54 protein-coding genes, 1 tRNA gene and 1 pseudogene (1 of these 56 running past the window's edge) are annotated in these 57,671 nt (G+C 42.2%); 25 read left to right on the top strand and 31 right to left on the bottom strand.

The features are described 5' to 3' along the window. A protein-coding gene (locus tag DP114_RS25900; RefSeq protein ID WP_171977478.1) for a hypothetical protein crosses the window boundary here: on the bottom strand, positions 1 to 578 show its 5' end (the start). The gene continues 1,651 nt to the left of window position 1, outside the view; the window shows 578 of its 2,229 coding nt (coding positions 1–578); it begins with the start codon at positions 576 to 578; its stop codon lies beyond the left edge, outside the window. A 716-nt stretch (positions 579 to 1,294) separates the two neighbouring features. On the opposite strand from DP114_RS25900, the gene DP114_RS35355 reads away from it, so the two are divergent. The 3 genes from DP114_RS35355 (at position 1,295) to DP114_RS25890 (ending at position 2,337) form a co-directional block, all read left to right on the top strand. Next, complete coding sequence (locus DP114_RS35355) at positions 1,295 to 1,567, top strand: sodium:solute symporter family transporter (protein ID WP_246162776.1); 273 nt, start codon at positions 1,295 to 1,297, stop codon at positions 1,565 to 1,567. An 11-nt stretch (positions 1,568 to 1,578) separates the two neighbouring features. Beyond that, positions 1,579 to 1,773 (top strand): sodium:solute symporter family transporter, encoded by a 195-nt coding sequence (locus tag DP114_RS35350; RefSeq protein ID WP_246162774.1) that lies wholly within the window; start codon positions 1,579 to 1,581, stop codon positions 1,771 to 1,773. Positions 1,774 to 1,950: 177 nt separating this feature from the next. Continuing rightward, positions 1,951 to 2,337: a hypothetical protein gene (locus DP114_RS25890; protein ID WP_172195302.1), complete on the top strand. Its 387-nt coding sequence runs from the start codon at positions 1,951 to 1,953 to the stop codon at positions 2,335 to 2,337. A gap of 246 nt (positions 2,338 to 2,583) precedes the next feature. Here DP114_RS25890 and DP114_RS25885 read toward each other — a convergent pair whose 3' ends face one another. Together DP114_RS25885 and DP114_RS36415 are read right to left on the bottom strand one after the other, a co-directional pair. Further along, entirely contained in the window at positions 2,584 to 3,672 is a 1,089-nt protein-coding gene (locus DP114_RS25885; RefSeq protein ID WP_171977477.1) for a glycosyltransferase family 4 protein, read from the bottom strand. Between the two features lie 579 nt (positions 3,673 to 4,251). Then, positions 4,252 to 4,488 (bottom strand): annotated as a pseudogene (locus DP114_RS36415) (HigA family addiction module antitoxin); the annotation flags it as partial. A 230-nt stretch (positions 4,489 to 4,718) separates the two neighbouring features. Between DP114_RS36415 and DP114_RS25875 the strand changes: the two are divergent. Then, positions 4,719 to 5,504 (top strand): HAD family hydrolase, encoded by a 786-nt coding sequence (locus tag DP114_RS25875; RefSeq protein WP_171977476.1) that lies wholly within the window; start codon positions 4,719 to 4,721, stop codon positions 5,502 to 5,504. Between the two features lie 155 nt (positions 5,505 to 5,659). Here the strand turns inward: DP114_RS25875 and DP114_RS25870 are convergent, their stop codons facing one another. The 4 genes from DP114_RS25870 to DP114_RS25860 are packed head-to-tail and all read right to left on the bottom strand — an operon-like array spanning position 5,660 to position 7,663. Continuing rightward, positions 5,660 to 6,493 carry a hypothetical protein gene (locus tag DP114_RS25870; RefSeq protein ID WP_171977475.1) on the bottom strand — a complete coding sequence of 278 codons (834 nt, stop codon included), beginning with the start codon at positions 6,491 to 6,493 and terminating at the stop codon, positions 5,660 to 5,662. Between the two features lie 21 nt (positions 6,494 to 6,514). Continuing rightward, complete coding sequence (locus DP114_RS25865; protein ID WP_171977474.1) at positions 6,515 to 7,042, bottom strand: hypothetical protein; 528 nt, start codon at positions 7,040 to 7,042, stop codon at positions 6,515 to 6,517. Positions 7,043 to 7,051: 9 nt separating this feature from the next. Next, positions 7,052 to 7,186 (bottom strand): hypothetical protein, encoded by a 135-nt coding sequence (locus DP114_RS35845; RefSeq protein WP_256379284.1) that lies wholly within the window; start codon positions 7,184 to 7,186, stop codon positions 7,052 to 7,054. A 33-nt stretch (positions 7,187 to 7,219) separates the two neighbouring features. After that, a complete protein-coding gene (locus DP114_RS25860) occupies positions 7,220 to 7,663 on the bottom strand; it encodes a hypothetical protein (protein WP_171977473.1) in 444 nt (147 codons plus the stop codon). Positions 7,664 to 8,056: 393 nt separating this feature from the next. Between DP114_RS25860 and DP114_RS25855 the strand changes: the two genes are divergently transcribed. Further along, positions 8,057 to 9,247: a DNA double-strand break repair nuclease NurA gene (locus DP114_RS25855; RefSeq protein WP_169264286.1), complete on the top strand. Its 1,191-nt coding sequence runs from the start codon at positions 8,057 to 8,059 to the stop codon at positions 9,245 to 9,247. A 75-nt stretch (positions 9,248 to 9,322) separates the two neighbouring features. On the opposite strand, the gene DP114_RS25850 is transcribed toward DP114_RS25855, so the two are convergent. Further along, a complete protein-coding gene (locus DP114_RS25850) occupies positions 9,323 to 9,829 on the bottom strand; it encodes a GNAT family N-acetyltransferase (protein WP_171977472.1) in 507 nt (168 codons plus the stop codon). Positions 9,830 to 9,991: 162 nt separating this feature from the next. Between DP114_RS25850 and DP114_RS25845 the strand changes: the two genes are divergently transcribed. From DP114_RS25845 to DP114_RS25810, 8 genes are all read left to right on the top strand, one after another. Continuing rightward, a complete protein-coding gene (locus tag DP114_RS25845) occupies positions 9,992 to 11,638 on the top strand; it encodes an NCS2 family permease (RefSeq protein WP_171977471.1) in 1,647 nt (548 codons plus the stop codon). A 588-nt stretch (positions 11,639 to 12,226) separates the two neighbouring features. Continuing rightward, a complete protein-coding gene (locus tag DP114_RS25840) occupies positions 12,227 to 13,018 on the top strand; it encodes a WGxxGxxG-CTERM domain-containing protein (RefSeq protein ID WP_171977470.1) in 792 nt (263 codons plus the stop codon). Positions 13,019 to 13,238: 220 nt separating this feature from the next. Then, entirely contained in the window at positions 13,239 to 15,869 is a 2,631-nt protein-coding gene (locus tag DP114_RS25835; protein ID WP_169264282.1) for a DNA polymerase III subunit alpha, read from the top strand. Positions 15,870 to 16,226: 357 nt separating this feature from the next. Beyond that, complete coding sequence (locus tag DP114_RS25830; RefSeq protein WP_169264281.1) at positions 16,227 to 16,535, top strand: hypothetical protein; 309 nt, start codon at positions 16,227 to 16,229, stop codon at positions 16,533 to 16,535. A gap of 36 nt (positions 16,536 to 16,571) precedes the next feature. Further along, a complete protein-coding gene (locus tag DP114_RS25825) occupies positions 16,572 to 16,832 on the top strand; it encodes a hypothetical protein (protein WP_169264280.1) in 261 nt (86 codons plus the stop codon). Between the two features lie 548 nt (positions 16,833 to 17,380). Continuing rightward, the gene (locus tag DP114_RS25820) at positions 17,381 to 18,124 is read left to right on the top strand and encodes a CAP domain-containing protein (protein ID WP_169264297.1); all 744 of its coding nucleotides are present in this window, start codon (positions 17,381 to 17,383) and stop codon (positions 18,122 to 18,124) included. A 452-nt stretch (positions 18,125 to 18,576) separates the two neighbouring features. Continuing rightward, the gene (locus DP114_RS25815) at positions 18,577 to 19,281 is read left to right on the top strand and encodes a CAP domain-containing protein (protein ID WP_171977469.1); all 705 of its coding nucleotides are present in this window, start codon (positions 18,577 to 18,579) and stop codon (positions 19,279 to 19,281) included. Positions 19,282 to 19,388: 107 nt separating this feature from the next. Continuing rightward, on the top strand, positions 19,389 to 20,243 hold the full coding sequence (locus DP114_RS25810) for an alpha/beta fold hydrolase (protein ID WP_171978299.1): 855 nt from the start codon (positions 19,389 to 19,391) through the stop codon (positions 20,241 to 20,243). A 240-nt stretch (positions 20,244 to 20,483) separates the two neighbouring features. On the opposite strand, the gene DP114_RS25805 is transcribed toward DP114_RS25810, so the two are convergent. The 5 genes from DP114_RS25805 to carA form a co-directional block, all read right to left on the bottom strand. After that, a complete protein-coding gene (locus DP114_RS25805; RefSeq protein WP_169266620.1) occupies positions 20,484 to 20,786 on the bottom strand; it encodes a DUF1816 domain-containing protein in 303 nt (100 codons plus the stop codon). An 80-nt stretch (positions 20,787 to 20,866) separates the two neighbouring features. After that, entirely contained in the window at positions 20,867 to 21,844 is a 978-nt protein-coding gene (rlmB, locus tag DP114_RS25800) for a 23S rRNA (guanosine(2251)-2'-O)-methyltransferase RlmB (RefSeq protein ID WP_171977468.1), read from the bottom strand. 95 nt (positions 21,845 to 21,939) lie between these two features. Continuing rightward, positions 21,940 to 22,422 (bottom strand): Mini-ribonuclease 3, encoded by a 483-nt coding sequence (locus DP114_RS25795; protein WP_169266622.1) that lies wholly within the window; start codon positions 22,420 to 22,422, stop codon positions 21,940 to 21,942. A 447-nt stretch (positions 22,423 to 22,869) separates the two neighbouring features. Then, positions 22,870 to 23,259 (bottom strand): STAS domain-containing protein, encoded by a 390-nt coding sequence (locus DP114_RS25790; RefSeq protein ID WP_169266646.1) that lies wholly within the window; start codon positions 23,257 to 23,259, stop codon positions 22,870 to 22,872. Positions 23,260 to 23,534: 275 nt separating this feature from the next. Then, on the bottom strand, positions 23,535 to 24,701 hold the full coding sequence (carA, locus tag DP114_RS25785) for a glutamine-hydrolyzing carbamoyl-phosphate synthase small subunit (RefSeq protein ID WP_171977467.1): 1,167 nt from the start codon (positions 24,699 to 24,701) through the stop codon (positions 23,535 to 23,537). 360 nt (positions 24,702 to 25,061) lie between these two features. Between carA and DP114_RS25780 the strand changes: the two genes are divergently transcribed. Both DP114_RS25780 and DP114_RS25775 read left to right on the top strand, forming a co-directional pair. After that, on the top strand, positions 25,062 to 26,252 hold the full coding sequence (locus DP114_RS25780; RefSeq protein ID WP_171977466.1) for a retropepsin-like aspartic protease family protein: 1,191 nt from the start codon (positions 25,062 to 25,064) through the stop codon (positions 26,250 to 26,252). Positions 26,253 to 26,694: 442 nt separating this feature from the next. After that, on the top strand, positions 26,695 to 28,575 hold the full coding sequence (locus DP114_RS25775) for a cyclase family protein (RefSeq protein ID WP_246162772.1): 1,881 nt from the start codon (positions 26,695 to 26,697) through the stop codon (positions 28,573 to 28,575). 23 nt (positions 28,576 to 28,598) lie between these two features. Here DP114_RS25775 and DP114_RS25770 read toward each other — a convergent pair whose 3' ends face one another. Next, positions 28,599 to 29,702 carry a Vgb family protein gene (locus DP114_RS25770; RefSeq protein ID WP_171977465.1) on the bottom strand — a complete coding sequence of 368 codons (1,104 nt, stop codon included), beginning with the start codon at positions 29,700 to 29,702 and terminating at the stop codon, positions 28,599 to 28,601. A 19-nt stretch (positions 29,703 to 29,721) separates the two neighbouring features. Between DP114_RS25770 and DP114_RS35340 the strand changes: the two genes are divergently transcribed. Beyond that, on the top strand, positions 29,722 to 29,865 hold the full coding sequence (locus DP114_RS35340; RefSeq protein ID WP_246162770.1) for a hypothetical protein: 144 nt from the start codon (positions 29,722 to 29,724) through the stop codon (positions 29,863 to 29,865). Positions 29,866 to 30,029: 164 nt separating this feature from the next. Here DP114_RS35340 and DP114_RS25760 read toward each other — a convergent pair whose 3' ends face one another. Continuing rightward, the gene (locus DP114_RS25760; protein ID WP_216669938.1) at positions 30,030 to 30,383 is read right to left on the bottom strand and encodes a hypothetical protein; all 354 of its coding nucleotides are present in this window, start codon (positions 30,381 to 30,383) and stop codon (positions 30,030 to 30,032) included. 115 nt (positions 30,384 to 30,498) lie between these two features. After that, complete coding sequence (locus DP114_RS25755; protein ID WP_169266627.1) at positions 30,499 to 31,587, bottom strand: hypothetical protein; 1,089 nt, start codon at positions 31,585 to 31,587, stop codon at positions 30,499 to 30,501. 239 nt (positions 31,588 to 31,826) lie between these two features. Between DP114_RS25755 and DP114_RS25750 the strand changes: the two genes are divergently transcribed. The 4 genes from DP114_RS25750 (at position 31,827) to DP114_RS25735 (ending at position 37,005) form a co-directional block, all read left to right on the top strand. Then, positions 31,827 to 33,323, top strand: coding sequence for an aldehyde dehydrogenase family protein (locus tag DP114_RS25750; protein ID WP_169266628.1), 1,497 nt, complete (start codon positions 31,827 to 31,829; stop codon positions 33,321 to 33,323). Between the two features lie 12 nt (positions 33,324 to 33,335). Continuing rightward, positions 33,336 to 33,545 (top strand): RNA-binding S4 domain-containing protein, encoded by a 210-nt coding sequence (locus tag DP114_RS25745; protein ID WP_169266629.1) that lies wholly within the window; start codon positions 33,336 to 33,338, stop codon positions 33,543 to 33,545. A 276-nt stretch (positions 33,546 to 33,821) separates the two neighbouring features. After that, entirely contained in the window at positions 33,822 to 36,614 is a 2,793-nt protein-coding gene (locus DP114_RS25740; protein ID WP_171977464.1) for a HEAT repeat domain-containing protein, read from the top strand. Between the two features lie 4 nt (positions 36,615 to 36,618). Next, positions 36,619 to 37,005: a hypothetical protein gene (locus tag DP114_RS25735; protein WP_171977463.1), complete on the top strand. Its 387-nt coding sequence runs from the start codon at positions 36,619 to 36,621 to the stop codon at positions 37,003 to 37,005. A gap of 62 nt (positions 37,006 to 37,067) precedes the next feature. On the opposite strand, the gene DP114_RS25730 is transcribed toward DP114_RS25735, so the two are convergent. Continuing rightward, on the bottom strand, positions 37,068 to 38,084 hold the full coding sequence (locus DP114_RS25730) for a bestrophin family protein (protein WP_171977462.1): 1,017 nt from the start codon (positions 38,082 to 38,084) through the stop codon (positions 37,068 to 37,070). A gap of 549 nt (positions 38,085 to 38,633) precedes the next feature. Between DP114_RS25730 and DP114_RS25725 the strand changes: the two genes are divergently transcribed. Beyond that, positions 38,634 to 40,004 carry a GTP-binding protein gene (locus tag DP114_RS25725; RefSeq protein WP_169266633.1) on the top strand — a complete coding sequence of 457 codons (1,371 nt, stop codon included), beginning with the start codon at positions 38,634 to 38,636 and terminating at the stop codon, positions 40,002 to 40,004. Positions 40,005 to 40,032: 28 nt separating this feature from the next. On the opposite strand, the gene DP114_RS25720 is transcribed toward DP114_RS25725, so the two are convergent. From DP114_RS25720 to apcB, 3 genes are all read right to left on the bottom strand, one after another. Then, entirely contained in the window at positions 40,033 to 40,869 is an 837-nt protein-coding gene (locus DP114_RS25720; RefSeq protein WP_169266634.1) for a TlyA family RNA methyltransferase, read from the bottom strand. Positions 40,870 to 40,879: 10 nt separating this feature from the next. Next, complete coding sequence (locus tag DP114_RS25715; protein WP_169266648.1) at positions 40,880 to 41,305, bottom strand: DUF29 family protein; 426 nt, start codon at positions 41,303 to 41,305, stop codon at positions 40,880 to 40,882. A gap of 345 nt (positions 41,306 to 41,650) precedes the next feature. After that, positions 41,651 to 42,160 carry an allophycocyanin subunit beta gene (gene apcB, locus DP114_RS25710; protein ID WP_169266635.1) on the bottom strand — a complete coding sequence of 170 codons (510 nt, stop codon included), beginning with the start codon at positions 42,158 to 42,160 and terminating at the stop codon, positions 41,651 to 41,653. A 353-nt stretch (positions 42,161 to 42,513) separates the two neighbouring features. On the opposite strand from apcB, the gene glnA reads away from it, so the two are divergent. Continuing rightward, a complete protein-coding gene (gene glnA / locus DP114_RS25705) occupies positions 42,514 to 43,929 on the top strand; it encodes a type I glutamate--ammonia ligase (protein WP_169266636.1) in 1,416 nt (471 codons plus the stop codon). A 678-nt stretch (positions 43,930 to 44,607) separates the two neighbouring features. Here glnA and DP114_RS25700 read toward each other — a convergent pair. From DP114_RS25700 to DP114_RS25665, 8 genes are all read right to left on the bottom strand, one after another. After that, positions 44,608 to 45,186, bottom strand: coding sequence for an AAA family ATPase (locus DP114_RS25700; protein ID WP_169266637.1), 579 nt, complete (start codon positions 45,184 to 45,186; stop codon positions 44,608 to 44,610). Positions 45,187 to 45,409: 223 nt separating this feature from the next. Beyond that, positions 45,410 to 45,486 (bottom strand) — tRNA-Met (locus DP114_RS25695). A 49-nt stretch (positions 45,487 to 45,535) separates the two neighbouring features. After that, positions 45,536 to 46,489 (bottom strand): asparaginase, encoded by a 954-nt coding sequence (locus DP114_RS25690; RefSeq protein WP_169266638.1) that lies wholly within the window; start codon positions 46,487 to 46,489, stop codon positions 45,536 to 45,538. A 97-nt stretch (positions 46,490 to 46,586) separates the two neighbouring features. Then, positions 46,587 to 47,087: a CGLD27 family protein gene (locus DP114_RS25685; protein WP_169266639.1), complete on the bottom strand. Its 501-nt coding sequence runs from the start codon at positions 47,085 to 47,087 to the stop codon at positions 46,587 to 46,589. Beyond that, the gene (rsfS, locus tag DP114_RS25680) at positions 47,084 to 47,545 is read right to left on the bottom strand and encodes a ribosome silencing factor (RefSeq protein ID WP_169266640.1); all 462 of its coding nucleotides are present in this window, start codon (positions 47,543 to 47,545) and stop codon (positions 47,084 to 47,086) included. Before rsfS ends, DP114_RS25685 begins: the two co-directional genes overlap by 4 nt. A 115-nt stretch (positions 47,546 to 47,660) precedes the next feature. Beyond that, on the bottom strand, positions 47,661 to 48,257 hold the full coding sequence (gene yqeK, locus DP114_RS25675) for a bis(5'-nucleosyl)-tetraphosphatase (symmetrical) YqeK (protein ID WP_171977461.1): 597 nt from the start codon (positions 48,255 to 48,257) through the stop codon (positions 47,661 to 47,663). A gap of 84 nt (positions 48,258 to 48,341) precedes the next feature. Then, positions 48,342 to 49,643, bottom strand: coding sequence for a WcaI family glycosyltransferase (locus tag DP114_RS25670; protein ID WP_169266642.1), 1,302 nt, complete (start codon positions 49,641 to 49,643; stop codon positions 48,342 to 48,344). Between the two features lie 993 nt (positions 49,644 to 50,636). After that, positions 50,637 to 51,656 (bottom strand): anti-sigma factor antagonist, encoded by a 1,020-nt coding sequence (locus tag DP114_RS25665; RefSeq protein WP_171977460.1) that lies wholly within the window; start codon positions 51,654 to 51,656, stop codon positions 50,637 to 50,639. A 312-nt stretch (positions 51,657 to 51,968) separates the two neighbouring features. Between DP114_RS25665 and DP114_RS25660 the strand changes: the two genes are divergently transcribed. Both DP114_RS25660 and DP114_RS25655 read left to right on the top strand, forming a co-directional pair. After that, on the top strand, positions 51,969 to 52,766 hold the full coding sequence (locus DP114_RS25660) for a 7-carboxy-7-deazaguanine synthase QueE (RefSeq protein ID WP_169266644.1): 798 nt from the start codon (positions 51,969 to 51,971) through the stop codon (positions 52,764 to 52,766). Between the two features lie 422 nt (positions 52,767 to 53,188). Beyond that, positions 53,189 to 54,538, top strand: coding sequence for an esterase-like activity of phytase family protein (locus tag DP114_RS25655; protein WP_322790688.1), 1,350 nt, complete (start codon positions 53,189 to 53,191; stop codon positions 54,536 to 54,538). On the opposite strand, the gene DP114_RS25650 is transcribed toward DP114_RS25655, so the two are convergent. The 3 genes from DP114_RS25650 to DP114_RS25640 form a co-directional block, all read right to left on the bottom strand. After that, complete coding sequence (locus DP114_RS25650; protein WP_216669937.1) at positions 54,535 to 54,981, bottom strand: hypothetical protein; 447 nt, start codon at positions 54,979 to 54,981, stop codon at positions 54,535 to 54,537. The two genes, DP114_RS25655 and DP114_RS25650, sit on opposite strands and share 4 nt — an antisense overlap. Beyond that, positions 54,965 to 55,609 carry a DUF3318 domain-containing protein gene (locus tag DP114_RS25645; protein ID WP_169153842.1) on the bottom strand — a complete coding sequence of 215 codons (645 nt, stop codon included), beginning with the start codon at positions 55,607 to 55,609 and terminating at the stop codon, positions 54,965 to 54,967. Before DP114_RS25645 ends, DP114_RS25650 begins: the two co-directional genes overlap by 17 nt. Before the next feature lie 75 nt (positions 55,610 to 55,684). Next, positions 55,685 to 56,242, bottom strand: coding sequence for a type III secretion system chaperone family protein (locus tag DP114_RS25640; RefSeq protein WP_169268309.1), 558 nt, complete (start codon positions 56,240 to 56,242; stop codon positions 55,685 to 55,687). A gap of 279 nt (positions 56,243 to 56,521) precedes the next feature. On the opposite strand from DP114_RS25640, the gene DP114_RS25635 reads away from it, so the two are divergent. After that, a complete protein-coding gene (locus DP114_RS25635; protein ID WP_246162768.1) occupies positions 56,522 to 57,556 on the top strand; it encodes an alpha/beta hydrolase in 1,035 nt (344 codons plus the stop codon). The last annotated feature ends 115 nt before the right edge of the window (positions 57,557 to 57,671 follow it).

The raw sequence follows: 57,671 nt of genomic DNA, 5'->3' as shown, positions 1-57,671 counted from the left end.
GCTTCATCGGTTGCTCCAACAGGCATTTGGGCAGGTAAAGATGCTCGTGCAAATTCATCTAGGGTGCGCGGTTCAGGCTTGAGTTTCAGCGATTTGTAGTAAGGAAGAATCACTTCCTCTAAAAAGGTTTTTTCTGAATGCAGAATGACTCTAACTTCAACAGAACCCTCCTTGTTACAAACCAGGCTACGAACAGCTGTACAAGCTGCTCCTTCATAAGCTGGAATTTCTTGATCGCTAAGTCCACTTAAACTCTTGAGCAAGGTACTCTTTCCTTGTCCCATCAACCCAACAACGCCAATATTCAGCGTATTTCTGGAAAAGCGGCTTTTGAGTTTAGACAATACAAACAGTTCAGATGTAATGCGTTTTTGAATATCAGCAAAATTGATTGCTTTTAAATACTCACTCGCTTGGGTATTGGCATTTTCTTGTAGTAACACTTGTTGATGAGTTTCCAGATTATATAAGGCAGATGCTCGTGCCTGAAGCTCTTTTTCAACTGTTGCTATCTTATTGGGAAGATAACGGGAACGGTGTTCAATGATACTGGCAACTTGCTCTGCTCTGGAACGCATATCAGTTTAGTCCTATAATGTTTTTGATATTAGCAAATTAGACTTAGTGGCAGTTGTAGGGAACGCTTAACAGAAAACAGAACTCGTAAAATCTCATTTTTGCAATCTTGTCTATTAGTTTGGGATAAAAGCTAGAAAACCGAATCGCACTTACTCCCTTCGGGATCTAAGATTACCTATAATAATTTACTCCTGTCTCTGTGCCACGCGCTTGTAGCACCTACCGTCCCGTTGTAGCACAAGCGCGTGGAAACCACGCCACATGCTGTCGGCAGATGCTCCCCAAGACGAGCCACTGCTGCAGTCCTTGTTTCCCGACAGAGGCATGTGGCGTCCGCGCTGCCTCACCCCGGCGCTGGCTCCTCTGCGCCCACCGCGAACGAGTGCCCAGGAACATCCACACCACAAATTCGCGCCTTGTGCGGTTCAAAAATATAGCGCTTCTCGGTTGCGTGCAATACACAACTGTAGAGACGTTACATTTACGTGCTCTACATTATTCGTAGTGGTGTATGTGATTCAAATGAGAACCGCTATAGGTATTCTTCTGGCGGGTTGGGAGTAGTTAAAAATTAAAACTTAATATTTTTTAGTATGTTTTATCACGAAAAATCTCAATAACAATACTAATAAACTTTAAAATGTTTTGCAATTTAGGAATTGAGTGAGACAATCAAACCTATTCTTTTCAATTTCAAAAGACATGGACTATTCTGTTGCTGGGTGGAACTGTCTTGTTGGCAATTTTGGTATTAGCAAAATTTGGCTTTAACCCAATGGCACTTTTTAGTAGCGCAGCTGCTAAATATCCAGGTGTGTTGGCTCCTGGCAAACAAGTTTGTGATCCCTTCGATGCGATCTCTTTGGGAATGTCGTTGATGTTCGGGACAGCAGGATTACCCCACATCCTGATGCGGTTCTACACAGTGCCTGATGCAAAGTCAGCGCGAAGTTCTGTAACATATGCCACATCCCGCGTATCTCTATGATGTTGGGAGCATTGGCGATACTGTTAGGTATTTTGTTTAAGGGGCAAAACGTTGCTTATATGGTGGGTTTAGCATTTGCGATCGCCGCCAGTGCAAACTTCCCCGCCTTGCTTTTATCAATGCTGTGGCGACGCTTCACCACCAATGGTGCAGTAGCGAGTATGTTGGTGGGTACTATCTGCTATGTAAATCCTAAACAAACCTAGACATGACTTCTTTCTTCAACGGGAGCATGGGAGCGGCTATCCCTCAGAAAGCATTCACGTCTTAGCCAGACGCGATACGCCACATGCTATCTCCCAAGGGGAGACGCAATCATGCGAACAAGCCGGGGAACCCGGACGCCAGACGCCTAGGTCGGGAGACCCCTTCGGGTTCGCCAGATGCCTGCTGCGGGAGACCCTCCCGCAGCACTGGTCTCACCTCCTGCAGCGCTGGCTCTCCAACGCAGTGGCTCAAATTTATGGCTGCATTCAAGTCACGGTCAATGCACGTTTGTAGCACTTCATACTACATCAGCTTTTATAACCCCCTTTTTATCCTGGCGACTGGAAGTCGCGGCTATACAGACAAAGTCCCTTCGGGTATCTCCTGCACGCCTACGCTACTTTGTAAGTCCCAAAGGGACACGCTTACGCGTATCTTCTGCACAGACGCTCTTGCAACGCTCGATTCGTGCGCTTGCGCTTACGCAGTCGCCTGTGGAGGGAAACCCTCCCGCAGCGCTGGACTCACCGCCTACGCGGACTAATGGAAAAGGGGGTCATTGACCCGGATTTGGTATCAATTCATTGATGGGGATGAACTGATAACTGTTTAACTGTTCAGTGTTTAACTGATAACTGTTTAACTGTTCACTGATAACTGTAATATTGGAGGTAGGATTAGATGAAAGGCTGATGATCCCAAAGCCTGCCGTACCCTCGACTCTGCACAGAGTGTAGATACCCCCAGCATTGACTGGGGCAAGCCAAACGGAGTCTGGCTTAAAGCGTATACAGGCGATGATCGCAGTTTTACTTCACAAAAGCTATCGATTCCAAGGAGTTTTTCAAAGCATGAAGTAGTCCACCCTTGGCAGTACGTCCTTTGAGGATTTCTTCATACACGGCTTCATACGCATCCACCATTTGCTTAACCGTGAATCTGTTTTCCACATATTCTCGGCAGGTTTGACGATTTAATTCCAATGCAGCTGGAATCATTTGTGCCATCTGTTCATAGCTATCGCAAACAAAACCTGTTTTTCCGTGAGCAATGACTTCTGGTACCGAACCCATGTTAATTCCGATGACTGGTGTCCCAGTTGCCATTGATTCAATCATGACTAAACCAAAGGGTTCTTGCCAAGTGATGGGGAACAGAGTTATCGATGCGTTACCCAACAATTCAACTTTGGCAGGATGATCTACTTCACCTAAAAATTGTATTTGCTCACCATCAATGAATGGGGCAATTTCTTTTTCAAAAAACTCTGTGTCTACAACATCTACTTTCCCTGCCATTTTCAAGCGCCAACCCGCTTGTTTTGCTATGGCGATCGCATGTTGAGGCCCTTTTTCTGGCGAAAATCTACCCAAGAATGCCAGATACGGTGGCTCTTTCGGTTGCGCTACAAATGGGTAATCTTCGATTTTGATGCCATTGTAGACCGTACTGACGTAGTTCAAGTCTGGTTGACGCTGGGCATCACTAATGCTGACGTATCGTTGCGTTCGATGAAGCGTATATACTCTGCTACTTTCATCCGTAAATGCGCCATGCAAGGTATGTACTGTGGGTGTTGACACCATACTTGTTAATTGCAACGCCCATATCCCTATGTGGGAATGAATGATGTCGAATTCCTCCGCTTGTTGGTAAACATTGCTAGCATGTAACATTTCGTACATTATACCCTCTTTAACATTTGGGTCTAAGCGCAATGCACGAGGATGAGTTGCTTCGAGTCTAGCTAATGTTTGCGAGTCGCCTGAAGCGAACAAAGTGACGTCGTGACCGCGACGCACCAGTTCATCAGTCAAAAGACTCACCACGAGTTCAATTCCTCCATAAGTCGCGGGCGGAACTCGTTCCCACAAGGGAGCTACTTGAGCGATTTTCATACGTTTTCTTGGTTCAGCTGGTTAAAGTGGACGTTGAACAAGGGTAATAGATACTCTTACCCATTAGGTAATTATACCTCCTTTTACTGAATATACCTTTTTTACTGAAGTTGGAATTTATCAAACTTCCGATGAACAAGGTATTTCCATTTCGTTTTGCACCCTTCTAAGCGCCACCTCCAATATGTTTAGCTGCTCAGTCACAATGCAGCTATTTTTTACTTTTACCCTACCTTTTTACCTGTCACATCTATCTTGAGGACTATATAAAAATTTTAAATCACCATACTCATTACGTGAAATTATCATAAAATAAATGTTTTATTAGTATATGACGAATAATAAGTATTGAAGTAGGAAAAAGCAGAATTGAATGTCTGATCAATTCACACTTACTTCACTTTTGTATTCTTCTTCAATTGAAAACTATGCTGGTGATTTTCCTTTGTGGTTAGCACCAGTGGAACTGCGATTATTACCTGTTACGGAAGAAGTACGAGCATATCCAGAATCTGTGTTAGTCTTAAATTGCAAAATAGTGTTTAGTTCCTCTTCTTCTTCCTTTAAGACATGGTACATGTCCCAATTCTGTTGAAGATTCAACCAAAATTGTGAGCTATTCCCAAAAAACTTTGATAATCGTAAAGCGGTACTTAAGGTAACACCACGCTTTTCATTCACAAGCTCATTGATTCGTTGATAAGAAACATGAATTGCATTTGCAAGGTCACTTTGTGACAAATTAAGTGGCTCAAGAAAATCTTTGAGTAATATTTCGCCGGGATGTGTAGGCGGTCGTTTGCTAGGAATTCTCATCTGTTTATATCTCCTTATGGGCTTAATGATAGTCCACTATTTCAACTTTTTCTGCACTCTCTTGTGTCCATACAAAACAAAGACGCTACGCGTATCGCGCTAGTCAGGAGTTGTTTATTCAACCGCGTTCCCGTGAGTTCATGCTCAAATTCAGCAACATGTCTCTAAGCTACTGCATGATTTGCAATTGTCAGGTAAGCTGACAGCAGCAGTTTTCATCCTCAAAAAAAATGACGGCAAGCACTCCTACAATTCTCGCCCTAGACTTTGATGGTGTTATTTGCGACGGATTAATAGAATATTTTGAAGTCGCTTGGCGTACCTATTGTCAAATTTGGTCACCAAAGCAAGAAACACCACACAATGATTTCGCCTCAAAATTCTATCAACTCAGACCTGTGATCGAAACTGGTTGGGAAATGCCTGTTTTAGTCAAAGCCTTGGTAGAGGAAATTCCGGAAGAAAAGATTCTTCAGGAATGGACAACAATTACCCAAGAAATTTTGTTAAAAGACAATCTCAAAGCAACAGACATTGGTCAGAAACTAGATAAGATTCGGGATGAATGGATTGCTACAGATTTAGATGGTTGGTTGAGTTTGCATAGATTTTATCCAGGGATAATCGAAAAAATTAAAGCAACAGTCGATAGCACAACCAACCTGTATATCATCACGACAAAAGAAGGGCGTTTCGCACAGCAGCTATTGAAACAAGGAGGAGTCGATTTACCGCAAGACATTATTTTTGGCAAAGAAGTCAAGCGTCCCAAACACGAAATTCTACGAGCATTAATTCAAAAAACAAATGCTTCACCAGAAAGAGTGTGGTTTGTAGAAGATCGACTGAAAACATTACAACTTGTTCAACAGCAACCTGGTCTTGAGGAAGTAAAATTATTTCTTGCAGATTGGGGTTATAATACTTCAACCGAAAAAGTAACTGCCCAAAATGATCCAGTAATTCAGCTATTATCACTGGCTCAGTTTCCGAAAGATTTCTCGCAATGGTTTTAAGAGGATGTTAGTACGCCTTGAACTAAAGTTCAAGGCTCATAGCCAAAGTCCGTTAAAACGGACTCGAATGTATATTCAGTAAGCTTTAGCTTACTTGAGCTTTCAGCCAAGAAATAAATTTCTTGGCTGATCCAAAAGCTGGTGCAAGATCTCAGTTACCTTTCATACTTCTGATACCTCTTCTTGTACTCTTCCAACTTCTTCCGCACGGCTTTAATTGTCTGTTGAGAACCAATGTTGACTAGTTCACCTTGATGATATGCATCGTGTGAGAAGGAGTAAGTCACCTCAATAACATTGCCGCCACTTGTATAGATCGCAAATTGTTGTACGCCTTTTTCATAATCTGTTTTGTCGTTCACAAAAGAGATTTTTTTATTGATAGTCTTTATCTCAATATTCGTAATCTCTTTGTATGGAAACTCTTGTGTACTATCTTTCAAAATTTGTCCGGATTCTAGAGTGTTTTCACATCGATAAGTTAAGATATTGTGATCAGTTAAATAAACAATCAGTACATTAAGATGTGAATATCGAATTTTGCCGTCTTTACCGAGAGCATATCGCGTATCGTCTAAATCTGCTGGACCTCCAATAATGAAAGGCTTTGCTGTATAATCTCCGTCCTCTAAGTCCAGTTTTCTCAACGATTCTTCAATGATGTTATCTATGTCATCATCCATCCATTCATCTATTTGTTCATCTGATGGTTTCGGTTCTGCCCGTGCATAATCCTTTTTATATTGTTCAAAATCTCTTTCATAGTTTTCCTTATCAACTAATGCCTTCCTCAATTTCTTAATTCCAAAATATCGTATAACAAAACTTATGATTGACAAAAAAATAAACGATAATAAGGCAAAAATAATCATGCCCCATCCAATATATATGCTCTTTTTATCATTTAAATTATCAGGCTGAACAGGCTTTTTGGGAGTTGACGTGAAATATTTACCTACTGCTTTTGAACGATTTATGGAAATACTCATGGTAGTGATTTATCCTCTTTATTAGTTATGTCTTCCAAATTTTTTATATAGATGCATCCAATATGGATTTTTCTGGTCATCCAGATGATCAAGAATTTCTCTTGCATGTTCAGTCTCTATAAATTGACCTTGACTGAAAAGTTGGGCAGATGTAGGAGTCTTTTCTCTGAATCCATTCATGACGTAATAACCATGCTTTACGATTGCCCAAAGCATATAATGTTTCGATGATTTGGCATCTCCACAAACTGCGGCATTCAGTTCTGATTCAATTCTTTGAATCGTCCATACGTCAATCTTTCTAGGTTTTTCACCATTCAATAGTGCTATTGCCAAATAGTAGTGAGTATCGGAGATTGACGGATTAGTTTTTGTTGCATCACTCAACACATCAATAGCTTGGCGGTAAGCTCGTTGATTGAGAAGCTGAATTCCTTTGTGCAGTAACTCCTCTCCAGTGACTTGTGGAGTTTGATATACATCACCAACATGCCCAATACTCTCTGCTTGAATCTGATAATTTTTCCCGCCGTAATTGTTTTGCTCCATATAATAGTCCTATTTTTCTTCTCTTTCTTGGCGTCCTTGGCGACGCCAGACGCCTACGGAGGGAGACCCTCCTGCAGCGCTGGCTCGTCTTGGCGGTATGCGCCAAGGGCGCACGCTACGCGAACGATAATTCTCACAACTCATATAGGATTGCTATATTTGTGTTTCAACAAAAAATTACTTCGTGTAATCATCACCAATTCGATCAATTCGATTTGCTTGAACTTGAGTCCCTTTGGCATTGTCACGGTTTAATTGCTTCATTTCGCCAAACTGTACTTGTTTCTGACTTATGTTTTGAATGTTGATAATTTGCTGTGCGAGTTGTCGCAAATCATCAGCAAAACTTGGTTCTTCATCTATCTCGTCATCTAGGTAAGTTGTCAATTTGTTCAATGCTTCTAGAGAATACTGTTCCTGAACAGCAGTTATTGCTTTTTCTGCCTTCACATTTTGTCTATCCTTGAACCGTGACACAATCTTCTGACGTAATTCATTAGCTTTGCTTAAAGCCTCACTTGTCAGCTTTTTGGCAGCTTCGCCAGTACTAGATTTAATAAACTCATTGAAAGCAAGCTTAAGAATTTCAGCAGCAGTCACAGCAACAATTGGGTTAGTCATGCAATACTCCAAAAGATTAGTAGATTTACTTAATTTTTGAGACTCTCAAAATCAAGTGCCACATATTTTATGTAACACCTGCCATTGAATAGCAAAAACTGTACCAGCACCGCTCAATTGAGCGAATATGGCGCTGGCAACTGACACCGATTTGGTTCTACAACTCGGTTCATACTACATTTTATTATACTTAATTTTACGTATATCTACTTTATCTGTCAGGATAGCAAGAATTTTTCTGAATATCATTTGATATCAAAACATTTCGCCTCTAGTGGCTAGTGAGTATCACCACTGAGAAAACATCCTCTAAGATAGTGCTGAGTGCTGAGTTCTGAGTCTCTTTCTTTCAACACTCAGAACTCATACTTCACAACTGGTAAACTTACGATTATGCTTGACCTCACTAAACTGGCAAGACAAATGCAGGGCTTGAGTCAACATCTGACGCAAGAGGCGGCTGCTAGTCGCCAGCGTTTAGAATTGGCTCAAAAACATTTTCAAAATGCTGTGGGATGTCAGGACGAGTTGGTACAGCGACAGGAAAAATGGCGCGATCGCATCCTCTTTGCCAATGCGACTCCCCTAGAACCACTCAACACCTGTATTGATATCCCGGTTCCCCCTAAAATACATACCGTCATTGCAACCGATGGTTCTCAAATATCTCCCAGTCACCACGAAATTGCTTACTGCTATCTTCTTAATATCGGTAGAGTTATCTTACATTATGGACAAAACCGTTACCCACTTCTAGATAGTTTACCGGAGATATTCTATCGCCCCGAGGATTTATATTTTTCTCGCAAATGGGGTATTCGTACTGAAGAATGGATGGGTTTTTGCCGCACAGCAAGTGAAGCAACGGTGCTGACAGAACTGGCTTGCAGTGTAAAAGAGGACAGGGGAACAGAAGAAGTTCCAACGTTAGCGATGGTGGATGGTTCGTTGATTTACTGGTTTTTAGAGCAATTGCCTTTGGAAGCACGCGATCGCATCTTACCCCCCATCTTGGAAGCTTGGCAAAAGTTGCGTGATGCTCAAATTCCCCTGATGGGTTATGTGAGTGCTTCTCGTAATGTTGAAGGCATGAACTTTTTACGTCTTTTAGCTTGTCCGCACACAGTACCAGATTGTGCAAGCTTTTGCCCAAATCAACTCGAAAAAGTCCCTTGCAAAGTCTTTGAACCTTTACGAGATACAACTCTTTTATCTACCTTACTCAAACCAGGACAACGCGGTTGTTTATGGCGCAGCAATGTTCGTATTCTTGACTTATACCAAGACCAAGCAATTTACTTTTGTTACGTGCATGTGGGTACCGAAATTGCCCGGATAGAAGTGCCCTCATGGGTAGCCCAGAACACAACAATGTTTGACCTAGCACTAGGACTGATGTTAGCACAAGTGCAGAAGGGATATGGGTATCCAGTGGCGATCGCCGAAGCCCACAATCAAGCAGTGGTGCGCGGTGGGGATAGAACGCGATTCTTTGCCATCCTTGAAAGACAGATGATTAAAGCTGGTATAAAAAATGTAGGAACTTCTTATAAAGAAGCTAGAAAGCGTGGCAGTATTGCTTGAGTCAAGAACTAGGGGTGTAAGGGGGTAAGGGTGTAGGGGATGTATAGGTTTGTCTGGTGTTCCTCCGCACTTTATCTAAAACCTCTCAACCCTGAAAAATAATATGGGGTTACCATTCACAATTTTTTCCTGTACTTCTCTCATTCCAATTCTTTCTGCTACTTTCCGTGACTCAACGTTTGGCTGATCACAGCTTGCTAAAAGATACTGATAGCCAAGTTCGTTGAAACAATACTTTAGTATTCTGGTTGCAGCTTCGGTAGCGTAGCCTTTTTTCGTCGCTTCAGGCAGCAAAGCATAAGCTAATTGGGGTTGCCCTTCACCAAAGAAATACCACAAACCAACAAACCCAATAATTTCTTTCTCATTTTTAGTCTCAATAAACCAAAGACCAAACTTTCTTTCATCAAAAAGCCTTTGACTTTCTATCAACATTTCTTCAACCTGTTGCAAAGACCAAACCTTGTCATCGCACAAATATTTTCTAACGTACGGATTAATAAAAATACTGTGTAGTGTGTTAAGCTCACTCTCTAAGATTGGCTTTAATCGCAACCTCTGAGTTTCAAATACCAAGCTCATGACATCTTGCCACTTTCAACGTCTGATTCAACTATACCGCCTGTCCACTTGAAGATTACTCCAAACATTACCCTTACTGATATCCTTAAACCAACAAGATGATGCTGCAAAGCAGCCGCGACGCACGCGAACACAAAAAAATTGTCGAGGTAAAAGTAAACGATGGAAATCTCAACAGTTAAGACTCCCCGCTGGTTTGTCCGCAGAGATATAGATGGTTTGTTTGGGCTTTTCCTCGACAACTTGATTCAAATTTTGTTGATTGTGAATTTATGTCAAGGGGTGCTTGGCTTTTCTCCCTCCCTGGTATACGGGCGTATTCTGCCAGGAATTGCTTTAAGTTTAATTGTTGGTAACTTTTATTATGGATGGTTAGCTTACAAACAAGGGCAACGAGAACAACGGGATGATATCACTGCTTTGCCTTATGGCATTAATACAGTGAGCCTTTTTGCTTATGTATTTTTGGTGATGTTGCCTGTGCGGTTGACGGCGATCGCCCAAGGTGTATCATCAGAACAAGCTGCTGAACTCGCATGGCAAGCCGGTTTGGTCGCTTGCTTGGGTTCAGGTTTGATAGAATTAGTCGGTGCATGGGTTGGTAATCCTCTGCGTCGTCTTGTTCCTCGCGCAGCGATGCTTTCCACTTTAGGTGGTATTGCTATCACTTTCATTGCAATTGGCTTTCTCTTTCGGACTTTTGCCAATCCCGTAGTTGGTTTAGTTCCTTTAGGCGTTATCTTAATTACCTACTTTGGACAAGTGCGATTTGCCATTCCTGGTGGATTATTAGCAGTGCTTTTGGGAATTGGTTTGGCTTGGGGTACAGGTTTAGTCAGTTGGGATAACGCCAAGTTCGCTACTGCACTACAACCGATAGGAGTTTACATACCAAGGTTATGGCTAGGGGATTTATGGAATAGTCGCGCAGTCTTACTCGACTATTTCAGCATCATTTTACCGATGGGATTATTTAACCTTGTCGGTAGCCTGCAAAATTTAGAAAGTGCTGAAGCTGCAGGAGATGTTTATCCTGCAACCCCAAGTCTTGCAGCAAATGGTATTGGTACATTGGTTGCAGCCATTTGTGGTTCTTGTTTCCCAACAACCATTTATATTGGACATCCTGGTTGGAAAGCTTTAGGTGCAAGAGTGGGTTACTCCATTCTCAACGGTATTTTTATGGGCTTGCTGTGCTTAACTGGAACCGTTGCCATCCTTGCCTATTTTGTCCCCGTTGAAGCTGGAATGGCAATTGTGTTATGGATTGGCATTGTCATTGTAGCTCAAAGCTTCACAGCAACTCCTTCTCACCATGCGCCTGCTGTCGTTGTCGGTTTGTTACCAGGTATCGCAGGTTGGGGTGCTTTAATTGCCAAAAATGCACTACGCGCGGCAGGTTTAGGAACACCAGACAAACCCCTGACTCCTGCTTTAATTGAACAGTTTAAATTGAGCGATACATATATAGATGGTGCTTTTGCTTTAGAGCAGGGCTTTATTTTTTCAGCTATGATTTTAGCTGGTATCACAGTTTATATTATTGAGCGAGACTTCCGCAAAGCTGGTTATTGGTCTATAGCAGCAGCCTTACTCTCTTGGTTTGGGTTGATGCATAGCTACCGTTGGACTGTAGCAGATACTGTTGTCAATTTGGGTTTTGGAACTGGAACGCCTTGGGCAGTCGGCTACATTTTACTAGCTATTCTCTTTTTCTACACCGAATGGCTAGCGCGTCGTCAGAAAGGAAATCAAAAGGTTGTTCCATCGTCATCACAAGATGCTTTTGATGGAAATTTAGAGAAATGAGGTTATGTTCATCCTCTCAAATCTACTCCTATCAGCCAGATTTAAATAAGGTTGGATATTTTTTCGCGTGTTTGTGCTTTATGTGAATCATATTGCTATAGCAGGGAACACTTAACAGACTTGAAAGTCTCTTGGTGAACGTGTTTTCTCATTAGTTCGTGTCCTAATCTACCTGGCGACTGCCATATATCTACTACTTATAATTACTATATCTCCTACTTATAATAGCCACATCTTTGAGATTGAGACCTGTTCACTGTATCTATGCTCTTAAGCTAACTGAAAATCCAGCTTACTCCTTGAGGATTAGTCGGTTTATTCCTATGGTAGAAGGTTGAGAAAAACAATAGCAGGTATCGTACTAACTAGTAGTGTAAATTTTACAAATAGCAGATTATGTTGTTCTATTCCACAAAAGATCTTGCAGAGTTATTAAAGATAGCTATTGTTTCTATCGTAGGAAAAAAGCTTATTAAAAATTCAGGTGAAGTTATGAGTCTCGAAAAAACTAGCAATTTATAACAGTTCTCATTAAAAAAAAGCAGAGAATTTATCAAAAAAACTTGCAACACAAAATCAACAAAAACTATGAAACTTTCTCATTTATCTAAAAATGTTTGGGCTAGCGCCTTCGCTCTCGGTTTAGCTACTTTGACTTTAACTCTACCTGTTTCTGCCCAATCTGGTGGTGGTGGTGGTAGTGGAGGATCAGGTGGTGCCAGTAGTGGCAGTAGTGGTAGTGGTGCTGGTAGTGGTGCTGGCACTGGTAGTACAGGTACAGGTACAGGCACAGGCACTACAGGTACAGGCACAGGCACTACAGGCACTGGTACAGGTACAGGCACTACAGGTACAGGCACTACAGGTACTGGTACAGGTACAGGCACTACAGGTACTGGTACAGGTACAGGCACTACAGGTACTGGTACAGGTACAGGCACTACAGGTACTGGTACGACAACAGATGGCACAGGAACGAGCGGTACCGGCGGCACAGGCACTACAGGCACTGGTACAAATGGGACGGGTATGACTGGTAGTGGCACTGACACCACTGGTGGGACAACTGGAACTGGTACAACTGGTAGTGGCACTGACACCACTGGTGGGACAACTGGTACAGGTACAACTGGAACTGGTACAACTGGTAGTGGCACTGACACCACTGGTGGGACAACTGGTACAGGCACTGGCAGCACCACAGACACGACAACAAATAATCAAGGCGTTAGAGAGGTGAGAACCGAGAGCCATTCTGACTGGGGTTGGCTTGGTCTACTTGGTCTTGCAGGTCTTGCAGGTCTTATTCCTAAACGCTCTCAAACCCGAGTAGTTCACGATCCCAATGAAGTAACGCGTCCTGGTTCTACTAAGTTATAAGGCTTTGCTGAAGGTAGGGGGTAAAGGGGAATAATAATTCACTTTTCAGACAAATTGAGTATTGTGAACTCTTTACCGCCGCCTTGAGCCAGTTCTTACAGCATTACTTTAGATATTAAATTTAATTATTAGAAATTCTAAATAAGATAACCGCGCTCAGGTACAAACTGCGTTACCCTGGTATACGCTTCGTGTTTTTCACTGCTAGCTGGAAACGCATATGTCCTTTGTCCCTTTGCACATTCATAGTGATTACAGTCTGCTTGATGGAGCAAGTCAACTGCCAGATTTAGCGGATCGCGCCATCGAACTGGGGATTAAAGCAATAGCCCTGACAGATCATGGTGTGATGTATGGTGCGATCGAACTGATTAAAATTTGCCGCAATAAAAATATCAAGCCAATTATCGGCAACGAAATGTATATCATCAACGGCGATATTACAAAACAAGAACGCCGTCCCCGCTATCATCAAGTTGTTTTAGCCAAAAATACAAAAGGATATAAAAATTTAGTCAAGATCACAACAATTTCTCATCTTCAAGGTGTGCAGGGCAAAGGCATTTTTTCCCGTCCTTGTGTAAATAAAGAATTATTAAAACAGTACCATGAAGGCTTAATTGTAACGAGTGCTTGTTTGGGTGGAGAAGTTCCGCAAGCAATTCTCAGTGGTAAATTAGAGGCTGCACGTAAAGTTGCTCGGTGGTATAAAGAAGTCTTTGGTGAAGATTATTATTTAGAAATTCAAGACCACGGCTCCCAAGAAGACCGGATTGTTAATGTAGAAATTGTCAAAATTGCGCGGGAACTTGGTATTAAAATTATCGCCACCAATGACTCACATTTTATTTCTTGTTACGATGTTGAAGCACACGATGCTTTGCTATGCATTCAAACTGGCAAATTGATTTCTGACGATAAGCGAATGCGTTATAGCGGGACAGAATATCTGAAATCTGCTGAGGAAATGAAGGCGCTGTTTCGCGACCATTTACCAGATGATGTCATTGAAGAAGCTGTGCTCACCACAGTTGAAGTTGCAGATAAAGTCGAACCTTACCAAATTTTAGGTGAACCTCGCATTCCCAATTATCCCATCCCATCTGGTCATACTGCTGATACATATGTTGAAGAAGTTGCTTGGCAAGGACTTTTACAAAAATTAAATAGTAAATCTAGAAATCAAATTGACCAAACTTATAAAGATAGGTTGGAGTATGAACTAAAAATGATTCAGAAGATGGGTTTCTCCAGCTACTTTTTAGTTGTATGGGACTACATCAAATTCGCGAGAGACAAGAATATTTCTGTAGGTCCTGGTCGTGGTTCTGCTGCAGGGTCATTGGTTGCTTACACTATGGGGATAACTAACATTGACCCCGTACATCATGGACTGCTCTTTGAAAGATTCCTCAATCCAGAACGGAAATCTATGCCTGATATTGATACAGATTTCTGTATCGAACAACGGGATAAAGTCATTGATTATGTTACAGAAAAATACGGTAAAGAGAGAGTCGCCCAAATCATTACCTTTAACCGCTTGACTTCAAAAGCAGTTTTAAAAGATGTTGCCAGAGTCTTAAATATTCCCTATGGGGAATCAGACAAAATGGCAAAACTTATTCCTGTTTCCCGAGGAAAACCCACCAAACTTAAAGTGATGATTTCTGAAGCCACACCATCACCAGAGTTTAAAGAAAAATATGATAATGACCCAAAGGTACAGCATTGGCTTGATATGGCAATCCGTATTGAGGGAACAAACAAAACATTTGGTGTGCACGCTGCAGGTGTGGTAATTTCTGCTGAACCGTTGGATGAAATTGTGCCACTACAAAAAAATAACGACGGTTCTGTGATCACCCAATATTTCATGGAAGATTTGGAATCACTGGGCTTGCTAAAAATGGATTTTCTGGGTTTAAAAAACTTGACGATGATTCAGAAAACCATCGATTTGATTTCGCTACACAAAAAAATTACCATTGACCCATATGACATCACGAGTTATGAAAGAGAAGCTCAGAGAAGATTAGCGAAAGGTAAATTGAGCACCTTGCCAACAGAGGTTGAGAAGACTTATCAACTATTAGAAGCAGGCGAATTAGAAGGTATCTTTCAATTAGAATCTTCTGGAATGCGGCAAATAGTACGCGATTTAAAGCCTTCCAATATAGAAGATATTTCCTCGATTTTAGCACTATATCGACCAGGTCCATTAGATGCAGGACTGATTCCCAAGTTTATTAACCGCAAGCATGGTCGAGAAAATATTGAGTATGAAACCGAAATTTTAGAACCGATCTTAGATGAGACCTATGGAATTATGGTCTATCAAGAGCAAATTATGAAAATTGCTCAAGATATGGCTGGATATTCTTTAGGACAGGCAGATTTGCTGCGCCGTGCAATGGGTAAAAAGAAAGTTGAGGAAATGATGAAGCAGCGAGAAAAGTTTGTGGATGGCGCTGCGAAAAATGGAGTAAAAAAACAAATTGCTGAAGACTTATTCGAGCAAATGTTGAAGTTTGCTGAATATTGTCTCAGCTATGACACAGAAGTGTTAACCATAGAATATGGCTTTTTACCTATTGGGCAAATTGTAGAAAAAAGAATTGAGTGTAGCGTCTACACAGTTGATAATAACGGAAATATTTACACACAACCTATTGCTCAATGGCATGAGCGCGGTCAGCAAGAAGTTTTTGAATACTGTCTAGAGGATGGTTCTGTTATTCAGGCAACAAAAGACCATAAATTTATGACGACTGATGAGCAAATGTTGCCAATTGATGAAATATTTGAACGGGGTTTGGAGTTGATGCAGGTTAAGGGTTTACCTAAATAGCTATTAATAAGACATTTAAATATGATGATTTTTAATCAATAGTTTATTTTTTATTAAAAATAACTATATATATTTTCTGCTAAATTCACTGATTCTTTATAAAGCAGAGTGAAATTTACTTATCCACTAACTGAACAATATCGAGATCACGTTCATTTTTGACGTATTCTGCAGCTAGATTGACTAATTGTAAAAAATACACTTTGTTTGCTGCTAAATTTATGAGATAATTTTGTGAACTGTAAAAACTCAGTGAAGACACTTAATTAATTTGTTTGCAAAGTATTAACTATTCTGGTTGATATCAGGGAATAATACTAGATAAGTGTAGAAATATAAACTACAACGATTGTTTCTATGTGTGTATTCTCTTCTTGGTCTTGGCTTGGAAAACGACTTCAGTGGCTGTGTTGCTTAACTGCACTATCTTTGGTTTGTTTGATTATGGGTTGGTCACTTCCCACAAATCCAGCAAATTGCATCACTCAGCAATTAGAACAGCAAAACGCCCTATTGACTCATGAAAAACAACTTGGTGAGTTCCTGTGTTCAGATATTGTCAAAGATTTTTTGGTTCTTGAAAGCAGTTCAACTGGTGGCGCACCGCCCGCTACGAATCGAAAAAACACTCTATTCCCCGACACCCCGACAACGCCAGGTGTCTGAAGTCGGGGTATCGGGGAAACTACGCCAATTCCTACAATGGGACGCCACATGCTACAAGTCGGCACATGCTACCCTGCGGAAAACCCTTCGGGTATGCCTGCACCACGCCAAGGGCGAACGCAGTCACCTCTGTTGGGAAAACGCCAGGTGCACCCTCGGAGGAACCCTCCGCAACACACTGGCTCCCCTCCTAGAGTGCTGTCTCACCGCCCTCCGGGTGTCTACAAGTCGGGGAACCAGTCTAACGCAGTGCCTCCCCAACGCAGTGGCTCGGGAACTCCAACACCAGATGCCTAGTAGGTCGGGTTCGCCCTATGGTGCTCCGCCACACCTTACGGTGATCGGGAACGCCTGTCGCCTGGCTGTCGGGAAACCGTTTAGCTGATCTGACGACCGAAGCCCTCCCGCTGCGCTGGACTCACCAGATGCCTGGCTGTCAGGAAACAGTGGTGACAGCCCAATCAAGGATATAAGGCTTGCTCAAAGATCTGGATTTTCTGGCATCCCTTTGTTTGTGATCACTGGTCAACATTTCTCTGGTGTATAGTCGCTGTCTGATCTGAAAAATGTATTGAATCATCATCACTAGTTCTTAGTCTTCATCGGGTTTTGCTTAGTATCAAAGTTGCTGGTGTCTAAGTTTTTTGCATCTTGAGTCATCACTGATAATCCCTATTAGGCTAGGATTACTGTTTGTTGTGTTTAGTTCACAAGGTTACAAAGGATGTTAAATGCAGAGACTAAAATGTGTATAATTATACTAAGAAATGGTAAATATGAGCAAAACGCGATGCATTCCAAATAACCCTATTAACTTCGGTGGAACAGAAATCATGAAGTCATTAATGCGTTGCAGTGGATTTTCTGTGTTTTTTCCTATCGCTCTAGCTGCAAGTTACACTTCTCAACTATTGATATCTAAGGAAGCGGTTGCAGAAGATACACAGAATCTCCCCACTGGAGTCCAAGAAGCTTATTCTACTGGACCGAGACGGGCAAGTTACCTATCTCCATTAGAACAACAAGTCATTAATGAAATGAACAAAATACGGGCAAATCCCAAGGCTTACATTCCTGTGTTGGAGAACTATAAACAGCGCTTTCAAGGTAAGCTAGTCAAAATCTATGATCGGCGCTACCTGCAAACACACGAAGGGCTATCAGCCGTTGATGAGGCAATTAGGTTTCTTCAGTCAGCGACTCCTGTTGCTCCTTTAACGATATCTAGGGGAATGTCCTTAGGTGCTCAAGATCATGTCAAAGATAATGGCTTAAAAGGCTCCAGAGGTCACCAAGGCAGCGATGGTAGTAATCCATCTACTCGTATGGATCGCTACGGAATTTGGCAATCTACTGCTGGGGAAAATATCAGCTATGGCTCTAGTACCGCTGAAGATATCGTCATACAATTACTTGTTGATGATGGAGTGCCCAACCGTAGTCATAGAAGAAACATTTTTAACCCCAATTTTAGAGTGGCTGGAGTTGCCTATGGGATTCACGCTAAATACAAAACGATGTGCGTGATTAATTATGCCGGAGAATATCAAGACAAAGACATTGCTGTTTCGGCCAGCGATCATCGTTAAACATGGCTCTTTGAGCTTATAAACTCTTTATCCCACTGCTTTTTCTGAATGCGAGTGCGTGCCATAGTCATCAACAAGGAGTCTTCGTGTTTTCAGTTCGCAGTGGTATGAGTTACTAAGTTACCTGGAAACCAGTCATCAATTCATGCATCTAATAAAGACATATAGCGATTCTCACTCGCATACAATACAGGTGTACGGTGGAAGCACGCTATAGAACATTGGTGTGAACTTAGGCAAAACGAAAGTCTCACAAGACTTTCAGGTTCTCTCGTTGCCATCCTTCAAAGCAAGTTGGATGCCTAAAACCAGGCATAACCTCTTTACGAAGAACAGGCTATCGACTTGGGTTTTCTTATTAAATTGACATCAATAGCTATAGAACAGCTCCTACAAACAATCTGTATGACACCCAATTGGGAACTGCTATATTGACTGGTTGCTCCAAACTTATGAAGTTGTTGACGCCTCAGATGGTATTTTGGATATTTACACTCGTCACCCTATCGACTACATCTTGTGATGTATTATTTGAGCCTGACTCCTCTGTACCTAACATTCCCGAAGGAAATTCTGATGTGTCGCTAACTGGGAAAACTCTTTCTCGCCTTGAACAACAAGTAATTGTAGAAATGAACAAGGCGAGAACGAATCCCACTGCTTATGCTGCTGTATTAAAAAACTATAGGCAACGTTTTGAAGGTAATCGAGTTAAAATTTCGCGTCATGTCTATTTACAAACAGAGGAAGGAGTGAAAGCCGTTGATGAGGCGATCGCCTTTCTCAACTCAGTCACTCCAGTCGGACCTTTAACAGCATCCAAAGGAATGTCACGAGCTGCTAAGGATCATGTCAAAGACCAAGGATCAAAAGGAATTCTTGGTCACAAAGGAAGCGACAAGAGTGATCCCTTTACTCGCTTAAGCCGCTACGGAACTTGGAAACGCACCGCCGGAGAAAATATTAGTTATGGTTCCCACACGGCGCAAGATATTGTCATGCAATTAATTATTGACGATGGAGTTCCAGATCGCGGTCATAGAATAAATATGTTTAATCCTGCTTTTAAGGTAGCGGGAGTTGCTTTTGGAATTCACAACACATACAGGCAGATGTGTGTGATTAATTATGCAGGAAGGTATGTAGAAAAGTCATAATTCCTAACTCAAGGACCTTTGACAGATGACTGATTCATGTGGTGCGTGGTACAAATGTACCTGGAATTTGCCTATGTGACATAATTATATAAAGCAACATAATAATGATGAACTCTCGCCATAGCAACACAGCTTCATCTGCTGTTGACCTCAACGTTCACATTCAAGGTCAAGGCTTCCCAATTCTCTGCTTACACGGTCATCCTGGTTCTGGTTCTAGTCTTTGTGTCTTTACCAATCACCTGTCAAAACGCTTTCAAACTTTGGCTCCAGACTTGCGTGGATATGGCAAGAGTCGGTTTAATGGCGATTTTGATATGCGCGACCATTTGATTGACCTGGAAGCGCTTTTAGACCGCCTTAGAATTAAAAAATGTCTAATATTGGGCTGGTCGCTCGGTGGCATTTTAGCAATGGAACTAGCACTACAGCTACCGGAACGAGTCACTGGACTGATTTTAGTGGCGACAGCTGCCCGACCCAGAGGCAATCATCCGCCTATAACCTGGCAAGATAATGTTTACACCGGTGTTGCTGGACTGTTGAGTTATATTAAACCAGATTGGCAGTGGAATATTGAAACTTTTGGCAAGCGATCGCTCTTTCGCTACCTGATTCAACAACACACTCCCGCAGCCTACAGCTACATAGCAAAAGATGCAGTATCAGCCTACTTACAAACTTCTGCTCCTGCGACTCGCGCTCTTTTTTCGGCGATTGGGGCTGGGTACAATCGACTAACAGAGCTAGAAAAAATTCAATGTCCTTCTTTAGTACTAGCTGGTGCATGCGATCGCCACATAACAGCTGACGCCAGCTTAGAAACTTCTCGCTACCTCAAAGATTGTCAGTCACACTGCTATCCTAATACTGCTCATCTTTTCCCATGGGAAATCCCGAACCAGGTATTGAGCGACATTGACTGCTGGCTTGAGAAAAACCAAAAAGTTGTCAGTGTGTAGTTACGCCTAAGCGTAACTACGAAATAGCCTTATAACCAGAAAAGAACCAATAACAGTTAACAGTGAGTCCAGCGCGCATGAGACGTTTTCCCGCCGTAGGCGACTGGCGTTCGCCCTCCAGGCGTGCGCTTTGCGCATACCCGATAGCCGTAAGGCGTGGCGTTAGCCATAGGGTTATCAGTAAACAATGAACAGTGAATTCATAACTGATAACTGATAACTGAATTCTCCTGAATTTAATTACATTTGACCGCTAAAGACAGGCTGTACTTTGCGGTCAGTCCGTTCCCCCAGGTCATCAGCAATCGTCAAAGCAGTTGGTTTACAGCGTTTTACATCAACCCCAATTCCTTGGGCTCCTTCGAGTTCCAAATCTTCTACGTAGCCTTTTATGGCCGCTTTTGCATCAGCAGAACTGACAAACGGTCCAAAGTAGTAAGTGCAACGGGGGTTTTGTGTTACAACTTCCACCCACCAAGCCAAGCCAAAATTGTCGAATATGTTAATCAACAATTCCTTAAAGTTATTCCAAATAGTTTTCATGGTTCTCGCCAATTTCTAAATGTGATACTCGGTTTTAAATGCTGCCAGTTTTGACTGCTTTACATTTCTTTATACTCTGTTTACTCTTCTTTTTTCAAAGAAATTTTTTGGAATTTATCCACGTATAGGGTATTTATCCAGCGATGACGATAAATTTCATAAAGCGCCATACCCGCTGCTACTGAGGCATTCAAACTTGGAGTCTTACCTTGCAAGGGGATCGACACCAAAAAATCACAATGTCGTTGTGTCAAAATACTCAAACCTTCGCCCTCAGAACCAACTACCAAAACAATAGGACCGTTAAATTTCACGCTATGTATAGGTTCGCTTGCTTCTGTAGCAGTACCGTAAATCCAAAAGCCACCAGCTTTCAGTTCTTCCAAAGCACGTTGCAAGTTCACCGCCCTAACTACGAGAAAGTTTTCTAAAGCACCAGCAGCTACTTTCATGACTGTGGAGGTGATTCCACATGCTCTACGTTGTGGGATCACCATTCCTTGAGCACCCAATGCTTCTGCTGTGCGAATAATTGCTCCCAAGTTGTGAGGATCAGTGATTCCATCAGCCACAACAATCACAGGATCAGTTTCAGATTTTGCCTTGGCAATCAACTCATCCAAGTCAATGTAGGCATAGGGAGCAATTTGTGCCGCTACACCTTGGTGGTTAGCTTGTTCTGTAATTTGGTCTAGGCGCTTAGGCTCAACTTCGTCGATAATTGTGCCATTTTCTTTCGCTCGTAAAATCAGCGAATGAAAGCGGGGATCGTAACGGAGGCGCGAAGTGATCCAGATACGGTTAAGATCCCGCTCGCTTTCCAAAGCACTCAACACTGGATGACGACCGTAGATCAAATCTGTATCTTCTGATTGATCAGAAGATACAGATGAATCAAAGAATTTCTGATGCGGGCGTGGGCTGTCTCTCAAACCGTTAGCACCCTTACCTCTGGGATTGGGACTCAGATGAGAAATGACACGCTTGCCCTTGACTCTCAAGGGTTGCGCAGTATTGTTTTCGCCAGAAGTCTTAATTTTTCTTGGTTTATCAATCATGTGAGTTATTGGTAGAGCTTAATAGGTAAGCATTGTTGTGATCTCAATTGGTCTGAACCGACTCTGCAAGTTTTGCGATTCGTGAATTGAATTTCTTACGGCTTTTCTAAGTCAAGTTTTTGCAAAAGTTCGCTTAAGCGATCAAAATCGGTGAGATACAGGTAGCCAATTAAAGTTTCTAAACTAGTTGCTTGTTGATAGGTTGCCATATCAACCCGCCTAGGGCGTCCGGTGGCAGCGTTGCGACCCCGTCGGACAATTTCTAACTCAGTGTTATTTAGATGAGGATACAGCGACTCCAACATTTTGGCTTGCGTCTCTGCCCTGACTTGTGCCACAACTAGACGATGGTATGCTTCGGGTCGCCTTGATGGTAGTAGATAAAACATTCTAACGTAGAGCTCACAAACTGCATCTCCCAAGTAAGCTAAAGCAGTAGGAGATATTTGTTGCAGCTGGGCTTGTGAAATTTCTTGGAATAATTGCTCTTTGCTTGCCCTTAGTAGTTGACACCAAACTGAATCCTGACTAGGAATTTCATTTGAGCCATCTAGTAGGTTTTCCTCCTTTGATGTCACAAGTTTTTCTTTCCTCACAAGCTACATTAGGCAGGTTTACCTAAGCATAGTCAATGCTGAAAAATTTACTTGCTAAATTTTATCTTTTTTTCAATTTTGGTTACCATTTCATATACTAAAAGCACTGAGGTGTGAAGTGTAAAAACCAGATAGATCCATAATTATTTATCTGGAACCTAAAAGTAAAAATGCTTTAAAAGCCTTAAATTATAAGGTTATGACTTATGAAATGGAGTTTATATCTTCAGATTATAGCATACAATCACAGGTTTTTGAGCCTTATACACTATTTATTTATGTTTCTCAACCCGAGATATTTGTACTTTACGATTTCGCTCCGTACTTTATGAGTTAACATTACGCAAAATCACAAATTCTAATTTAATAATAATTAAGCTATCCAGATTAAATTATCGGATAGCTATATAAGGTTCTCGGGTCAAGGAATCAAGACGATTTGACGTTTTCTAGAGCCGTATCAACTGACTGTTGTAGGGCGAGAAACTTCTCCAAGCGAACAAGCTTGACCGTCTGAGTAACACGGGCATTAGTGACAATTTGGAAAGTGCCTTTGGAGTTTTGAGCCTGCTTGGCTAACTGTACCAAAGCACCCAAGCCAGAGCTATCAACAAAATCGATTTGCGAGAGATCCAGAATAATGTGCCCTGGTCCCTCGTCAATCTTGCTCCCAATAACCTTGCGAAATGTCGGTTCGGAAAACGCGTCTAACAAACCTGTGAGGCGGAATAGCTGGCAGTTATCCCGGACTTCACGAGTGCCTCTCAGGCTTACAGTTAGATTAAGTGGCTCAGCAATAATTCCCTCCAGATAAGTTATGGTGAACGCTCAAGTATAGATGGTTTTAGTGTAGGTTGTCTACAACCTACTGGCAGGGAAGATGGGATATAGGGGAAAAGAGGAAAGTAGAGAGCCACACAGTAAGACTGGTGATGCTTTGAGGGTAATCAGAAGGTAGGTAACTGGGGTTAGCCATAGGTATACCCTAAAGGTGAGGGAAAATGATCCCTGCCTTTTGTGCTCCCTCACTTTCTCACTTTTATTGTCTGCCTCATCTTTGTTGTCCCCTTACCCTTGCGCGACTTTCTTCATTTTTATCCTACTTTGGCAACTGTTGCTCGACGAGCAGCTCGCATTGTTTGAACAAATTGCTCAAACAGATAGTCAGCATCGTGAGGACCAGGACTTGCCTCTGGATGATATTGTACGGAAAACACAGGCAAAGACTTGTGACGTAATCCAGCAACAGTCAAGTCGTTTAAATTAAGATGGCTAATTTCTACAACGCTGTTAGGTAAAGTGTCTGGATCAATTGCAAAGCTATGGTTTTGGCTGGTAATTTCTACTTTTTGTTGTAGACCAGCTGGCTGATTTAAACCACGATGACCAAATTTTAGTTTAAAAGTTTCCGCTCCTAGTGCATGACCCAATATCTGGTGTCCCATACAAATACCAAATATCGGTTTGTTAGTCTCCAGTAACGCTTTTGTGGTTTTTATTCCTTCGGTGACAGATGCTGGATCGCCAGGACCATTAGAAAGAAAGATTCCATCGGGATTGTATTTGAGAATTTCTTCTGGTAAGGTATTTGCGGGAACAATAATAACCCGACAACCGTAACTTGCTAAACGACGCAAAATATTGCGTTTTACCCCAAAGTCAATGGCGACGACAGTAAAAGATTCCTCGGAATTTTCTTGACAAGCAGGGTTAAACTCCCATACTGGCTGGGTGGGATCAGACCATTCATATATGTCTGGGGTGGTAACCTCGTGCACAAGGTTCAATCCTTTCATGTTAGGGGCTGCCTGTACTTGCTCTAGCAATTCAGCCTCATCCAGAATTTCTGTGGAAATACCACCATTCATGGCTCCGAACTCCCGAATTTTACGAGTTAATGCGCGGGTATCAATTCCATAGATACCAGGTATATGCTGCTGTTCTAGGTATTCTGGTAAGGATTGTGTTGAGCGCCAATTACTTGGTCGAGTACAAATATTGCGAGCAATAGCACCCCGCACCTGTGGTTTACTTGATTCTTCGTCCTCTAGATTAACGCCAGTATTCCCCAATTCAGGATAAGTAAAAACAACTATCTGACCACAGTAACTAGGGTCTGTCAGGACTTCTTGGTATCCACTCATACCAGTGTTAAAGACAACTTCCCCAATCGTGGTTCTAGTGGCACCAAAAGACCAACCACGATATGTGGTTCCATCTGCCAAAACAAAAATAGCAGGTATTGCGTCAAAAACAGACATAAGCGATAACATTCCAAGATTTGTGATTAGGCGACAGGTAAACAGTTCAAAATTTCAAAAATGCCCTATGCCTTGGGCACACACTTTACGCTCATTCCAAATTTCAAATTAAAAAAACAGTATTGGTAACCATCCTGCTCGCTTGCTGTATGGAAATTTAATGGAGGACAGGTAAAACACGAGTTACAAAATAATTAAGCTTTAATTTCATCACTTTACCTGTCCGTTTACAGATTATGAAATTCTTACCCCGTACTTTACAAACTAAAATTTAAGAGCATGACATATAAAATCTTCCAACAATAATAGACAGTCGCAGAAAATTTCTACGCCGAAGCGCAAGTAAAATTATAATTAATCATGCATCAGTTTATCTTATCCCGAGCAGCGCTGGTTCTTCTGTCAACCACACTAGCGGTTTTGACTGTTGCCTGTAATGGAAAGCAACAGGTTAGCGTTACAAGTCATGAGGAGCAACCTGCGTCTAAAGATCAAAGCGTTGCATCCCCTGTAGCGACAATGGCACCTCCAAGTGCTACTCCACAACCACAGCCGACGGTGCAACCCACCAGAGAGATGTCAGTTAACTATTTTGAACAGGGACTGAACAAAGCTGTTGGAGCTCTCAACATCAGCCAATCAGCTAAATCGACTGAGGATTGGAATTTTGTGGCAATTCTGCTTGCAGATGCGATCGCCTTAATGAAAAAAGTGCCAGCTGATAGTCCTGATTTCACAAACGCCCAAGCAAAAATCTTAGATTACCAGCTTGATCTCAAAAATGCAATACACAAAGCCGTCCCCCCTATCAATCCGTTACAACAAGCGCAACCAGAAAGGATAGCTGCCATTCCTCAAGTTTCTGTGACACCAACTGTGACACCAACTGTGACACCAGCTATTACCCAACCAACTATCACCAAAACACCTGCCGCAGCACCAGAAAAATTCCAACCACCATTACCACAGGTGACTCCACTAACACCGCTTAAACAACAACAGGTGTTTGTTCCACCAACAATTAAACGACAAAACGAACAACTGGTGTATATAGCCCAGATTAAACGACGAATTGGTGGTACGCCAATTATCGAAGTCACCTTTAATGGCACTCAACCGTTTGAGATGATTTTAGATACTGGAGCTAGTGGCACAGTGATCACCCAGAATATGGCAAATGCTTTGGGAGTGGTGCAAGTTGGAAAGGCTAAGGCAAACACAGCAAATTCTAAAGCAGTGGAATTTCCTATCGGTTATGTGGATTCGATGGAAATTGCAGGGGCGAAAGTGAATCATGTTTCTGTGGCGATCGCAAACGCGGATTTAGAAACTGGGCTTCTCGGACATGACTTTTTTGGTGGCTACGATATCACCATTAAACGCGACATTGTAGAATTTCGTCCCCAATCGACTTCGCCTGTTTGGGGTGGGCGATCCGCGCCAATGCCGATTGGGCGGCTAAGAGATAACCCATCGCAAACCACTCCCAGAGTAACTGAGTTTACTGCTCCAACTGTGCCCAAGCAACTCCCTTCTGTAACAGATCCTTAGTGCTTGTGACAAAACTCTCCATTCAACGCACTGTTATACTTGCTTAACTCTTGCTTGACACCTTTCAAATCTAAGAACAACTTATACCATTTTGGATTTTAGATTTTAGATTTTAGATTTTCAAACAATTACTAGTAATCGCTTAATGCGTTCCATCTGTCGCAAACATTTTTTGAATTGGTATCATTTCATTTCAAAAAACTTGACATTTGAGACTTTTTGATCGTTAAAGAAGTTTCTTCGCATGACATTTTTTTACCTTTTCTTAACCTTTTCTTAACTTAAACTTAATATTGACGTTGTTTACTTATTACTAATTCACTTTTTGCTGCAACATTTAAGCCCTCCAAAATCTGATAACTCCAGAAATTGGAGGGTTGTTTCTGCTACTAGGTAGCAAGTAAACCTTTGCAATCCTATCGAAGCAATATTAGAACAGACTTTGAAGGATAATCACTTTCTCTTAGATACAGCCAAGTCCTACTTGCTCAAAGAAATTGTACCTCAAGCGAACAAGATAGACCATGATCCAAATACTTTATTCTATGCACTCCGAGGTCTTGGCGAATTAGACCTTTTGGCACTCAAGGTTCCACGTCACTGGAGTGGAAAAGAAGTTAGTGAACAGACATATGGCACCTTCCAAGAACTATTAGCACGCTATTCTGGTGCTTTAGTCTTTTTGCAAACTCAACACCAGAGTGCGGCTGGTATGCTTGTTGCTAGTGCCAACTCGTCCCTACAGGAAAGATACCTCCCCCGTATGGGCAACGGTCAAGTTTTACTGGGTGTTGGTTTTTCCCAGTTGCGACGCGCAGGTGATCCCCTGACTGTAGCCACACCGGTTGCTGGGGGATATCAACTTAATGGGGTTGTTCCTTGGGTGACAGGATGGGAATTTTTTGGCGAATTTATCATTGCTGCCACATTACCAGATGGTGGCGCTGTTTATGGTATTGTCCCGTTAGTCGAAACACATCAACACTCAGGAGGTACGCTGACACTTTCACCTCCAGCACAATTAGCGGCGATGACATCAGCTAATACCGTAACCGCTACCCTGAAAAACTGGTTCTTACCCACAGAAAGTGTTGTTTTCATTAAACCTGCTGGTTGGATTCACGAAAACGATAAAAAGAATATTCTTGCAGCTGTTTTTATGGCGACGGGATGCGCCCTTGCTGGTTTAGATATTGTGGAGTCTGTCGTCAGCAGAAAACCTCTACCTTTTATCCAAAAAGCTTTTGATTCTCTGCAACAGGAATTGAACAACTGTCGCAACGCTGTTCGCGAAGCGCAAAATAATTCTAGTTTGGAATTTGCTGAACGCTTACAATTGCGGGCTTGGGCGATTGATCTTGCAGGACGAATAGCTCATGCAGCGGTGACTGTTTCTAGTGGTGCTGCTATATATAGTCATCATAATGCACAACGGGTGTACCGTGAGGCGCTGGTCTTTACTGTGATGGGTCAAACTCCTGCAATTATGGAAGCAACTTTGGGGAGATTGACGCGATCAGGTTTTGAGAATGAACCGCACCAGAGCAATTTGCGGTGTGGATCTTCCTCCCGCAAAGTTCGCGGTGGGCGCAGAGGAAGCAGAGAAGGAACAGAAGAGGAGAAAAAGATCGCTTATTCGCGGGTGATACATTTGAGTCATGTCATTGACTCGGATATTCCTCAATGGCAAGGTGATCCACCAGTTGAATTTGAGACTGTGGCGGAATTGCATAAGGATGGTTATTATCTGCGGCGTTTTTCTCTAGGAGAACACAGCGCGACTCATATTAATGCTTCCAACAGTTTTCACCTTGATGGTGTAGGGATTCACGAGTATTCTGCTGAGTCGTTGGTTGTCCCTGGCGTAGTTATTGATATTCGGGAACAGGCGCTGGTAAATGCGGATTACACTCTTTGTGTTGAGGATATTCTGAGTTGGGAGGAACGCTACGGTAAGATTCCGCCTGGTTGTGTGGTGTTACTGTATACAGGTTGGCAAGAGAAATGGTCGGATGAAAAAGCTTTTTTATACCAGGACGAGCAAGGAAGTATGCATTTTCCTGGGTTTGATAACGATGCGACACGGTTCTTGCTGGAGGAACGCGAAATTGCCGGAGTCGGAATTGATACTCATGGAGTAGATTCAGGGCAAGATACTACTTTTGGGACTAATTCCTTGGTGTTGGAGAAACCGCGTATTGTATTGGAGAATTTAACGAATTTGAACCAGTTACCGCCAACAGGGGCGACTCTAGCAATTGGTGCGTTGCGGTTACGGGGTGGTTCGGGTTCTCCGGTTGGGGTGTTGGCGTTTGTGCCGTAAATTTATAATTCCTCTACAGAGGTTTAGATAACTTGACTGCATTTGCGCTTCAAAAGCAAAACTGCATATAAAGCCCCGAGAGACAGTAAACCTACTGTTGAAGCTGGTTCGGGTACGGTTATGGAGGCGTAAGTAATACCAACGGGACGCAACAACCGACTGTTAGTAGGTACGAAGACGGAACCAGACTGACTTGGGGCGGGTAAGGGGTTTCCAGTCACTTCGTCATAACGCAGGATTGCGCCAAAGTTATTGTTTGTCGTATCAAACCCAACTGTGTAGAGGATATTGTTAGGATCGATGGTTAAATTACCAATGAAATTGTTACTTGGTGTATTTGTGTAATTGGTGGATAAAACATCCAGTAACTGCCCTGTCTTGAAATCATATCTTCTGATTCCGTTAGCAAAGTCACTCACAAAAAGGTCACCTTTGGAACCAAGTGTTAACCCAAGGAGACTAACAAATTGAGGGCTGTCTGGTAGTGGTGTTGGCTGTTCAATAAAGACAGTAGACGTTTTGGTTGCTAAATCAAAACGCAGCACTTGGCTGGGTAAACCGGGAAAAGTGGGAACGCCATCAACAGCAACACTACCTTGAGTCGTGACATATAAGCTTCCATCTGGACCGAAAAGCAGATCGTTTGGTCCATTCAAACCTCCAGGTTGACCATTTCCCTGAGAAAATTTATCAACAAACACTCCTGTGGTGGCGTTGAAACGTAAAATCTCGTCACTTAAAAAACTCGCGACGTAAAGATAACCATCGGGACCGAATGCTGCACCATAGGGGCGAATCAAACCGTTACCAGAGGCAAAAACATCGATAAATTCTCCAGTCTTTCCGTTGTAGCGAAGGATTGCAGAAGTTTCAGGGGTAGTTCCGCTGCTAACGTAGAAGTTACCATCAGGACCGAAGTTCAAGTCATCTGGATCTTTTAAACCGCCACTTGTTGCTTTAACGAACTCGCCAAGAAAGTTCCCATTCTGCTCATCATACATGATTACATTGTCACCTCTAGTGTTACCAATCAAAAGAACTGCACTAGCAGGAGACAAACCAAGACCAAACGCAGTCAAACCACTTACAACGACAGAAGCAGCAAAAGTTGCAAATGTGTTATTCATTATAATTACGCAGTTAATTATGAAAGCTGGTAATTATTTTACAGAAAATGTGTCACAAAAGATTCTTTGGATACAAATATTTGGAGCAACTTTGGCAATTGGTGTGTTGCTGTTGCGTGATGGTTTGGGTTCTCCGGCTGGGGTGTTGGCGTTGATTCCATAAAAAATCTTTGTTGGCTTTTGATTTTGTTGGGTTTTGATAAAAATAGGACTTACGCATTTGGAGGAAGGAGACAAAAAGATTATCTCCTGCTGTCTCCTCCTCGATTGCTTTTTAAGTCCATTCAACTGTGCGAAAGTTTTCTACGAATCTGCTGAAAGTTTATCCTATGTAAGCTTATCAAGCTGAGTTACGATTCCAGCAATTTTTACCAGTCCTGAAGCTGGGCTTAAAATTACGTTAACAAGGTTTGTAAGATTCGTTAAAATTTGTACCAACTTATTCACTTCTTGCAGTTCTTCGATAGCAGCGCCTAACTTATCCGTGACGTTTGTTATTTTTTTTGCTGGTTCCTGTAAATCAGTTCGTATTTCGTTAATTTGTTCAATAGCTATCTTATTTATACTACGAATAAGACGATCTGCCGAGTCTGATATTTTTAAGGAATTTGACAGATTTATCTGAAAGTTTACAACTAACTCTTCTCTTCTATCCCGGATTGAATTAACAAGTTCGATCATCCTAGTCTTCAAGTCTTCCAATTCACTCGATTTCAGAGTAAACCCTACCATATTACATCTCCTTTTATATTAAAACTGTGAGTAAGAATGAAACTTTTTCGGACACAAATTTAAGTTATAAACCTTTCTGCATTTTTTGAATTAAAGGTTCTAAGCTTCTTTCGTATTCAGATACTATTTTTCCAACATTTTTGATTTCCTCCTCATCGTATCTAATTGCTTTTTCTTTAGTCACTGATTTATCTGCCTTAGGTGTGTAAAGGTCTTGACAATAGTTTGGTAACTGGGCATCATCGAGCTGATCTTTACCTTTACCTTGAAACTCCGTTTTCAGATCGCTATGCATTTTCGCTATTTTCTGAAGTAGTTCTACATAGTTTTCTGCAGCATCTCTTCTACTTCTGATAGAATCCATAGCCTTGTTATAGTTTTCTTCTAGCGTGATGAAATCTAGAGGTCGTTCCTGGTAAACTGCTGTAACCCCACCTATGTAATTAACAACGTACTCTCGAATTTCTAGCTCTTCTGCTTTCAAAATTCCGTTAACATAAGCCTGTTGTGTAAGTCCTGTTAAGCCTCCTTTTGCAGGTTCGTTAGAGGCTAAATCTTTTACACCAGATGTTGCACCAATATAAGTCTGTATATCTTTATCGGTACACACAATTGCTTTTTTTAACTTTTCGCGGCGAAATTCCCTTGTGAATGCATTGGTAATAAATTTGGCAATATTTATGCCAGCGTCAACATCAGAGTTATTTAAACTAGAGAGTTTTCCGTTAGATTGCGGAATTTTTAAATTCTTGAGTGATTCACCAAGAGCATCAAAGTTTTTATCGAAAGATACAGTATCACCGCTAGCAATTTTACCCAAAGCTTTTAAATATTCTACAAGAACAGAGTTTGCTTGTTTAACATTATTGACAGCCGGTCTGTTGGAATTCTCACAAATTGTTTCTTCTTCTTCTCGCTTTCGTACTGGACCTGATGAGCTTCGATCTGCTCCAGAGGGTGGAGCTACCAGAAAAGACATGTATTTCGTTCTTGTTATGCAAGAGTTATAAATGTCATCAGCTATATTTGAGGATGTTTTATCCAACGTATCAGCCATTTTTCCTACATTTTTAACTGAGGGAAAATCACGACCACAACTGTTAAGTAAAAGAGCAAGCGGAACTAGAGCAAATATTGCTCTGCGAGGTTTCATATGAGGTATCATGTAATTTTTTTAGGTATGATTGAGAAAGAAAGTTAAGCTGATTTGTCTTCCTTCTACATTCTTAATAGGTGCAACGGAAAGTGACTTATGCACTTGTGAGATAAAAATAGATAAGATGTCGTTTTGCCTTTAGTTCACTACCCTGAGGTGTGACTTGACTACAACCGATAAATCAAGCGAAACTGGTGCAAATGTTCCAGTGCATCTCAAATCCGGAGGTGTATATCATGATCACTCCCCTGACTTGTCGCAATTACATCGCCGCTGAATGGGTGAATGCTGCTTGTGTTGACACCCTAGAAAGTCGTAACCCTGCTGATAGCCGGGAAGTTGTTGCGACTTTCCCGCGTTCTGCAGCAGTTGATGTTGACAATGCAGTCGCAGCAGCCCGCAAGGGATACCGCAGTTGGCGACTTGTCCCCGCGCCAGCAAGAGCAGAATATATCCATAAAGTGGGAGAACTTTTACAAAAATACAAAGAAGAACTCGCCCAAATCATGAGTCGGGAAATGGGTAAACCCCTGACGGAAGCACGGGGAGATGTTCAAGAAGGTATTGATTGCGCTTTTTACAATGCTGGTGAAGGACGACGATTGTTTGGGCAAACAACACCTTCAGAAATGCCCAACAAATTCGCGATGACGGTAAGAACACCCGTTGGAGTTTGCGCCCTGATCACTCCGTGGAATTTCCCAGTCGCTATTCCCTGCTGGAAAATGATGCCAGCTTTGGTATGCGGTAATACTGTTATCCTCAAACCCGCTGAGGATACCCCCGCTTGTGCAACGAAACTTATTGAGATTTTTGCAGAAGCTGGTTTTCCTGAAGGTGTTGTCAATTTGGTGCATGGGGTGGGACAAGAAGCGGGAAAAGCTTTAGTTGAACATCCTGATGTTGACTTGGTATCTTTTACGGGTTCTTCTGAGACGGGTGCTTTTGTCGCCTCGACTTGCGGACGCACTCACAAGCGAGTTTGTTTGGAGATGGGCGGTAAAAATGCTCAAATTGTAATGGAAGATGCAGATTTAGAACTTGCTCTTGAGGGTGCAGTTTGGGGGGCTTTTGGAACAACTGGGCAAAGATGTACTGCTACAAGTCGCCTGATTTTGCACCGCGACATCAAAGAGAAATTTACCGCTATGCTTAAAGAGCGCACTAGTAAGTTACGCTTGGGCGCAGGAATTGATCCCAACACTGATATAGGTCCAATTATTAACGAAACGCAACTTCAACGGGTGCGCAAGTATCTGGATATTGCTCGTGAAGAAGGTGCAAAAGTCTTGATTGGTGGAGAAATCGCAACTGAGGGAGAATTACAACACGGTTACTTTTTTCAACCGACTATTCTTGATCAAGTCACTCCCAAGATGCGAGTCGCTTGTGAAGAGATATTTGGACCTGTGGTGGCGGTGATAGAGGTGAGTTCATTTGAAGAGGCGATCGCCATCCTCAACAACACTCCCTACGGTCTTTCTTCTTCAATCTACACCCGCGATGTCAACCGCGCTTTCGCCGCTATGCGCGATATTGAAGCCGGGATCACTTATATCAATGGTCCTACGATTGGTGCAGAAGTTCATTTGCCCTTTGGTGGTGTCAAACAAACTGGAAACGGACACCGGGAAGCTGGTTCTGCTGTTTTGGATGTGTTTACAGAATGGAAGACTGTGTACGTGGACTTCTCTGGAAGTTTGCAGCGTGCTCAAATAGATAATCGTAGTTAGGTTATTGGATTTATGGACACAAGCGCCAGCACAATTAAACTCGACCAGTTTTTAAAGTTCGTGGGTATCGCACCAACTGGTGGGCAAGCTAAGCTACTCATTCAAGGAGGCGATGTCAAAGTTAATAATACAGTTGAAACCCGACGAGGACGGAAATTAGTATCAGGCGACAAGGTGACGCTGGGAGGACAAACCTTTGAGGTTGATTTGGAGAATTTATAATTGACAGCATGCCAAATGTTCGCTCTTTATGCCAGATGCACTGCGAGCATATTGGTGGCTTGTCATAGTACGCGAGCAAGATGCTCGCATACTTTCACACCATTGGAATGCTTTCTTTATAATTTTTCTAATACCGTTTCACGAAACATTTGATACAAATAATTTGTTTCTAATTCTTTCCCCCTGCTCCTTACTATGCATTTGTATCAACCTTAAAATAAAACGCTATAAAAGATATAGGAAATAACATCAGTCATTAATCAGTCAACTTCCTGCATGAGCGCAGATTTTCAAAAATACCTGCAATCTGTGTGTAATGCTTACCATTATTGGTGGAGCTTGTACACCATCACGGATGTGGAAGGGTCTAAACCAGTACAGCCTAAAAGTGTAGCGTCGCCTTTTGATTTTGGCTTAATGGTGCAAACGGTACAGCCTCAGCAGCAGGAGAAACGCGAAACACCAGAGAAAACAGAACGCCTCCCAGTGCAGGAAGGATTACGTAAATATTCTGAAACTCATGTGCTACTTGTCGGAAGACCAGGTTCTGGGAAGTCCACAGCTTTAGCACGGCTATTGCTGGAAGAAGCGGAAAATTCTGTCATTGCGAGTGAAGCGAAGCGAAACGTTCGCCAAGCGTGTCCGAAGGACTCAGCAATCTCCCCAACAACTGCAACGCCCATACTAGTAGAACTCCGTCAATACAACACCTCTGTCCTTGAGCTTATTCAAAACTTCCTCTTGCGCCACGATCCCAACTTAACCTTTGACAGCGAAACTTTAAAAACTTGGTTGCGACAGGGGCAATTTTTGCTGCTGCTGGATGGACTCAACGAGTTACCCAATGAAGATGCACGGCGAGAGTTAAAAACCTTTTGCCAGAATTACCCGCACACACCAATGATTTTCACCACGCGGGATTTGGGCGTAGGTGGTGATTTGGGGATTAAGAAAAAGCTGGAAATGCAGCCGTTGACAGAAGAACAGATGCAGGAGTTTGTCCGCGCCTATTTGCCAGAACAAGGTGAGGAAATGCTGCGGCGGTTGGGTGGAAGATTGCGGGAGTTCGGGCAAACGCCGTTGCTGCTATGGATGCTGTGTGAGTTATTTAAAATAACGGGCAATGTTCCACCGAATTTGGGTTTAGTGTTTCGCTGCTTTGCCCAGAGTTATGACGGCAAAATCAAAGATGATGTCCCGGTTTCTGGTGAGTCGCGCCGCTGGTGGCAGGAGTTATTGCAGCATTTGGCGTTTGCGATGATGCAGGCAGAAACGCCTACAGAGTTGCGAGTCACGATTGAGAGGCAAGAAGCGCAAGCAATTTTCACGAAGTTCCTTGAAGGTAAAGTTGATTATCCTGCGAGTCGGGCGAGAGAATGGTTAGAGGATTTGCTCAAGCACCATTTAATCCAGATTGCCAGCAATCAGCAAATAGAGTTTCGTCACCAGCTGCTTCAGGAATATTACGCGGCAGAATGTTTACTCCAGCAGCTTCCCAAAATTAGTAATGAGAAGTTGAAACGGGATTATCTCAATTATTTGAAGTGGACAGAACCTCTAGCACTGATGTTGGCGTTGGTGGACAAAGAAGCGCAGGCGGTGCGGGTGGTGCAGTTAGCGTTGAATGTGGATTTGATGTTAGGTGCGCGGTTAGCGGGGGAGGTGAAGGAGGAGTTTCAGGAGAAGACAGTGGGGTTGGTTTTGGGGTTGGAGGTTAACCAAAGACTTAAGATTGAACTTTTGGGAATGACTCGTTCTGAACAAGCCAGATCGCCATTGCAGCAAGCACGGGATAATCGAGATTATGACAATGTTTATAGTTTAGCTGAAGCTTTATCATGTATCGGTGACGATCAGCTAATGTCTGAGTTGCTGGAATGGGAAGACAAACATACTGCAGAGTGGAATCAAGCTAAATTTTACGAAGATTATAATAATCATATTCTTTGTGAAAGAATAGCTTCTGAGTTAGAAAATATAGAATCATCTGATGTGGTAGTTTTGAATTTAGTGAAATTGCTCAATGATAAAAACTTAATAAACAAGAAAGGATCTGATCAATATTTAAAGCCCCGAAATTACCAAGCACAGGCAGTACTAGGAGAAGAGCTATTTAATCAAACGATTTCGTTCTTGTTAAAAGCATTAAAACATGAAGATTTTAGGATACGTTATCATGCTGCTTTGGCATTAGGAAATATAGGTTCGGATGCAGAAGCTTGTGCTTTATTCAAAATTGTAGAAGATGAAAATTACTTTGTGCGCTCTGGTGTAGTTGAAGCATTAGGAAGATTTCGCAGTTATACGGTAATTACTCCCTTAATTAAAGCACTTAATGATGAAAAAGCTTTTGTACGTTCTAGAGCGGCAGAAGCTGTAAGTAAATTCCGTGATGACAAGGTAATTAATGCGTTAATACAAGCATCAAAGGATGAAAAATTTTTTGTGCGTTCTAATGTAGTCAAAGCATTAGGAAAGATGCATTGTAAGCAGGTATTAGAGCATTTAATTAAAGCTTTGAATGATGAAAATTCAGATGTTCGTCAGAGTGCTGTAATTGCTTTAGGAGAACTTGCTGAAGTAAACCATAGCAATCAGTTAATAACAGATGCTCTGATTTCTGCTTTAAACGATGAAGAATCATCTATTTGTTCAAGTGCTATTGATGTAATGAAACAAATCAAGAAAAATCGCTTAATTGCATTGGAACAAATCAAGAAAAATCGCTTAATCAATTCTGTTTTATATGAAGAATCATTAGTCTCTAGTAACCCTGTACAAGTAGAAGAAGTTGTAGAAAGTAAATTTATACCTCAAATGCAAAATTTACTATTAGTTGCAATATATGAGATGAAAGATCTTATTTTAGAAATTCAAGAGCGTTGCAAGTTTTATAACCATAAAATTTTTCATTCTCCCCCAGTTGAGGAGGAAATAAAAACCAAATCAGAAACTTCTAAATCGTCAACTTACATCATTCAACGTGTAGGCAACCTCAACACAGGAGATGTCAATATCCACGGAAATCAAATTGGAACTCAGCACAACCAACTAAATAACAAGGATTAAAACTATGTCAGAAACTTCTAAATACCAAAATAGTTTTCATTTCAATCAAGCTCCTGGCAATGTCAACACAGGAGATGTTACCATCCAGCACGATCAAGTTGGCATTCAACACAACTACGCGCCAGAACAAAAACAAAATCTGGCGGAAGCAGCGAAAGAGATTCAGGAATTGCTAAATCAACTATCTGTGACTTATCCAACTACTGAACCTGAAAAGCGAGCGATCGCCAATCAAGCAATAGCCCATATCAAGCACGACAAGCCAACCACCTGGCAACGTTTACGCAGTGCTACTGAGGCTGCATTAATTGAGGCGTTTAAGGAAGTGCTTGATAATCCGTTTATTAATGTCACAGTTGCTGCTGTTGAAGGTTATAGGAAGGCTGAGTAAGGAGTATAAAGGGTACAAGCCCCTACGCGCATTAAAGATTTGATAATTTTCAGTTTATAGTCTTAAGCTCGCCAGTCAAACTCATTACTACTAGGAGCGAGGCTAATTAACTCTTCAAGATTTCGTTGGATTGTATTGCAAATCACATCTAACGGTAGATCACTGGGATCGTGCCCGAAAGGCTCTTCGATTTCTGAGCCAATTTCTTCAATACTTAATAAAATGAACGTGATAAAAGCCGTAACGATACCAGTCCACCAACCTAAATCACCGACTATTTCAAGAGGCAATACTAGACAGAAAATTAATAATAATTGTTTTAGTACAATACTATATATCAAAGGCATTGGAGTTTTTAAAATGCGTTCACAGCCACCCAAAATATCTACTAACTCATTCACCAAGTTATGTAAGGCAGTCAACTGATAAATATCTAGAGAATTATGCTCGTGTTGATACTGCAAATAATCTCTAATCCATAAGGAAATTTGTAAAGGAGGATGATGAGTTTCTTTAAGTTTTAAATACTGCATTTCGGAAATTAAGGACGCTAACTGCTCGTCCAAAGGTTCTGCCCTAAGATGTAACTTCATCGCGACAGCGAAAGCAACTAATAGCCGAATTGTTGCCTCTTTTTTAACTTTATCTTTATGTGATTTCTCTTTAACTATTACATAAATTCCCTGAGCCAGGTTACGAGTTGCATTAACTAAAGAACCCCAAAGTTTACGACCTTCCCAAAACCGCTCATTCGCTGTATTTGTCCGGAATACCAATAACAAACTAAAACCAATATTGAAAGCAAAAATAGCATTTGTAAGAACACCATTCTTATTTGTGAAGCCATTAAAAAAATCAAAACGCTTGCATAATATTGTTACAATAAATCCATACATGCCACAAAAGATTACCCAAGGAAGAATTGTTGGAAGAACTGACGTTTCGAGTATCAAAATGACTTTTAAAAAATTAAGTTTTTTACCCCTATATAAATTATATTTTCCTGTTAATGAATTGTTGGCGTTGGTGATAAAATGTTTCAACCATTTTGGTGCCTTCCTGGAATGAAAGCTGCTCATATGTGAAACCTCAAAATAATTTAATGTAGAAAGTTAAAAGGGAACTAAAGGAAATTCATTAATGAATCTATATTTACATTTGGATGTACTATTTTTCCTCATTTTCAAGTAATGTAGCCGCTTTAAACATAATCCTAAAACAAAAAAAATTAGTCGTCACCCTTACGTTATATTTTTCTGCTGAAATTAAGAAGAAACACAGATCGCAAAAACAGATCGCAAAAAAAACCGAGACTGAAAATCTAACAGTCTCCAAATCAGACTAATCGTAGCTATAATGCAAACAACCAACTATTTGCAGTATGAACCAACTTTGGAAACTCCTGAATAATTTGATAGAGACTAAATTTAGCCGCTAAAAACCCCAGTACAAGATGAGTGGTAATTTGGTATCTTTAATTTTCTACTTACCTTGTAGCAATAGATTGCACTCCTGCCATTAAACCTAACGATACCCGTATTTTGCGATTAGGAGTCGGCTGTTAGCTTGATGTTTCCAATCCAAAATCAGTCTCAAAACTTTTCGCAAAATATAAAATTGGTATAGTATTGACTCAAATAAATCCAGTGTCAAAGAACGTCCAAGAAACTCACTTAAACCGTGCGCGTGCTAGTCTAAGCCTTGCGCTGTCTTGGTATGGAAATCTTCGTAAACCGGGACAGTCGTCATCAAACTCACAATTAGCAGGTTTGGTCAAACCAGAATTGGAACTTTTGACCTCGACACTTAACAAACTAGACTATAACCTGGTTCGTATTGCTGTTTTTGGTTTGGTGAGTCGTGGAAAGTCAGCGGTGTTGAATGCTTTACTGGGACAAAAGATTTTACAAACTGGTCCTCTTAACGGTGTGACTCAGTACCCCCGTTCTGTACGCTGGAATCCTGGTGGTAAGGTGCAGGTGGAGTTAATTGATACACCAGGATTAGATGAAATTGAGGGTGCATCTCGGGCACAAATGGCGCGAGAAGTCGTGCGTCAGGCAGATTTGATTCTCTTTGTCGTATCTGGTGATATCACTCGCACTGAGTACGAGATGCTGTGTGAATTGCGTCAAGCACAAAAACCTTTAATTTTGGTGTTCAACAAAATAGACCTTTACCCAGATACAGACAAAACAACAATTTACAATAATTTACAACAGTTGGGTGCAGGAAATCCCCAGGGAAAACCCTTAAAACCTGATGAAATTGTGATGGTGGCGGCGGAACCTGCACCGATGGAAGTACGGGTTGAATGGTCTGATGGTAGTGTCGCACATGAATGGGAGACTCCACCACCACAAATAGACGAATTAAAAGAAACAATTCTTAAAATTCTCAATCGTGAGGGGCGATCGCTTCTTGCTTTAAACGCACTCATCCAAGCACGAGATGCACAAGAGGCGATCGCCCAAAAAACCATCGACTTTCGCCAACAACAAGCAGAAGACCTGATTTGGCGATTTACCAAATACAAAGCTTTAGCAGTAGGACTAAATCCCATCCCCTTGTTAGATGTTCTAGGCGGAACAGTTGCCGATTTAGCTTTGATTCGCTCACTTGCACGCCTGTACGGCTTACCAATGACTGGGTACGAAGCAGGAAATTTTTTAAAAACGATTTTATTAAGCTCTGGTGGCTTACTGCTGGGAGAACTAGGTAGCAGTTTCCTGTTAGGTTTGGGTAAGAGTACAGCTGCAATTGCTTCTGGAGAAAACCCAATAAATATCACTGCTTATGCGGGAACTGCAATGACGCAAGCTGGTATCGCAGGCTACGGAGCATATACTGTGGGAAAAGCAGCACAAGTCTATTTAGAAAAAGGCTGTTCTTGGGGACAATTGGGAGCGAGTACAGTTATTAAAGAAATCTTAGCTGAAGTGGAACCAAATACGATTTTGTATCGTTTGCGGCAAGAGTTAGGGGGATATTTGGGGTAGCAACTGGCGTGCCAAGGACGCCAAGAGGTTATTTGTCTCGAAGTTCAGATGCTGCAGATTGAGTCATTTGTTGTAGGACTTCTAAATCAGGGGGTGGAGTTTCACTTTCCATACCCAGCCACAATAAATACTCGATATTCCCAGCAGGACCAGTAAGAGGTGACCAAGTCAAACCTTTGTACTTCCATCCTAATTCACCAGCCGCTTGCAACACCTGAAAAATTGCCTCGGCTTGGTCTTTAGAGTCACGCACAACGCCTTTTTTACCAACGCGGTTTTTTCCCACTTCAAATTGGGGTTTCACTAACAATACAGCCTCCCGAGGAGATTGCAGCAGCTGCCACAAAGCAGGCAAAATCTTGGTTAAGGAAATAAACGACACATCAACCACCGCCAAATCAGCATATTCCCCCCCTTTAGAAGTTCGGGAGAGTATAACATATAACTGTTCTGGTGTCAAATACCGTAAATTGGTGCGTTCCTTCAAAACCACGCGAGAATCATTTCGCAGACGCCAGTCAACTTGTCCATAACCAACGTCAACCCCATAAACCAGCTTTGCCCCAGCTTGCAGCAAGCAATCAGTGAAGCCACCTGTGGAGATACCACCATCAAAACAAATTCGTCCTTCTACAGGAATAGCAAAGACTTCCAATGCTTTTGCTAACTTTTCGCCGCCTCGGGAAACAAAGCGCGATCGCTCCTTAATTTGAATTTGAGCCGCAATATCAACTTCCGTACCTGGCTTGTCAATTATCTGACCATTAACCGTGACTTCTCCCGCTTGGATAAAGCGCTGTGCTAAGGCGCGAGACGAACTTAAATTGAGTTCTACTAATAGAGTGTCGAGTCGTTTTTTAACCAATTATCTTTATCTATTGTGGTTTTATTAAATTTAATGCACTATTTATAATTTTTTCTCGATCAACCAGTTGTTCTAATTCTTCTGGTTGATAACGTCCCTCTTCTACTTCGAGGGTTGCCTCATCGATAGCATTTAAGTACGCTTCTTGCAGGGTTTCCACCAATTCTTCAGGAGTTAAATAAAAACCTCCTGCTTTACGACGCTTATTCTCTCTTTGAATTTCGCGAACTGAATTACGAATAGAGACATCCCAAGAGCGAGTTGTACGATTTTCGGCTTGCTGTTTAATCAGATGCAACAGCAGAATTATCGCGTAGCTACGAATTGTCTTGATTATATCGTTACGGCTCATCTCTTCTAATTCTTCGACGATGACCAACGCTCCTGGTACATCACCTTTGAGCAACAAATCTTTTAACTCTAGTAATTCTTCCATAACCAGCGCCTCAATCGTTGGCACTTTCTATTGTGGCGAATTTTCAGCTTTAGTGCGGTATGCATCGCGAAGGTGGAAAAAAGCGAGTTACCTCAGGGAAACTCGCCTGATTTAAAAACTGACAGAGCAATTTCAATCAGTGAACAGTTAACAGTGAACAGTTATCAAGCAACTGATAACCCTTCGGGGAGAACCTCCGGTTCCGCTGCGCTAACGCAGTCGCCTACGGAGGAGCCAGTACTGATAGCGTAGCGTGGCACTTTGTGCCATAGGAGGGTTTCCCGACAGAGGTATCTGGCGTTGGAGACCCTCCTGCTGCGCTGGCTCACTGATAACTGATAACTGTTAAACATCTGTTTCGCTAAACTCTTCAGTCATGTAGTCAAATGGCTCATCGACAAAGGAAGTATCTGTCACACCTGCTGCAGCCGCTTGCTCTTTCGCAATTTCCTTCATAATCTGGATACCACGAACTGTTGGACCAATAGGCACTCCCAAAGAATTGTAAGTTTCCCGTAGTCCTTGCAGCACCCGTTCATCTAAGACATCCATACTACCAGCAACAAGAGCATAGCTAGCATAGCGTAGGTAGTAGTCCATATCGCGCAAACAAGCCGCATAACGACGAGTGGTGTAGGCATTTCCACCTGGGCGAATCAACTCTGGCAGTTCATCAAATAATTGAGAACCAGCCTGCTTGACAATTATCGCCGCATTTGAATTGATAGCCGCTGCTGCTTGCACACGTGCGGTACCGCTTAGAAAGTAAGACTTAAGGCTGTCAATGGCATTCCGGTCGAAATACCGACCTGCAACGTCATAATTCTTAATTAAACCGGTTACTGCATCCCGCATTTCTTTTTCTCCTAATTAATCCTTTCTATGGTTTGATATTAATCTGACTGCTTTTAGCATTTATGCCTCTTGTAAAAAAAGCCCCAGCACAAAAACAATCTATAGCGCTAATTATGGATTCTATGCCAAAGTTGACCCCTGCGAGATCAACTGTCTACTTTTGTGAAACTAGTTAAGGAAAGGTTAAAGATAATCTTTTAACTTGACATTTTGTAACAAAAAATACAAAATCATCCAAATTCAAATCTTTACGATATTGCAGGTGGCTCATGGATGTGGATTTACAAGCGGGGTCAACATGCTTTGAACACTCTGGTCTTACTATTAAAAAATCGGCAGATTAAGGAGTAACCATGACAACCCCACAAGAAGTTCTGAAGCAGATTCAGGACAATAACATTCAGATGATTGATCTGAAATTCATCGATACCCCAGGAATTTGGCAGCACCTGACGCTTTTCCATAACCAAATCGATGAAAGTTCCTTTACAGACGGCGTACCTTTCGACGGTTCTAGTATCCGGGGTTGGAAAACCATCAATGAATCAGACATGTCGATGGTACTCGATCCAAACACTGCCTGGATCGACCCTTTCATGCAAGAACCAACTCTGAGTATCATTTGTAGCATTAAGGAACCACGGACAGGTGAGTGGTACAGCCGTTGTCCTCGTGTTATTGCCCAGAAAGCAATAGATTATTTAGTTTCCACTGGTCTTGGTGAAACAGCTTTCTTTGGTCCAGAAGCTGAATTTTTCATTTTTGATGATGTCCGCTTTGACCAAACGGCGCACCAAGGCTACTACTACGTAGACTCAGTTGAAGGTCGTTGGAATTCTGGCAAAGAAGAAGGTCCTAACCTGGGTTACAAACCTCCCTTCAAACAGGGTTACTTCCCAGTTCCCCCTACGGATACTTTCCAGGATATTCGCACAGAAATGCTGCTGACAATGGCAAAGTGCGGAGTACCAATTGAAAAGCAACACCACGAAGTAGCCACTGGTGGACAGTGCGAATTGGGCTTCAAGTTTGGTAAGTTGATTGAAGCAGCTGACTGGCTGATGACTTATAAATATGTCATCAAGAACGTAGCCAAGAAGTATGGCAAGACCGTCACCTTCATGCCTAAGCCAATTTTTGGCGATAACGGTTCTGGAATGCACACCCACCAGTCCATTTGGAAAGATGGTCAACCGCTGTTTGCTGGAGATAAATACGCTGGCTTGAGTGAAATGGCGTTGCACTACATTGGCGGTATCCTCAAGCATGCACCAGCACTGCTAGCAATTACTAACCCCACCACCAACTCTTACAAGCGCTTGGTACCCGGTTATGAAGCACCTGTAAACTTGGCTTATTCCCAAGGTAACCGTTCTGCTTCTATCCGTATTCCTTTGTCTGGTACTAACCCCAAAGCCAAGCGGTTGGAGTTCCGTTGTCCTGATGCGACTTCTAACCCCTACCTCGCATTTGCTGCGATGCTGTGTGCCGGAATAGATGGAATTAAGAACAAAATCGACCCAGGTGAACCTCTGGATAAGAATATTTATGAACTTTCTCCTGAAGAACTGGCGAAAGTTCCTTCAACTCCGGGTTCTTTGGAACTAGCATTGGAAGCACTGGAGAAAGACCACGCTTTCTTAACAGAATCAGGCGTGTTCACCGAAGACTTCCTTGAAACTTGGATTTCTTACAAGTTAGATAATGAAGTTAACCCCATGCGGTTACGTCCTCATCCCTACGAATTTGCCCTCTATTACGATGTTTAATTCCTGAGTCGTAAACGCACTCTTCGGCTTACCGCAAGGGTGCGAACGGTCTATTAGCGCTATCTGAGCGCATAAATCGCATAAGCTGAGCCACTCATCCTTTCTGGGTGGCTTTTTTACTTCACATACTCCTGACAGCGGTTTTCAGATCTGGTGGGCATTGCTCATTATAGCTATAGCCAACTCTATTAGGACGTAGGGAACAGGGAACAGGGAACAGGGAACAGGGAACAGGAAATGCTTAACTCGTCAAGAAGTTTGAAAGTCTCGTAATGTCCATATTTTTTCATGAGTTCATGTCCTAATCTACCTGGCAACGGCTATAATATCTCATCGGCTTTTCTGAGCAATGCCCACCCTACGATTTGTGGTCTATTCATATGAAAACCGCTGTCAGCAACCTTAATGCTATGGGACAAGTAACTCGTGATGCCAAGAATTCTCGGTGTACGAATAGCAATGTCTTTCGTGAATACGAAAATTATCAATGTAGAGAGCTTCGATCCAGCCAGCTTTGCAGTAAAAGCCTCTCAAATGCTGTGAAGGTGGAACTTCTTGCTCGCTTGGATATTTCGTCTTCAGATTGTCTATAGATGAGAGTAGCATCTGCTGGTTTTGGAGCTTTGAACCAAGTGGCTGATACTCTGACGTGATGTTCGTCGGCAACGCCGGTGACGTTTACTCGTTGCTTGAGTGCAGCGGGACAGCCGCTTGCGGAAGATGTTTGAGGATATGATCAGCCGTCTGTGCAACGGTGAGATCGGACGTATCCAACCAGTAGCCGAGTCGTGGTGTCTCGGTGCGTAAAACGTGGTCGAACGCATGCACCATTTCTTCGTTGGCGTAGCCCGTCTTCTCACGTGCAGTATCCCGCGCCGCCACGACATCCGGTCTCGGACATAAGACGATAACTGACACAGGGGTATCGTGATAATAGGTGATGACCTCGCTAAGCTCTGAACCAATAATGATGTCTTGATAGACTACCGTAAAGCCAGCCTGCAGGTAAAGTTCTGCCGCCATCGCCGCGAGGCGGTATCGCAGACGGAGTTGCTGATACCCCTGTGCTGACAGTTCAAGCGTCATCTCCGCTTGCCCATTCACGATCATGCGACGGAAGATATCACCACGAAGATGCACGCTTTTCGGCAACTGCTCGGCAACTGCCTGGGCAACGCTAGATTTTCCGGCAGCCATATTCCCAGTAATAAGGATAACCTGTGGCTGATTGTTCGCTGGTGGTTGATTGCTGCCCATGACCTGTTTCGTCTTTCTAGTAATTGTAAATTGAAAACATACATTCAAATTTAGAAATAAAGCATTGTTATCTGAGTTATCTGAAAAAATAACAATGCCCTCACATTACATTTCTACCAAGACGAGTACATCCCATTCGTGACAAGTTTAAGTTGCATCTGACTTTTCAATAACAAATCCCTACAACTTTTTACAATTGTAGGGATTTGCTTTATCTTTTATTTGGTGGCGGGAAGTGGATTTGAACCACTGACCTTCGGGTTATGAGCCCGACGAGCTACCAGGCTGCTCTATCCCGCGTCGTCTCTTCGTCTTCCTAACTATAACACTATAGTCAGAAATTTGGCAACTATAAAATCGATAATTCTCCAATAACTTCTAAACGCTTGTATTTACCGAGGTTCATGAATTTTTCTGACAGGGCTTCGGCAACGCTGGGAGTAATCCAGCCCAACTGCTTGAGTAGGTGAATGGCAACGGCATACTTTGCTCGCTTTGCTCCGTCCATCACTTTAATTGCCAATCCCATGCCCTCACCCAATCTGGCAATGCACTGTACTCCTTCAGCACCAGCTTTACTGACGACATCTCCAAGGGCTAAACGCATCAGTTCTGTATCTAATTCTCCCTCTCCTGCCACCATCACGGAGTGATGCGTCATGGCACGGACAATACGCTCTATGTCCAAACTGCTACGAGAAGCAAGCTGAGCATACAATGACGCCATTTGACCGAGTTGCATCAAATATGTAGGCGCGCCACAGTCATCATGAGCATTGATGAATTCCTCTGCTGGCATTCGCAGCAATTCTGATACTTTGGTGAGAATTAACTGCTGCACTGGGTGTTTTCGCTGCAAGTAGTTATTTAAGGACCAATTGCATTGTTGACAAACGGCGAGCATGCCTGCGTGTTTGCCAGAACAATTGTATTCCAAACGACTGTACTTACCTTCTGGGATTGGACATTGGAGTGCTGAAGGATCGACATCAGCTCGCCAAAGTATATTAAATGCCTGTCTGACTTGCTCTATTGTTCCTCTATGGGAACTTGTCATAATCGCTAGGTCTTTATCGCTTAGGTTATAGCGTTCTAAAGTGCCTGTGCTGGTTACTGCGATCGCCTGAAATGGTTTGAGCGCCGAACGAACAAATGTTGCAGTTTCAGCGTTTCCAGCAACCGATAGCACTCGTCCTCGATCATCACAGACGACGGCTTGGACGATATGCTTTGATTCTATAATGCCTTCACGCAATAACCTGACTTCTAATGCGGCGGCTTGTGTTCGTTTTCCCATTGTCATGGGTAGAAATTTACCATAATTTTGTCCTTTGTCTTTAGTCTTTTGTCTTTAGTCTTTTGTAAATAACAAATGACTCATGACTGATGACTGATGACGATTACACTAGGTGCCAAACTATCGTACCAGCAACGAACAATACAGCCAAGCCAGCAAAGGTCATTTTTAACCGAGTTATAATTGGTTTTATAGAGTATGAAACAATCAGGCGATCGCGTGTCAGCACTTCCTGTGGTTTCATCCAATTTTGACCGTCATACCATCCCGACTCTTCGTAAAAGATGATTGGACTCATCAGGCGATCGCGGATATAAGACCAGCCCAAATATAGCCGTGCTACTACTAGCACGACTCCCACACTTGATCCTGCTATACTGCTGATAATAAACTGTGCACTCTGCTTATGTGGGGCAAAGCTTGCTGCTGCGACTGGGAATGCCACCAACCACGATATTCCCCAAATCCACGCTATTTTTGTGATATACTCGCGCAAATTTAAGGTACAGTCGCGAAACAGCCAGGAGGATTTTAACTCTTCGTACTCATTAAGTGGTTGCTGTTCAGAGGGAACTGGGCAATTTGAGACCGAAGATTTCATCATGTTGGTTTACCCTCACCATCTACGGAAGTTGAAAACTCGATACGTTCTGCATGTCCCCAAAACGCTTCTAGATTATAAAACTCCCGTTCTTTTGGCAACATGATATGAACAATGACTTCCCCATAGTCTTGCGCCACCCAGGAAGCCTCAGATTTTCCTTCTACTCGTAAGGGACGCCTTTGCAATTCTTGTTTGACTTTTTCTTCAATTGCCTCGGCGATCGCTCTCACCTGTACTCTCGAATAGCCCGTCACCAGCACAAAGTAATCTGCCAGGTAACAGACATCTGCTACCTTTAGCAGTAATATATCACCTGCTTTGCGGTCTGATGCCGCTTCGGCGACCTTCAATGCGATCTTTCCACTCACATCGTTGGTGTCAACCTGTGGGCTTCCTACTAGATTGTTTGTCACTGCGATCGATTGTCTTGGGAAATTGCTTGGGAAATAATCAGACATTAAACCTCAGCTGCTCTCTTTTTTTTTAACAATTTTTTACAATGACTCGTGAACTACAATTAAATTGCAACTGTGAGAATTGGTTTTTTTGAATACTAACAAAAAAAACAGGCATCTATACGGTTTTTTGTACAATCGGCTGTTTGGCTTTCCATTTTTGTAGGAACCAGTTACGTGTGAGGATGACTCGCGGATGGATCAAACAAGAACTCTCAAGCAATAATTTGAGAGTAAAGTCACAGGTCAAAGCCACAGCCTGATGAATATTTTGACGGCTAAGTTGCCTTAATGATTGCAATTGTGGGGTATCGCCTCGTCCTGGCTCTATGCTATCAGCTAAAAACACGATAGAGCACAGCTGACTCATGCCTGGTCTACCTAAAGTGTGATTGGCAATAGCTTGTAACACTTCTTCATCGTCTACGCCGAATGTCTCTCTTGCGACGATCGCGCTTACGTCTGCATGCAACAAATGGGGATTTGCTGCCATCACTTCGTCTACTTCCAATCCCTCTTCGTGTGCCATTTGCAAAAGTTTTTGTGGTTTAAAACATTTTGCTAAATCGTGCATTAACCCGGCGTGTGCAGCTTTTTCTCGATCCACTTTGTAATGAACTGCGAGATCCATTGCCATTTGCTCAACTCTGAGAATGTGGTTCACTCTGGGAGTTGGAACATTCTGTGTTAACCAGGTTAAGACTTTTTCGCGCATAAAGGCAATCCTGTTGACAATGGAGGCTTGTTGCAGTCATCGACTTGAGTGATGAATAGATAACTTTATTCTAACGAAGTTTTACTATCTAGATTCCTTTGGTCTGAGGAGGAGACGTTTTTGGGCAAAGGAATTGACAAGTGGCTCAATTGTTGAATCTTCAGCGAGCACTGAGTAGAACAAAGACTCGTAGCGAGTTAATGCTTGTTCAAAAGCATACTGCTCAACTGCAAACTTGCGACTATTACACCCTAAGGTTTTTACTTTTTCTGGGTTGTTGTACAAATCTAAAATCGCCTTTGCTAAAGCTTCAGGTTTTTCTGGAGGAACAACCACTCCACCAGCACTTTGTTTAATAGCTCTAGCTGCTGTGCCATTACTGGGCACTGATCCTACCACTGCCCGACCACTGCCGAGCAATATTTGGATTTTCGATGGCATGTTAAAAGATATAACATTTTTCTTTTGCACCACTAAACCCACATCAGCCGCTGCCAACAATTCTGGTAAACTTTCGCGAGGTTGAAAAGGTAGTAGCAAAACATTATCAGCACCGGATTCGGTGCAAGCCATTTGTAACCGCTGCAAACCTTTTGCTTCCCCTACAATCACAAAGGTTATTTCTGGAATATGGCGTAACAAAGAAGCGGCTGTTACAACAGTTTCTAAACCTTGAGTGAGGGCAATGTTGCCAGAGTATAGCACCACAAATTTACCATCTAGGTTATGAGCTACTCTAAAAGCGTTATTTTCTTTTGGCAGAGGTCGGACAAAATTGATATCGACCCAGTTGGGAATTTGTGCAATTTTGCCAAGTGCTACACCCTTTTTTTGTAAATTTTCTACAAAACCGTCAGCAATCACACTAATTTTAGTAGCACTGTGGTAAGCGAATTTTTCTAGTGCTGTTAACACCTTAATAAGCAATTTGTTCTTCAACAATCCAACGTGTAATGCAGCGTCTGGCAATATATCTTGAAGATTTAAGACTACAGGGCATCTGTATAGCCATCCTAAAAAGGCAGTTGGTAAGCAAACAGGTAAGGATGGTGAGGTTGAGAGAATGACATCTGGACGCCAACCTGCGATCGCTGGGAAAAAACTTGTAAGCACGAAGCTTGCATCTAGCAATAATCGGTCTATTAAGTTAGGCTGCGGACGAATCCAAACATAACTCCGTTGGATTTGAACCCCATTCTTGTACTCGCTCACAAACCACTTGCCCCGATAATTCTCGTATATCCGACGCTCAGGGTAATTCGGCATAGCAGTCACTACGCGTACTTGATGTCCGCGCTTAACCAATCCCTCTGCTAATTCAGTCATCAGGGGAGCAATACCAATTGGTTCTGGAGAATAATTGTAAGAGTAAATCAAAATACGCATAGCAAATTAGTTTGAGTCTGAATAACCCTGGTGTCTTTCTATGACAACATTTGTTGTTAACCTTATTCCGCACTTGTGTGAGTTGATATATGCATTTTCCCTTCAGACGCTACCAATGTTAGCCTTTCTTTGTTGAAGATTGAGTAAAATTCGATGCTGGTTTGTAAGAGTTGCGTTAGTATTTTTTTGCCTGAAGGATTGCTATATAAATTATCTATATCATTAAATTCACTTAAGTAAATACGTAATTGTTTTTACTTATGCTCTTTCAAATATAAATATGATTTACGTATAGCTTCAAGAGATTGATGACAAAAAAATCTGACATAAGTGCCAGGAGATCAAAAATTGAGTGTTTAGATTTTGTGGGAGGGGTTTCACCCAACCCCCTTATAAATCTGGCAGGCTTGTTTCGGACACTGCTACATTTTTCCCTTGACTGAACAGGACAACCGGGCGCGCAAAGTCGAGTCAGCGCCGTGCGGTAAGACCGTTTCACTTTAAAGTTAGAACATGGTGGGCAAGTGGGGGAGTCAAATGTATCAGGATTTTTGTGAAAGGGTATAAGACCAGAACAAGCATGTGGCGTGCGTCTGGCGTTGCCGGGTGGAAGATTTCATCGGGCGGAGCGCTAACCGAAGGTTGCTTTGCGTGCATAGACGGCGAAGGGTGTCAACAAGTACGATAACTCTCTGTTGACACCCTTGTGCATGCCTCCACCACTAGTACCGCGCTCGTCCCAAGGGGAGCCACTGCTCTACTTGGGGAAACCCCAAGTGGAGCAGTGGCGTGACACGCGCTGCGGGACAAGGGAGGCAACTCACTGTTTTTAGTAGCGCGTACGTAAGTCCTATTTTTGTTAAAAATTCATCCAGCAAAATTTAGATGCATTTGCCCTGCGCTTGTTTGTTTATAGAAGCGCTTTTAACACTCTTAGCTCGACAAAATCCATTTTGTCGAGCTAATCGTTGCTTTACACCTGTAAAAATAGATTTAAACAGCGCCACTGTTTTTCTTAAATAAGATGGCTACTGTTTTAAAAATTAACATCAAATCGTAGATTAAATTCCAGTTTTTTTGATACTGTAAATCTAAACGAATGACGTCTTCAAATTTACGGATACTAGACCGTCCATTTACCTGCCATTCTCCGGTCATTCCTGGTTTAACATCCAAACGTTGCCACTCTGGAACTTCATAGCGCTCTACTTCATCTGGTGTAGGTGGTCTGGTACCGACTAAACTCATCTCTCCTTTGAAAACATTCCAAAATTGGGGTAGTTCATCTAGGCTGGTTCGACGCAAAAAGCGTCCGACCTTGGTTATTCGTGGATCGTTGTCTATTTTGAAAAATGCTCCTTGAACCTGGTTCTGTTTTTCTAGTTCGGCTTTTTTCGCTTCTGCGTCAATATACATTGAGCGGAATTTCCAAATCAGAAAGCGTTTGCCCATCCAACCACAACGAATTTGACTAAAGAAAATTGGACCGGGACTATCGAGTCGAATAGCCACAGCAATAGGGATAAACAAAACTCCTACAATCAGCAAACCAACTAGTGATCCAACTATGTCTATAAACCGTTTCATCCAAGAACGAACAGAAGGATGTGTCGTTGGTAGTCCTTCTAATTGGCTTTTTGATGATGTTTGCCCTTGAGACTCAATAGAAAAGACTTTGTCCAGTCCTGTCAGGTTAAGTACTGACATAACCTGAGGGGTCACATTCCGTAGTATAAATTCGATATTTTTTTCATGAGCAATTTTCAAATTACTGACCAAGGCACCTAAACCACTACTATCCATAAAAGTAGTTTGGTGAAAGTCAATGATAATTTGTCTAGTATCGGGATTTGCTAGAGTAATCTCTTGGCAGGTTTGCTTAAAGGCTACAGCCTCAAGCACGCTCAACCGCACTGGTACCTGCACAATTGCCGTGTCATTTGAGAACGTCACCGGAAAATTTACCTCTTTGGGTTGGCTAGTCGTCATGAAACCCTGCACTTTCGTTGCCATGTCAATATAATCTGCCAAACACTATTTAGTCCAAGCGAATTGATAGTTACTTCAGTTGAGATTGGATATCATCAGGGACGATTCACAACAGAACAAGAAGCTAACTTAAAGTTTGAAGTGTAAAGGATGAAGTATGCCAAGAAAGAATAAAGGGTAAGAAATAAAGTATTTCATATTTTATTCTTCATTTCCTACTTTCTGTTTCTCACTTTTGCCGTATCTTCATACTTTTTACTTAATGCTTCATACTTTTTTCGTGAAGAACATTCTTGCTTTTGTGCCAACCTAGCACATACCTATTGCTATCATCACATGACCCTTAAGACTACTGTTACACCTACCGCACGCCTGATAGAGGTCTTTTCCGCCATACAAGGGGAAGGACTGAATGTGGGAACACGTCAAATTTTCATTCGTTTTGCTCTTTGTGACTTGCGTTGTCACTTTTGCGATAGCGCACATACTTGGAATGCACCTGCTACTTGTAGGATAGAGCAAACCCCTGGATTACGTGACTTTAAAATTTACTCGAATCCTGTTTCACTACCCATGTTACTAGAATGGGTTGAGCGACAAAACTTGCCTTGTCTACACGATACCATTACCTTAACGGGTGGCGAACCACTTTTACACACCCCATTTTTGGTAGAATTTTTACCCCAAGTACGCTCAGTGACAAATTTACCTGTATACTTGGAAACAGGTGGACATCGTCCAGATCTACTGAATAGTATACTACCACTAATAGACTCTGTGGGAATGGATTTCAAAATGCCTAGTACAAGTGGCGAAAATCGTTGGCGAGAACATGCAGAATTTCTTCAGCTGTGTTGGACATCACAAGTAGAAGTTTTTGTGAAAATCATTGTTTCTCAAACAACAAATCCCACTGAGTTAGAACGCTCTGCCCAATTGGTAGCATCTGTCAATCCATCTATTCCTGTATTTTTACAATCTGTCACGCCATTAGATGATCCTAGTGCGTTCAAACAACTACCAGTGGTAGCTCCCTCTCCCAGTCAAGTCTTAAATTGGCAAGCTTTAATGAAGCGTTTTCTCAAGTGTGTACGTGTCGTTCCTCAAACTCATAAAATGCTGAATCAACTTTAACTTTTGAGAGTAAAAATCTAAACGCGTTAGTAGTTAGTTATTAATTGTCCAACTTAACTACTAACCTTTGTAAAGATATGATCAAGCAAAAACCCAATCCTATAAAGTTTGGATGTAAAAAAATGACATTTATACAGAGTTAATCTGTTCTTAATACGGGAGTCAGATGCTGAAAAAGTCATAAGTAATTCTTTTTTTCTTACAGATGATTCAAGCAAAGCATTTGTTTTCCCTGTTAAGCTGGTCGTTAATTGTGTCCGCTGTAAGTTTTACAGGATACATAAAATCGGCATATGGTATTTCCTTGAACAATACCCTCTCTATCCCTGGTGAAAGTACAGATTTATACCCATCTAGTGGCAACAGCGCCAATGTGAATCGTTTGGGATATTTTTCGGATCTCTACTACGATCGCTTGAACAATGTATATTATGGGTTGGGCGTTCGCCCTTTGGGCGGGTGCTCCGCACCCTCGCGGTCCCGGTGGTGGCAGAATTTCGTATAACACACGAGTACAAAAGTTTTCTTTAGATGTTGATCGCAACACAGGGGCAATTGCAAATTTTCAAGTACTAGAAACAATTTTGTTCACAAAAGATGGTCAAAATTTTAACGGATTGAACCCCACATTGCTGAATGGCAATGCAGGAACTCTTGGTTTAAGTTTTGACCCAGAAGGCTTTGCTGTTGCTCCTAATGGTCATTTCTATGTGTCTGATGAGTATGATACATCTGTGTATGAATTCAAACCTGATGGTTCATTCTTACGGGCATTTACCATTCCAGAAAATTTAATTCCTAAAGAAGCGAATGGCAAGCTCAACTTTGTCGATGGTCGTCCTACCATTACCAATGGACGCCAAGATAATCGAGGATTTGAAGGCTTAACTCTCCTACCTGATGGTAGCAAACTCTATGCTGTACTACAAGGTCCCTTAGTGAACGAAGGTTCTAACGGTGGTTCACCAGACGGACGACTCAGTGGCAATTTACGATTAGTAGAATTTGACACAGCAACTGGAAAAAGTACGGATCAGTACATCTATCAGCTAGAGAGTTTAGCAGACATTAACTCCCGCATTCCTGGGACAAAAGATGATTTTGCGGCAACTTCCCAAGGGCGTAATATTGGTCTGAGTTCTATTACTGCGCTTAATGAAAAGGAATTCCTAGTCATAGAAAGAGATAATCGCGGGTTTGGGGTGGACGCACTGAATAATTTGGTACAAGATCCAACCCAGACACCACTACCTGTTGGTAGCAAGCGAGTGTACAAAATTGATTTAACGGGTGCAACTGATGTCAGCACAATCAGTTTGGCAAACACCAATACATTACCCACAGGTGTTAACCCAGTAAGTAAATCTTTATTTTTGGATATTGCTGCAACTTTGAGTCCTGACAATCCAGGTGATTGGACAAAGATAGCAGAAAAGATGGAAGGTCTGGCAATTGGTCCGCGACTCAATGATGGTTCTTATGCCCTGCTGATTGGGACGGACAATGATTTTAGTGTCACCCAAGACGACAATTCTACTCAGTTTGACATTTGTACCAATGCCAATGGTACCAGCTATAGCAAGAGACCGATTGACAGTGGCTGCCCAAATGGTCAAAAGTTAATTCCTGGGTTCCTTTACTCGTTTAAAGTGAGTTCTGCTGAACTTGGCAGATTTATCCCAGCACAAAAAGTGCCAGAAGCGACAACAACTACTGGGCTTATGTTACTGGGTTTAAGCGGTTTATGGCTCAGACGGCGGAGTCATACTTAAATCAGTGAACAGTTAACAGTGAACAGTGAGTCCAGTGCTGCCAAGAGTTGTGCCTTGCGGTGAATCCAGCGCTGCAGGCGGGTTTCCCGCCGTAGGCGACTGGTGAACCCGGAGGGAGCCAGTACTTGATGAGGGTTTCCCGACAGAGGTATCTGGTGAGACCAGCGCTGCAGGAGGGTCTCCCTCCGTAGGCGACTGGCGAACCCGAAGGGCGTCGGGTTAAGCGCGTTGTGGCAACTACCCCCGATAGGCGTAGCCGTGCCGCAGGCATAGGGGGCGCTACGCAAACGGAGAGGGTTTCCCGACAGAGGCATCTGGCGTTCGCCGTAAGGCGTGCGCTCTGCGCACACCCGAAGGGTTAACAAAAGAAACGAATCCGTATTTCTTTTTGATAACTGGTAACTGATAACTGATAACTGATGACTGTTAAATTTCGCCCTCATCGATATTCCTAGATTTTGATTTTGCCTTATTGGCACTACGCTTAAGGGCAGACAGCCGTGCTTCGTATCTAGAACGCAGGCGCTTGCTGGGTGTGGTGTCAATAAGGGTTTTCAAGGCGCTACCCAGACTTTTGTAGGCATTAGGGAGAGTGTAACCGAAGCGAGTTGCTAAGGCGATCGCTTTCTCGTCCGCATCAACTAATTCTTTGAATTGCTTTTCGCCACTATTCTTTTGATAAAGTCGCCAGCCGGAAACTCCGCACAAACCCAAAGCTAATACTAGCAACAATCCATCCTGTACCCACAACTCACCGACAGCGCCGCCCAAACCAATCGCCAACGCCGCCATTTCCCAACCATCTTTGGGAATAGTATCATTTTGAATGCGGGCTACTTCGTGCCAAAATAGTAAATTGCGCTGATCCATCGCCAGTGAATCCCATTTTGCCAAATCGATTTGAACTTCGACTTGGTCTTTGCCAATTTCTTCGCAGCGGATCATCGGTGGATTAACCTCAGTTGTACCTTCAACCGTGACCCAACTTTGCAATTCCGGTGGTAATAAGCCCTTTAACCGCCGTAGTTCACTCATTTCTGCTTTAGCAGAGGAGGTTACATAGGATGTCATAATATCCAGCCCTAGAAAACTTCAGTATCTTGAGGGTATCACTTTGGAGTATAGCGATTTCACTGGCGATCCGACTCATTCGCTAGGAAAACTTCCTCGTTTTTTACGAGCTTCCATCGCCTTTTCTAAGAGATCTAGCAATCCAGGAGACTGTTCCTGAATGCTGAGTAGAATTCTCTCACCAAGTTCTACATTACCCGGGTCATGACCCGTTTCCATCACTGCCATCAGACGGGGTATGGCCACAGAATCTACAAGCTGAACTAACCCATGTAAACAACGGTTAAATTGTTTTTCTGTCAGAATCGAGTCTTCCAGGGGAAACTCAATTATCGCACGGATTTCCCCATCTGATGGATCATACTCCCATTGCAGCATTTTGGTTTCCCAGGAAATATACAGCATTGTTTGAAGAATAGCTGCTTTGTGAGGGTGATCGCTCACCCCTGATAACACTTGGGGGGCAAATAGCCGGAAATATTTTCCCTCCTCGTCCAGCTGGACAACAATCAGGAAATCTTCAACATTATCACTTTCTACACCTGTGATAATACGGCCTTCTTCTGGATCGATACGGTAGTCCCAACCAAGGTTGTCTAAATAATAAGCAATCTGTTGCAGATCAGCTGCCATAAAAGCCTCATATGTTTACAGAGTGGCTGTTATCAGACCTAGTTTAACGTGCTAGAGCTAACAGCATAGAATACCATTGCTACCTTGTTTTTTCTCGCCTTGTGTTCTCCACGTATAATAAACAAAGTAATGACAGTGACTTTTTAGACACAAAATGATGACTTTACAGTGTTACCATAGACGATTTAGTTTCTTTTTGAAAAGTTATAGGTCTGGTAGCATATTCAAGTGAACTGGAGTTTTTCCCGAAAAAAATAATAACTTAAATCTGTATAAAACATGTCAAATATATCTGACTATTGCACAACAAAAGCAGGCATCTTTCAAGAAGTCAAATCAGTAGAGGAAACTCTACCAATAAGAAATGATGCTTGCCGCTCAAAAATTTTTCTCCATCCACGTGCTACTTCAAAAGTTTGCCTTTTTTTCCACGGATTTACTGCTGGCCCCTACCAGTTTGAACCAATAGGAAAAAAACTATTTGACGCTGGTTACAATGTTTTAGTACCCTTACAACCAGGTCATGGAGTCGCTGGAGATTGGAATGGAGACAATCCCCCTCCTCTACCAATGGAACGCGAAATTTACCAAGAGTTTGCACTTTATTGGTTGAAGGTGGCACAAAATTTAGGAGAGCAAGTGATAGTCGGTGGAATATCCACAGGTGGAAACTTAGCAGCAACTTTAGCCTTGGAACATCCCCAATCAATTGAAAAAGCTTTGCTATTTGCTCCTTACATAAGTGGTAATAATGCAATCATAAATTTTGTTGTGGAAGTTCTCCCAATTTATTATGAATGGCTGAATAAAGATAATACAGGTAATTTTGGCTATGAAGGCTTCCGCATTCCAGCACTGCGGATTTTTTTAGAAATGGGCCAAGAAATTATTGATAGAGTCAAAACGAATTTAGCAGTGCCGATGTTCATTATTTCTAGTGAAAACGATCCAGCTATCAATCACTGTGAATTGCAATGTTTTTCTAAAGCGACAATTGAACAACAGCCAAAATCTTGGTATTACAGCTTTGATAAAATGTTTGAAATTCCCCACACAATGATGACAAAAACTGAGGGAAATCAATATCAAGAACTACTAATGACTATGGCGAAAGCTTATCTTGAAAGTGAGGTGACTTGGTCTGAAGTTATGGAAATTGGTTATCAAATACTGCAAGGAAAAACTTTTGAGATTGCGACTCAACAGCTAAACTTAACAGAAAGAATTTCCCCAGATTTATCGGTTCTGTTGGCAGTGATGGATAAAAAAATAATTATTGATTATTCAAAAGAGAAAAAATCAGCCTGTTCTTAAAAATAAGTCTTGTCAAATGTTCAATTTATTGGGCAGATATTTTAATTGACTTGAGAATGCCACTCTCTACTTGATTAATCGCTACCATGATGCCATTTTCCGGGTTTTCTAGTAG

The organism is Brasilonema sennae CENA114 (genome assembly GCF_006968745.1).
GTDB lineage: Bacteria > Cyanobacteriota > Cyanobacteriia > Cyanobacteriales > Nostocaceae > Brasilonema > Brasilonema sennae.
Note: the sequence above shows the minus strand (reverse complement) of the source record. Positions and strands in the feature narration are given on the sequence as shown.

Coding starts and splice junctions, on each gene's coding strand:
- DP114_RS25890 (WP_172195302.1), top strand. CDS start 1,951: ATGCCTGCTGCGGGAGACCCTCCCGCAGCACTGGTCTCACCTCCTGCA.
- DP114_RS25885 (WP_171977477.1), bottom strand. CDS start 3,672: ATGAAAATCGCTCAAGTAGCTCCCTTGTGGGAACGAGTTCCGCCCGCG.
- DP114_RS25875 (WP_171977476.1), top strand. CDS start 4,719: ATGACGGCAAGCACTCCTACAATTCTCGCCCTAGACTTTGATGGTGTT.
- DP114_RS25870 (WP_171977475.1), bottom strand. CDS start 6,493: ATGAGTATTTCCATAAATCGTTCAAAAGCAGTAGGTAAATATTTCACG.
- DP114_RS25865 (WP_171977474.1), bottom strand. CDS start 7,042: ATGGAGCAAAACAATTACGGCGGGAAAAATTATCAGATTCAAGCAGAG.
- DP114_RS35845 (WP_256379284.1), bottom strand. CDS start 7,186: ATGAGTTGTGAGAATTATCGTTCGCGTAGCGTGCGCCCTTGGCGCATA.
- DP114_RS25860 (WP_171977473.1), bottom strand. CDS start 7,663: ATGACTAACCCAATTGTTGCTGTGACTGCTGCTGAAATTCTTAAGCTT.
- DP114_RS25855 (WP_169264286.1), top strand. CDS start 8,057: ATGCTTGACCTCACTAAACTGGCAAGACAAATGCAGGGCTTGAGTCAA.
- DP114_RS25850 (WP_171977472.1), bottom strand. CDS start 9,829: ATGAGCTTGGTATTTGAAACTCAGAGGTTGCGATTAAAGCCAATCTTA.
- DP114_RS25845 (WP_171977471.1), top strand. CDS start 9,992: ATGGAAATCTCAACAGTTAAGACTCCCCGCTGGTTTGTCCGCAGAGAT.
- DP114_RS25840 (WP_171977470.1), top strand. CDS start 12,227: ATGAAACTTTCTCATTTATCTAAAAATGTTTGGGCTAGCGCCTTCGCT.
- DP114_RS25835 (WP_169264282.1), top strand. CDS start 13,239: ATGTCCTTTGTCCCTTTGCACATTCATAGTGATTACAGTCTGCTTGAT.
- DP114_RS25830 (WP_169264281.1), top strand. CDS start 16,227: ATGTGTGTATTCTCTTCTTGGTCTTGGCTTGGAAAACGACTTCAGTGG.
- DP114_RS25825 (WP_169264280.1), top strand. CDS start 16,572: ATGGGACGCCACATGCTACAAGTCGGCACATGCTACCCTGCGGAAAAC.
- DP114_RS25820 (WP_169264297.1), top strand. CDS start 17,381: ATGCGTTGCAGTGGATTTTCTGTGTTTTTTCCTATCGCTCTAGCTGCA.
- DP114_RS25815 (WP_171977469.1), top strand. CDS start 18,577: ATGAAGTTGTTGACGCCTCAGATGGTATTTTGGATATTTACACTCGTC.
- DP114_RS25810 (WP_171978299.1), top strand. CDS start 19,389: ATGAACTCTCGCCATAGCAACACAGCTTCATCTGCTGTTGACCTCAAC.
- DP114_RS25805 (WP_169266620.1), bottom strand. CDS start 20,786: ATGAAAACTATTTGGAATAACTTTAAGGAATTGTTGATTAACATATTC.
- rlmB (WP_171977468.1), bottom strand. CDS start 21,844: ATGATTGATAAACCAAGAAAAATTAAGACTTCTGGCGAAAACAATACT.
- carA (WP_171977467.1), bottom strand. CDS start 24,701: ATGTCTGTTTTTGACGCAATACCTGCTATTTTTGTTTTGGCAGATGGA.
- DP114_RS25780 (WP_171977466.1), top strand. CDS start 25,062: ATGCATCAGTTTATCTTATCCCGAGCAGCGCTGGTTCTTCTGTCAACC.
- DP114_RS25770 (WP_171977465.1), bottom strand. CDS start 29,702: ATGAATAACACATTTGCAACTTTTGCTGCTTCTGTCGTTGTAAGTGGT.
- DP114_RS35340 (WP_246162770.1), top strand. CDS start 29,722: ATGAAAGCTGGTAATTATTTTACAGAAAATGTGTCACAAAAGATTCTT.
- DP114_RS25760 (WP_216669938.1), bottom strand. CDS start 30,383: ATGATCGAACTTGTTAATTCAATCCGGGATAGAAGAGAAGAGTTAGTT.
- DP114_RS25755 (WP_169266627.1), bottom strand. CDS start 31,587: ATGAAACCTCGCAGAGCAATATTTGCTCTAGTTCCGCTTGCTCTTTTA.
- DP114_RS25750 (WP_169266628.1), top strand. CDS start 31,827: ATGATCACTCCCCTGACTTGTCGCAATTACATCGCCGCTGAATGGGTG.
- DP114_RS25745 (WP_169266629.1), top strand. CDS start 33,336: ATGGACACAAGCGCCAGCACAATTAAACTCGACCAGTTTTTAAAGTTC.
- DP114_RS25740 (WP_171977464.1), top strand. CDS start 33,822: ATGAGCGCAGATTTTCAAAAATACCTGCAATCTGTGTGTAATGCTTAC.
- DP114_RS25735 (WP_171977463.1), top strand. CDS start 36,619: ATGTCAGAAACTTCTAAATACCAAAATAGTTTTCATTTCAATCAAGCT.
- DP114_RS25730 (WP_171977462.1), bottom strand. CDS start 38,084: ATGAGCAGCTTTCATTCCAGGAAGGCACCAAAATGGTTGAAACATTTT.
- DP114_RS25715 (WP_169266648.1), bottom strand. CDS start 41,305: ATGGAAGAATTACTAGAGTTAAAAGATTTGTTGCTCAAAGGTGATGTA.
- apcB (WP_169266635.1), bottom strand. CDS start 42,160: ATGCGGGATGCAGTAACCGGTTTAATTAAGAATTATGACGTTGCAGGT.
- glnA (WP_169266636.1), top strand. CDS start 42,514: ATGACAACCCCACAAGAAGTTCTGAAGCAGATTCAGGACAATAACATT.
- DP114_RS25700 (WP_169266637.1), bottom strand. CDS start 45,186: ATGGGCAGCAATCAACCACCAGCGAACAATCAGCCACAGGTTATCCTT.
- DP114_RS25690 (WP_169266638.1), bottom strand. CDS start 46,489: ATGACAATGGGAAAACGAACACAAGCCGCCGCATTAGAAGTCAGGTTA.
- DP114_RS25685 (WP_169266639.1), bottom strand. CDS start 47,087: ATGATGAAATCTTCGGTCTCAAATTGCCCAGTTCCCTCTGAACAGCAA.
- rsfS (WP_169266640.1), bottom strand. CDS start 47,545: ATGTCTGATTATTTCCCAAGCAATTTCCCAAGACAATCGATCGCAGTG.
- yqeK (WP_171977461.1), bottom strand. CDS start 48,257: ATGCGCGAAAAAGTCTTAACCTGGTTAACACAGAATGTTCCAACTCCC.
- DP114_RS25670 (WP_169266642.1), bottom strand. CDS start 49,643: ATGCGTATTTTGATTTACTCTTACAATTATTCTCCAGAACCAATTGGT.
- DP114_RS25665 (WP_171977460.1), bottom strand. CDS start 51,656: ATGGCAACGAAAGTGCAGGGTTTCATGACGACTAGCCAACCCAAAGAG.
- DP114_RS25660 (WP_169266644.1), top strand. CDS start 51,969: ATGACCCTTAAGACTACTGTTACACCTACCGCACGCCTGATAGAGGTC.
- DP114_RS25655 (WP_322790688.1), top strand. CDS start 53,189: ATGTATATTATGGGTTGGGCGTTCGCCCTTTGGGCGGGTGCTCCGCAC.
- DP114_RS25650 (WP_216669937.1), bottom strand. CDS start 54,981: ATGAGGGCGAAATTTAACAGTCATCAGTTATCAGTTATCAGTTACCAG.
- DP114_RS25645 (WP_169153842.1), bottom strand. CDS start 55,609: ATGACATCCTATGTAACCTCCTCTGCTAAAGCAGAAATGAGTGAACTA.
- DP114_RS25640 (WP_169268309.1), bottom strand. CDS start 56,242: ATGGCAGCTGATCTGCAACAGATTGCTTATTATTTAGACAACCTTGGT.
- DP114_RS25635 (WP_246162768.1), top strand. CDS start 56,522: ATGTCAAATATATCTGACTATTGCACAACAAAAGCAGGCATCTTTCAA.